The organism is Flavobacterium nackdongense (genome assembly GCF_004355225.1).
Taxonomy (GTDB): domain Bacteria; phylum Bacteroidota; class Bacteroidia; order Flavobacteriales; family Flavobacteriaceae; genus Flavobacterium; species Flavobacterium nackdongense.
Genome location: NZ_CP037933.1, coordinates 1,384,115 through 1,441,785, shown reverse-complemented (window position 1 = coordinate 1,441,785; position 57,671 = coordinate 1,384,115). Strand labels below are relative to the sequence as shown.

Here is a 57,671-nt window from a genome sequence, read left to right as displayed (position 1 = left end):
ACCGCTCTTCCTGAAAGAGATTCTGGCAAATCGATAGTTAATTCCTCGATTGGTTCACATTTTTTACCATCAATTTCTTTGATAATAACCTGTGGTTGACCGATTTGTAATTCATACCCTTCTCTTCGCATTGTTTCGATAAGGACAGACAAGTGTAATACACCACGACCAAAAACCATAAATTTATCAGCAGAATCAGTTTCGCCTAATTTCATTGCTAAGTTTTTCTCCAATTCCTTGGTTAAACGCTCTCTAATATGACGAGAAGTTACAAATTTACCCTCTTTCCCAAAGAAAGGTGAATCGTTAATTGTAAACAACATACTCATCGTTGGCTCATCAATTGCAATGGTTTGCAAAGCTTCTGGATTTTCGAAACAAGCAATAGTATCGCCAATTTCAAAACCTTCAACTCCAATAATTGCGCAAATATCACCAGCTATAACTTCTTGTACTTTTTTACGACCTAATCCCTCAAAAGTATGCAATTCTTTAATTCTTGATTTGGTAATAGCACCATCTCTTTTCACCAAAGAAACAGGCATTCCTTCTTTTAAAACTCCTCTTTCCAAACGGCCAATGGCGATACGCCCTGTAAAAGCTGAAAAATCTAAAGAAGTAATTAACATTTGTGGAGTACCTTCAGAAACTTTTGGAGCGGGTACATTATCAATAACCATGTCCAATAAAGCTTCAATATTATCCGTAACATTTTCCCAATGGTCAGACATCCAGTTATTTTTGGCTGAACCGTACACCGTTGGAAAATCTAATTGCCATTCTTCAGCACCCAATTCAAACATCAAATCGAACACTTTTTCATGCACTTCTTCAGGAGTACAATTTTCTTTGTCTACCTTGTTGATTACCACGCAAGGTTTTAATCCCAAATCGATGGCTTTTTGCAATACGAAACGAGTTTGTGGCATTGGCCCTTCAAAAGCATCTACCAAAAGGCAAACTCCATCAGCCATATTCAATACACGTTCCACTTCACCACCAAAATCGGCGTGGCCAGGAGTATCAATAATATTGATTTTTGTTCCTTTGTAAACCACCGAAACATTCTTTGATGTAATTGTAATACCTCGTTCACGCTCTAAGTCGTTGTTGTCAAGAATTAAATCACCTGTATTTTCGTTGTCACGAAATAATTGACAGTGATACATAATTTTATCAACCAAAGTAGTTTTACCGTGATCGACGTGGGCAATAATTGCAATGTTTCTAATAGCTTCCATCTTTGATTTTTTGTGGGTGCAAAGGTACACTTTATTTTCATATAACAAATCTTTATGGTGTTGTTTGCAATTTGTTAACCTATTGAAGTAATAAATAAAGGATTGAAAATAAGTTTTGAATGATTATAAATAATAACTTATATTTATTTATATTTGAATAATGAAAAGTAAAACCAATAAAATAACGGCGATATATATCCTTGCATCCATATTCTTGGCTGTGATCTACCGCAAAGTTTTTACCATTTTAGCTCCATCAAACCCGTCGGCCTTTAGTTTTGTAAATGACCTACTTTTTATTTTAGTTTCTGGAGTCTTGCTCAAGTACGTTTTATACAAAAGCGACATTAGAAATTCTGAAATTTATCGAAAATTAAAAAACTCAAACGACGAGATAAAAGAGTCCAATGAAAAATATGATATAGTATCAAAAGCAACAAGTGATATCATCTGGGATTGGAAAATAACAGAGGATAAAATGAGTTGGAGCAAAGGGATTGAAAACATTTTCGGCTATAAACAAGACCAAGTTGGCAAATCCTCAAAATGGTGGTTCGATAATATTCATCCCGAAGACACCATCAAGATGTCGATAAAATTGTATTCTTTTATCGAACAAAAAACCGAAAAATGGCAGGATCAATACCGATTCAAATGTGCAGACGGTTCCTATAAATATGTACTAGATAGAGGTTTTATTCTAAAAGACGAAACTGGAAAATCAGTACGAATGATTGGAGCAATACAAGATATTACCAAGCAAAAGGAAGAAGAACAGCGACTTAAACTCCTAGAAACGGTAATTACGCACACCAAAGATTCTATCATCATTACTGAATCCAATCTTAATGAAGGTAAAATTCCTAATATAGTGTACGTAAATCCGGCTTTTACCAAGATTTCAGGCTACAATTCAGAGGAAATTATCGGAAAATCTCCTGACATTTTTACAGGCCCAGAGTCAGATGCCGAAGAACATTACAAATTGGTAAATGCGATAAAAAACAAGCAAGAATGCCAAATAGAAACGCTTAGTTATACAAAAGAGCAAAATGCCTATTGGGTAAATTTCAATATGCTACCAGTTTACGATTCCGAAGGAGAGCTTTCGCACTGGGTTTCGATACAACGAGACGTCACAGAAGATAAAAAACAAGAGGTAGAAAAGGAGCAACTTATCAAGGAATTGACTCAAAACAATAAAGATTTACAACAGTTTTCTTATATAACATCGCACAATCTTAGAGCTCCCTTATCCAATTTGACAGGATTACTGAACTTAATAGATGATATTCCGATTGAAAATCCTGAGCTGAAAGAAATTATAGATGGCTTCAATAAATCGACCCATTTATTAAACGAAACCATCAATGATTTGGTGAAAGTAATAATCATCAAAGACAATCCATCAATAGAAAAAGAATCATTACTTTTGAAGGATATTTTCGAAGATGTTTTTAGTCAATTGGATTTTCTAATTGGTTTGCACAAACCCATTATTTTGTTTAATTTTGAAGATGTGGCTTTTTTGAATACCAATAAGTCTTATTTAGAAAGTATTTTGCTCAATTTATTGACGAATTCGATCAAATACAAATCCGATAAAAGAAAATTAAAAATCAACATAAACGCCCATCAATTGGGAGATAACGTCGTTTTAATTTTCAAAGACAACGGCATAGGTATTGATTTAGAACGAAATAAAGATAAAGTTTTTGGCTTGTATCAAAGATTTCACGACTACCCAGATAGTAAAGGATTGGGCTTGTACTTGGTGAAATCGCAGGTTGAAACTATGGGAGGAACGATAAGTATTGAAAGTAAGGTTAATGTAGGGACTACTTTTACCTTGACTTTTAAAAATAAATAAAAATAAAAATGCTCGAAACGATTTTATTCATTGATGACGATCTCATAACGCTAATGTTGTGTAAAATGGTCATTTCCAAAGCTTCGTTTTCCAATGAAATCGCTACTGCCAAAAATGGGGAGGAGGCATTGAGCTATTTTGACAAACTCAAAACAACTCAGGCTAACAATAAACCTCAATTGATTTTTTTAGATCTCAATATGCCTGTAATGAATGGGTGGGAATTTCTAGATCGTTTTACGACCGAAATCTATTCGGAATTTCACAACACAAAAATCGTTATTTTATCTTCGACTATTGATCCCGCAGATTTAGAAAGGTCCAAGAAATACCCTATGGTACTCGATTTTCTTTCGAAACCCATCTCCAAAGAAATGCTTGAATATCTAAAAGATAAAATCTAATTCACATCCATAAAAAAAGTCCCGAAATCGGGACTTTTTTATATAATTGTAAATTGTAGAAATTACAATTTCGCAACGTGTTTCGTTAATTTAGATTTTAAATTAGAAGCTTTGTTATCGTGAATGATATTTTTCTTAGCTAATTTATCAATCATAGAAATTACACTAGACAATTTAGATGCAGCATCCGCTTTATCAGTAGATAATCTTAATGCTTTTATTGCATTACGAGTCGTTTTATGTTGATATCTATTTAATACTCTTTTTTTCTCGTTGCTTCTAATTCTTTTTAAAGCTGACTTGTGATTTGCCATTTTTTTTTATTTTTAATTGTTATAAACTATCAGTTAAAAAAGAAAAACCTCCCACAATTGCCTAAACAATCACTTTGGTTTTAACTAATAAAACAAAAACCAGAGACACTAATCTTTATTTTATAAAACTTATTTACAACTAATTGTAGTCCCTGGGGGAATCGAACCCCCCTTACCAGGATGAAAACCTGGCGTCCTAACCGATAGACGAAGGGACCATTGCATTATTTTACATTACAAAATCGAATTGACTGGATAAATTGTAGTCCCTGGGGGAATCGAACCCCCCTTACCAGGATGAAAACCTGGCGTCCTAACCGATAGACGAAGGGACCATTATTCTGTAATGCGGATGCAAAAGTACAACTATTTTTTATTCGCACAATAGCTGATAGAAATTTTTTTATTTTTTTTTAATAAGCCTTAGCAAACAAGACCCTTCCCACAGAAGGATTTCCAGTTAGTATACAGCTTCCCGCTTCATCGACTCTATTCAAAGGAATACATCTAATGGTAGCCTTAGTGGTGTTTTTAATTTCCTCCTCAGTAGCAGCTGTTCCATCCCAATGCGCTGAAATGAAACCTCCTTTGTCTTCAAGTACTTCTTTAAACTCCTCAAAACTATTCACTTCAGTAATGTGAGTTTCTCGATACTGCAATGCTTTGTCGAACAAATCAACTTGAACTTGCTGCAAAAGTTCTTTTATATACGTATCAATTCCTTCTTTAGAAACCACCTCTTTGGTTAAAGTATCTCTCCTCGCTACTTCAAAAGTTCTATTTTCGATGTCTTTTGGTCCAATTGCAATTCGCACTGGAACTCCTTTTAGTTCCCATTCGGCAAACTTAAATCCTGGTTTTTGATTGGTTCTATTGTCATATTTAACCGAAATGTTTAGTTTTCGCAATGCAGATGATAAATCATTTACAACAGCGGATATTTCATTTAATTGTTCTTCGGTCTTATAGATTGGTACGATAACTACTTGAATTGGGGCTAAATTAGGTGGCAAAACCAATCCTTTATCGTCAGAATGCGTCATTACCAAGGCACCCATCAATCGAGTTGAAACTCCCCAAGAAGTTCCCCAAACGTGCTCTTGCTTTCCTTCGGCGTTGGCAAACTTCACATCAAAAGCTTTAGCAAAATTTTGCCCTAAGAAGTGAGAAGTTCCTGCTTGCAGCGCTTTGCCATCTTGCATCAACGCTTCGATACAATAGGTTTCTTCTGCTCCTGCAAAACGTTCTGTTTCTGTTTTTAAACCTTTGATAACGGGTATCGCCATAAAATTCTCAGCAAAATCAGCATAAACATTCATCATTTTTTCAGATTCCTCGAGAGCTTCTGCTTTTGTTGCGTGTGCTGTATGTCCTTCTTGCCATAAAAATTCAGCAGTTCTTAGGAATAATCTGGTTCTCATTTCCCAGCGAACCACATTGGCCCATTGATTGATTAGCAAGGGTAGATCTCTGTAGGATTGAATCCAACCTTTATAAGTAGACCAAATAATAGCTTCACTCGTAGGGCGAACAATCAGTTCTTCTTCTAATTTTGCATTGGGATCTACAATTAATTTACCTGCATTGTCTGGGTCATTTTTCAATCGATAATGCGTTACGATGGCGCATTCTTTGGCAAATCCCTCAGCGTTTTTTTCTTCGGCTTCAAACATACTCTTAGGTACAAACAACGGAAAATAAGCGTTTTGATGCCCAGTTTCCTTAAACATTCTATCCAATTCAGCTTGCATTTTTTCCCAAATTGCATAACCATAGGGTTTGATTACCATACAGCCTCTCACTCCTGAGTTTTCGGCTAAATCGGCTTTCACCACCAGTTCATTATACCATTTTGAATAATCTTCTTCTCTTGTCGTTAGGTTCTTGCTCATATCGAATAGTTTGGCACAAATTTTGTTTTAATAATTTTAACTAAATAGTTCAGCAAAACTAAGTATTTTTGTAATGTGCAACAATAAAAAATCCTATTGATATGAAAACAAATATTTTTTCCTTCAAAAAAGCTACACTTTATTCACTAATTGGATTTTTAAGTGTTTTGGTAACCTCTTGTGGCACCTATCAAAATAGTTCTTATTATGATAGCGATGGCATATATGGAAATTCTCCGAAAGAGACTCAAACTGTTTCTAGTGCTCAATATAAAAACTATTTCAGTTCTTTACAGGAAAACACCGGTGAAGTGAATGATACCATCAAAATTCAAAACCCGGGCTATACCGAAACTAATACCATAAATGTCAATAACGATCCTTGGGACGTTTCTTTTGGTATTGGTTTTGGATGGGGATTTCCCGGTTATGGCTGGGGTTGGGGTTATCCTTATTACGGTTGGGGCTGGGGTTATCCAGGTTATGGCTGGGGTTGGGGCTATCCAGGTTGGGGTTATCCAGTCTGGGGTTATCCATCATATGGATATAACAATAATTATTCATATAATTCAAGCCGCAGAGGATCTTCGTACGCCTATGGTGTAAATGGAAACCGATATTCACAAAATCAATCGTACAATAATGGGACTGCAAATTATTCTAACACGCGAAGAGGCGGAACTGTTGATGCGCGGAATAGTTCTTCATTTATGACGGCAGATTATTCATCGCAAAATAGTTCCTCTAGAACAAGATCGAGTGCAACAAATAGCAGTAATAGGGGTTCAAACTACTCGAGCAGTAGAAACTATTCCCAAAATTCAAGCGATTATAACAGCAATAATTCAAGGAATTCATCTCCAAACAGCAATTACAACTCGAGCAGATCGTCAAATAATTACAGTAGCGGTGGTTATAGTAGTGGAAGATCTTCTGGTGGAGGCGGAGGTTACAGCGGCGGAGGTGGAAGATCATCTGGTGGCGGTGGAGTCCGACGATAATTAGGTTCATTCGCTGATACAAAACACAAACTTAATTGAACAAAAATGAAAAAAATCATATTCCTTTTAGTTGTAGTTTCCTTTTATAGTGTACAATCGCAAGAAATTCCAGATGCTATGCGATACGCTCAGGATAATTTGAACGGAACGGCTCGGTTTAGAGCCATGGGTGGGGCTTTCGGAGCCTTGGGAGGAGATATGTCTGCATTGAATGTGAACCCTGCAGGCTCAGCTATTTTTTCGAATAACCAACTTTCGATATCTTTAAGTACTTTCAACAAAAAGAATGATTCCAACTATTTTGGAACCACAACTTCTGATTCTGAGGGTAATTTTGATATGAACCAAACCGGAGGTGTATTTGTTTTTAAAAACAGAAACAAAACTAGCAACTGGAGAAAGTTTTCTGTTGCAATAAACTATGACAATATCAATGATTTTGACAATTCAGTGTTTTCTGCGGGGGTAAACCCGACAAATTCAGTTGATCAATATTTTCTAAGCTATGCTAATGGTGTACCTTTAAGTGTTATCAAAGACAATAATTATGCGCAGTTGGACAATGGCGCGCAGCAAGCGTATTTAGGGTATGAGTCCTATATTATTAATCCTGTGGCAGATGTGCCGAACAATAGCAGGTATGTTTCAAATGTAACGCCAGGTGGAAATTATTACCAAGAAAATAGTATCTATTCAAACGGGTATAACGGAAAATTATCTTTTAATGCGGCTACTTCGTATAAAGATAAATTATACATCGGGCTAAATTTGAATTCACATTTTACGGATTATGTACACTCTACCAGTTTTTATGAATCGAATAGAAATACGCTCACAACAGATTATACGGTAACCAATATTCGTTTTAATAATAACCTTCACACTTTTGGTACTGGATTTTCTTTTCAAATTGGGGCGATTGCAAAAGTTACAAATGAAATTCGATTAGGATTAGCGTATGATTCTCCGGTTTGGTACAATTTGAGTGATGAACTTTCTCAAAGCGTAACGGCAATCAGTGCGAATACCTTAAATGAGTTGCCTCCCGACGTGGTAGATCCGGGCATCATCAATTATTATGCACCCTACGATTTGACCACCCCAGACAAATTTACAGGAAGTTTTGCCTATATCTTCGGAAAATCGGGCCTTATTAGCCTTGATTATTCTATAAAAAATTATGGAAATACAAAATTCGAACCAGAGAATGATCCCTATTATAGAGATTTAAATGGTGAAATGAGCAACATTCTAAAAACATCGGGCGAATTACGAGTGGGTGCCGAATACAAAATTAAAGAATGGAGCCTGAGAGGTGGATACCGTTTCGAGGAAAGCCCATACAAAGACGGCACAACCATTGGTGATTTGAACTCTTTTTCTGGAGGTTTAGGGTATAATTTTGGGGCCTTCAAATTAGATTTTTCGTACACCAATGCACAAAGAAAATCGCAACAACCTTTCTTTAACCAAGGTTTTACTGATGCAGCGAGAATCAATACCATCGGCAATAATTTCACAATGACTTTATTGTTTGAAATGTAAGGCCCGCTAAGCCTCAAAGGGGGAATTTGGAAATAAAAAAAACCGCTTTCGATTATAAATCTAAAGTGGTTTTTTTCTTTGAAAATGAGCTACTGAAAAACAAATAGTCATCAAATAGCCCTGATGGAAACGGCATCCTTTGTTGCCGGTGTTCGGCAACAAAGATAAAGTGTACAGCAGGACAAAACGTGTTTAATAAATAAAGAGTTGTGCTCCTTAGAATAAAAATCGTAATTTTGCCGACTTCCAATTTAAGGGAAATATAAAAATATGAGAACCAAGTCTTTAAAAAAGAATAAAATCAATGTAATCACTCTTGGGTGTTCGAAAAATGTGTACGATAGCGAAGTCCTGATGGGGCAACTCAAAGCTAGCGGAAAAGATGTGGTTCACGAAGAAGAAGGAAATATCGTCGTGATTAATACCTGCGGATTTATTGATAATGCAAAGGCCGAATCAGTGAATATGATTCTGGAATATGCCGACAAAAAAGAGCGAGGACTAGTCGATAAAGTATTTGTTACTGGCTGTTTATCGGAACGTTACCGGCCTGATTTAGAAAAGGAAATTCCCAATGTGGATCAATTTTTTGGTACTACAGAATTGCCTGGTTTGCTCAAAGCGCTGGGAGCGGATTACAAGCACGAATTGCTTGGCGAACGATTGACAACGACTCCAAAAAATTATGCCTATTTGAAAATTGCCGAAGGTTGTGACAGACCCTGCAGTTTTTGTGCTATTCCTTTAATGAGAGGAAAACACGTTTCGCAAACCATAGAAAAATTGGTCAAGGAAGCCGAAGGTTTGGCTAAAAATGGTGTGAAAGAATTGATTTTGATTGCGCAGGATTTGACGTACTACGGTTTAGATATTTATAAAAAGAGAAATCTTGGCGAATTATTGGAAGCCTTGGTAAAGGTGGAAGGGATAGAATGGATTCGATTGCATTATGCCTTCCCGACTGGTTTTCCGATGGATGTTTTGGAAATAATGAAGCGGGAACCCAAGATCTGCAATTATATTGATATTCCGTTGCAACACATTTCAGATTCTATTTTGAAATCGATGAAACGGGGCACTACCAAAGAAAAAACAACGCAGTTATTACAAGACTTCCGAAAAGCGGTTCCCGGAATGACGATCAGAACTACTTTGATTGTGGGTTATCCTGGCGAAACTCAGGAAGATTTCGAAACTTTGAGAGATTGGGTTCAGGAAATGAAGTTCGAGCGCTTGGGCTGTTTTGCCTATTCCCACGAGGAAAATACAACTGCATACGAGTTGGTTGATGATGTTCCTGATGAGGTGAAACAAAATCGTGCCAACGAAATTATGGAACTTCAATCGCAAATTTCTTGGGATTTGAACCAAGAGAAAATCGGAAAAACATACCGTTGTATTATCGACCGCAAGGAAGGTGGGCATTTTGTGGGAAGAACTGAATTTGACAGCCCCGATGTTGACAATGAAGTCTTGATTGATGCCACTAAACATTATGTAAAAACAGGCGAATTTGTTATGGTAAAAATTATCGAGGCCACCGAATTTGATTTATTCGCAGAACCTGTTTAAATTTACATTTTAAAAAAAAAGACTTAAGATGAAAATAACATTTAACATTTTTTCAATTTTGATTTTCTTGTGTACAATTCATAGCGTTTCCGCACAATATGGGAATGGTTACGGAAATGGCTACGGAAGTGGACGAGGAAATGGTATGAACCAAATGGGAGCCATGAGCCAGCGAAGCGAACCAGAAAAACCAAAAGAGACTCCTCCAGAAGAAATTGTTGCCAATTATATGGAAGAAATGAAGCCAGCCTTGAGTCTGGATGAACTGCAAGCCCTAGCGATTTCAAATGTTTTGGTAGAAAGTGTTAAAGCACAAGGAAGAATTTCAAAACTTAATTTGCCACAGGAAGACTTAATGACAGAATATAAATTACTTTCTGAAAGTACGGATAAAAAAATAAACGATTTTTTGAACAAAGACCAAAAGGAAAAGTATCTCACGTTTAAGGAAGATATGAAAAAACCAAAAAAATCGAAATCAAAAGATAAAAAGAAATAATTTTTGCCAAAAAACTCAATCAAAACTATCCAGATGAAAATCCAATTATTTAAAGCATCGTTCTATTTCGTTTTGACAATATTTGTAGTTTCTTGTTCATCGAATCCATACAAAGTCAGCGAGAAATCATACAAAGAACAGCTGGAAAATTATAAAAAAATCATTTCAAATATGGAAGCTGCTAAATTGCAAACCAGTAGCACCACTATTTTACCACATTCTGAAAACACTGTAGATCCCTTGGTGCTGTACAAAGATACCTTGTCTATAAAAGGTCCAATTGCTTTGCCAAATGGTATTAGCACCGAATGGATTAGTACCGTAAATTTCAACCTGAGAAAGCCAAATTTTATAATTATTCATCATACGGCTCAAGATTCGCTAGCGCAAACTATAAAAACGTTTACCATCACAAGGCCACAGGTCAGTGCACACTATGTCATTGCCGATGATGGTAGAGTGGTGCAAATGGTCAATGATTATCTCAGGGCTTGGCACGGTGGCAGCGCAGTTTGGGGGAGAAATACCGATATTAACTCCGCTTCTATCGGAATAGAATTAGACAATAATGGTTTTGAACCGTTCTCCGACAAACAAATTACGAGTTTGCTGGCATTATTAACCAAGCTAAAAAAAGATTACAATATCCCAACACAAAATATTATTGGTCATTCTGATATTGCACCAAGTCGAAAAACAGACCCCAGTAAATTATTTCCTTGGAAACTTCTGGCGCTGAATGGATTTGGTTTGTGGCCTGATGATGTTTTGGAGCCAGCACCTGAAAACTTCGATGCCGAACAAGCCTTGCGTATTATTGGGTATAACACAAAAAATCTTAATTCAGCGATTTCGGCTTTCAAACTACATTATATTCAAACCGATGTAGATAATGTGTTAGATGTAATAACGCTCAATACTATTTATAATATTTACAAAAAGCAATAGTTTAGTTTTTGTTTAAAAAATATAAAGCAGGCTTTCTTATTCAAAAGAGGAAGCCTGTTTTTTTTATTCCAATAGTAAAAAGAGCCGCTAGTTTAATGCCAAAAACGCCTATAACATAGTCCAAAATACTAGGCTAGTTGTAAGTCCGTAGTAGTCCCTGCTACCGAGAGTCAGGACCCTTTACAGTCTGGCAAGCAAACCCATTCGATTGGGTTAAAATATAATTTTGTTTGGTATAACTTAGATTTCTAAGGCAGATTCCGACTTCAAATTATTTACACTGAGCTAACTCCGTTTGCTGTTCAGCAGGTCTGACAAGTTAAGATTGCTGCAACTCGGGTTTATATAGCTTCAAAGCAGTATGATCAACGAGTGTTTCTTATGAGTTGCTTTACTGTAGCTCAAAAAAAACTGCCAAAACACTTGAAAAAAGCATTTTGGCAGTAAAAAAAAATAATGTTTTTAAATATTAGAACCCGTAAACAACTGCTAATAGAAATTGAGAAGCAGAATTACAAGGAGCCATATCAGAATCTACAAACGCATCTTCTGAAGCGCTGTCCAGTCTTAGCTCAGGAATAATTGCAAAACCACCAACTTTATAGTTACCAGATAAAGTAAAAGCGGTTACAGACTCATCTCCACTAATACCTGTTAACACTGAACCTTCTTTCACACTAAAGTATTCAGCACGCAATCCTAAGCTAAAAGCACTAGTAAGCGCATACGAAGGGTACAATGCTACACCTGTGTAACCTTGATCACCTGTGTTTGAAAAATCAGCAGCATTTAATCCTAATTTGAATTTTTCTGAAAGTTGGAAAGTAGCTGTTAGGTCAAAAATAGTTCCGCTAACAGAACCATCCATAAAGTTAAGATAAGCGCTTACTGGACCACTTGCATAAGACAATTGTCCTCCAATAGCGTTCAGACCTTTAGTTGGATTGGCTTTGTAGGTGTTCCAAGTATCATTAAACAAACCTAACATTGCACCGAATTTGTCTGATATTTTATAGTTGGCTTTAATACCTGCATTTTGGAATGGTCCATTGGTAAACATATAAGAGGTTGAGTAATGAAAGTTTCCTACTGGCGAAATCACCTCATAACCGATAAATGTTCCCATATAACCAGCAGTCATACTAAATTTTTCGGTAAATGCATACGTAGCGTATAAGTTTTGAATGTGGAATGAGTTCATATCCACGCCATCCCCATTCGGAATAGATTGATATTGACCTCTTGGTCCAAAAGATACTTCACCGACAAACGATGCTTTCCCTACTGATTTTTTCAATGCAATATCAAGCATACCTAGCGAAACTGAATTTTGATCAGTCCCAAAACTCGTTAGAATGTTCGGAGTTTTTGAAAAATCGTATTTGTAATACAAATCACCTGAGCCGGAAATTTCTAATGGAGTAGATTTTGGTGCTTCTGTAGCATCTTGTGCAAATGATGCCATACTTGTTAGTGCTGCTGCTAAAATAAAAGTTAATTTTTTCATTCTTGTTCTAGTTTAGTTATTAATTTAGTTTTGATTTAGTTTAATTTTTACTACAAAATGGATCTTCAAAAAACTGTAAAAATCGCTGTTTTATAGGTCAAAATTTAAGCCGAAATAGGTCTTATTTCTGAGGCAAATCTATCAACTTTTGTCTAGCTACAACAATAAAGAAAAGTTTTTTTTACGTATTGCAGAAAGAATTATCAATAACCAAAAATTGCTTGTTAAAAAATAGTATATCCTTATTTAAATTATTTTTTTTTATGATATTACTATTTATATTTTTTTTTAAACCCTTCTTTTTGTAGGGTATTTTATAAAATATGGAGACAAAAAGGATTAAATCATTGTTGTTTTATCACTTTTTATTAGCATAGCCCCTAAAAAAGTATCGCTATTACTATAATTTTATCAAACAGGGCAAATTATTAAATCTAATCGAAAATTGTTAAAAATCATGATTTGAAACACAAAATTTTTCATTATAAGCTGGCTTGTAAAGTAAATAAGTGACAAAATCCTATCGCTGTTATTTGAAGATAAGCTGGTCCAAGTTTGAAGTTGCATACAAAGCAAAAATGATGGTGAGCAACTATTTGATTTTCCTGTAAATAAATGTATTTTTAGAGCGGTTAATTTGAGTTCAAAAACAATCAATTATGTTAAATTTTTTTCATTGGTTTTAAATTTAGCTATCCGCAAAAAGTATGTGTAGGGCGACATACCGGTGAAAAAAAGAATCTCCGAGAGGCAGATGCCGAAAAGAAGCAGTTTTTATTTGAAAAACTGCGTAAATAGAATTTTTTTAAGGTGTGCTCACGAAAATTGCGCTGTTCGAGAATAGAATTTTTTTATCTTGATATGCTGAATTTCAAATTCATTACCGAAAACTTGGCTACCTCGAACCAAAATGGTAATGAATGCACAATAAATAAATCCTTTCGAAAATCTTTGTAACTTTGCGCCCTTATTAAATTATAATTATTTCAAAATGAAACGTGTAGTAGTTGGGCTTTCGGGTGGTGTTGATTCAAGTGTTGCGGCCTATTTATTGCAGCAGCAAGGCTATGAAGTCATCGGTCTTTTTATGAAAAATTGGCACGATGATTCCGTTACGATTTCTAACGAATGTCCTTGGCTTGAAGACAGCAACGATGCTTTATTGGTTGCCGAAAAATTGGGTATTCCTTTCCAAACCGTGGATTTGAGCGAAGAATACAAAGAAAAAATCGTGGACTACATGTTTAACGAATACGAAAAAGGGCGAACTCCAAACCCTGATGTATTGTGCAACCGCGAAATAAAATTCGATGTTTTTATGAAAATCGCTTTGAGTCTTGGTGCCGATTTTGTGGCAACAGGCCATTATTGTCGAAAAGGGGAAATCGAAGTCAAGGGCGAGAAAGTCTATCAACTTTTGGCGGGAGTCGATCCTAATAAAGATCAATCCTATTTTCTATGTCAATTATCGCAAGAACAATTGGCGAAATCTTTGTTTCCTATTGGTGAGTTAACCAAACCCCAAGTACGTGAAATCGCATTAGAATTAGATTTGGTTACCGCCGAAAAAAGAGATTCTCAAGGTTTGTGCTTCATCGGTAAAGTAAGATTGCCTGAGTTTTTGCAACAAAAATTACAACCCAAAGAGGGCTTGATTTATCAAATTGGTGCCGATAATCCAGTATATAATTTAGAAATGGCAGCTAGCCTTTCAGCGGAAGAAGTCCTAGCTTTCGAGGCTCAAAAAATTGAGTATACTCCTTCAATGGGGAAAGTTGTCGGCAAACATCAAGGGGCACATTATTTTACTATCGGACAGCGAAAAGGGCTCAACGTTGGTGGAACCACCGATCCTTTATTTATCATTGCTACCAATGTCGAAACCAATTCGATTTATACAGGTTTAACGAGTCAGCATCCGGGTTTGTTCCGAAAAGCATTGTTCATCGAAAAATCGGAAGTCCATTGGATTCGTACTGATTTGGCTATGGCCAATGGCGAAAAAATGGAGGTAATGGCACGTATTCGCTACCGTCAACCGCTGCAAAAAGCGACTTTACATCAATTCGAAAAAGGGATGTATGTGTCTTTCGACGAACCTCAATCCGCCATCACCGAAGGGCAATTCGTCGCTTGGTATTTAGACGATGAATTAGTTGGTTCGGGAGTAATTTCATAGATTCGTATTTTAATTCAAAATAGATATGAGAAAAGTAATTGTTTTCCTGTTTTTGGTTTTTAGTCTTGTTGGCTTTTCACAAGAAGAGGCTTGGGTTTATTTTAAGGACAAACCCAATTCGGCCACTTTTTTTAGCAACCCGCTTTCTGAACTTTCGCAACGGGCATTAGACCGAAGAACCGTGCAAGGAATTGTCTTGGATTTGAAAGATGCGCCCATTCATCAATCCTATATCGACGAGATCAGTAATTCAGTGGGAATTGCGGTCAAAGCTAAGTCAAAATGGTTGAATTGCGTCCACGTTCGTGGTTCGATAGCCGATATCAAAGCATTAAAATCCTTGCCTTTTGTGCTTAACATTGACTTTGCTGATAAGGCTTTGAATGGTTCGTCTAATAAAATTGCGGCAAAAGTAAAATCAAAAGCTACCAATAAAACAAAGGAAACTGCCATTACTTATAATTATGGCAACTCGGCAAATCAAATTCAAATGCTCAACGGACATTTACTGCATCAATTGAATTATACTGGTTCGGGTAAAATTATTGCGGTTTTGGATTCCGGTTTTCCTGGGGTAGATTTGGCAACATCATTTAAAAGATTAAGAGATAACAATCAGATTCTTGGGGGATACGATTATGTGAACAAAAGCACGAATTATTTTTCTGGAAACTATCATGGGACCTCCGTTTTGTCTACGATGGGAGGTTATGTCGATGGACAATTAATTGGAACCGCGCCAGATGCAAAGTACTATTTGTTTATCACAGAAGATGCCGTTTCTGCATTTCCCTATTCTGAAAATCCTGTGGAAGAATCCAATTGGGTTGAAGCTGCCGAAGAAGCAGATAGAGTAGGGGCAGATATTATCACCTCGTCCTTAGGTTATTTTGGTTATGATAATCCCAACTATAGTCACACCTACGCTGATATGACAGGGAATTTTGCTTTTGCATCACAAGGAGCTAATGTTGCGTTTGATAAAGGAATTGTTGTGGTAGCAAGTGCGGGTAATGAGGGACAGCAAGTCGAAAAACACGTTGGAATTCCTGCCGAAGCCAAAAATGTAATCGCGGTTGGAGCAGTAAAATCAGATGAAAGCTACGCCTTATTCAGCTCCATTGGTCCAAGTTACGACAATCGAGTAAAACCCGATGTGATGGCTCAAGGGCAAACGGTGGTAGTGTCAGACATACAAGGAAATATAGGTACGGCAAATGGAACATCCTTTTCGTGCCCCATCACTTCAGGTATGTTGGCTTGTTTGTGGCAAGCTTTACCGACCAAAACGGCAAAGCAAATCAAAGAACTTTTAGTTCAATCCTCGGATAATTTTACCGATCCAGCAATAAAATCCAGAACTCAGTTCGGTTTTGGAATTCCTGATTTCAATTTGGCTTTGGCCAATGGATTGTCAGTAAATGATTTTTCGAAAACTGATTTTGTGGTGTATCCAAATCCAACCTTTGACTCAATTTCTGTCTCTTTGCCCAATGATTCGGGTAGCAAGACCATCGCTATTTATACTATTTTGGGTCAAAAAGTTTTAGAGAAAAATATTACCAACCAATCGTCTACTATTTCGCTGAAATCCTTGAATAATGGAACCTATTTCTATAAAATTGAATCGAAAGATTTTTCTAAAAGCGGAAAAATTATCAAACAGTAATTCGATACCTCAATGAATAAAATTACCCAGCTTTTCAAAATAAAATATCCGATTATTCAAGGCGGAATGATTTGGAATTCGGGGTACAAATTGGCCAGTGCAGTCAGTAGCGCTGGAGGTTTGGGATTGATAGGCGCGGGTTCGATGTATCCCGAAGTTTTGCGCGAACACATTCAAAAATGCAAAAAAGCAACCGATAAACCTTTTGGCGTAAACGTCCCGATGTTGTATCCCAATATCCAAGAAATCATCGATATTATTGTTGAAGAAGGCGTGAAAATTGTTTTTACATCAGCAGGAAATCCTAAAACTTGGACCTCATTCTTGAAGGAAAAGGGAATCATCGTAGTTCACGTTGTAAGCAGTTCGGTGTTTGCTTTGAAAGCGCAAGATGCTGGTGTCGATGCTGTTGTTGCCGAAGGATTTGAAGCCGGCGGACACAACGGGCGAGAAGAAAACACTACTTTTACTTTGATACCGATGGTAAAAGAAAAAATCAAGATTCCACTTATTGCGGCGGGTGGAATTGCAAACGGTCGCGGAATGCTTGCTGCCATGATTCTTGGCGCTGATGGGGTGCAAGTAGGAAGTCGTTTTGCTGCTTCAGTGGAATCTTCGGCACACGAAAATTTCAAAAATAAAATTTTGGAAACTAATGAAGGTGGGACGCAAGTGACCTTGAAAGAATTGGCACCCGTTCGATTAATCAAAAACAAATTTTACCAAGACGTTCAGGATTTGTACGCAAAATGCCCAACGAAAGATGAATTATCAGCATTGTTAGGCAGAGCAAGAGCCAAACGAGGCATGTTTGAAGGTGATTTAAACGAAGGCGAACTCGAAATTGGCCAAATTGCAGGATTAATTCATACCATACAGCCCGCAGCAGAAATAGTTAAGGAAATGATTGCCGATTATAATTTGGCTAGAAAAGAAGACGAGAAGTTCCATTTCTAACACCAAATTTTAGTACTTTTGAAAACCTACAATTTTATAAAAAATGACTAAAATAAAACTAATTATAGTTCTGGCATGCATAGCTTTCGGATTCCAAAAATCATATTGTCAATCCTATACTTTCAAAACCTCGGGTTTTAGTGTTTTAGAAAAGGACCAAAAAGGGAATTGGGGCAAATGGTCTGATTTGGGCTTGGTCAATATTTTAGTCAAATTAGATACCGATAAAAACCGAATCGTAGTCTATTCCGAGATTATTCAACTCTTCGAAATCATTGATTATATTCCCTTGGAAGAAAGCGAATCTGACAGTGTTTATAGTTTTACTTGCAAAGACAATAATGGTGAAAATTGCACGCTTTCGATAATTACAAGAAAAAAACAAGACAATCGAAAACAACTTTATATTAATTACGACGATAGAATTATTCTCTACAATATCTTCAATTACAAGTAACGGTTGAGTTAAGATTATATTAATTTCATTCAAAAAAATCTAGCATATTCGATTTTACACCATGCGAATCCGTATTTTTGTGCGATTAAAATTTACCTCTATGAAATCGCCATCAACAAAAAGTTTGCGTGAGCAAACACCAATGAGGAAAAAGGCGATAACATATGTGACCGCTGAAAAATCAAAATTTACACATATGAAAAAGTTATTTTTGTTATTGTTCTTTGTTTTAATTTCAAATCTCCAAGCACAACAACGACCAAAATTAGTGGTTGGAATTGTAGTCGATCAGATGAAAATGGAATATTTATATCGTTTTTCAGATGATTTTTCTAGCAATGGCTTCAAGCGTTTGATGGATAAAGGATTTGTTTTCCATAACGCCAACTTCAATTATATGCCTACTTATACCGCTCCAGGGCATTCTTCAATTTATACAGGTACCACGCCTTCGGTCAATGGTATTGTAGGGAATGAGTGGTTTAGCAGAAAGTTGGGAAAAACAATGTATTGCACCGATGATGATGCCGTAAAAACGGTTGGAAACGGCACAGAAAAAGAAGGAGCAATGTCTCCAAAAAATCTGTTAAGCACTACCATTACTGACGAATTGCGATTGGGAACCAACTTCAAAGGAAAAGTAATCGGGATGAGTTTGAAAGATCGTGGCGCTATTTTACCCGCTGGACATTTTGCGAATTGGGCTTTTTGGTATAGTGGAACAGGCGCTTTTATTTCGAGTACGTTCTATGGTGCCGCATTGCCGGATTGGGTAACGGAATTCAATAACGAAAAAAATTATATGCCGTATATCAACTCGGGTTGGAGTTTGTTGAAACCCGCGGCAGATTATAACGAAAGTTTGCCTGATGACAATCCGTATGAGGGTAAATTATACAATTGTGACAAACCTGTTTTTCCGTACAATCTAAAAGAAATGTACGATAAGCATGGTGCCGAAGTAATGCGTTCGACTCCTTTTGGAAATAACTTATTGGCTGATTTCGCCAAAAAAGCGATTGAAAAAGAAGCATTAGGAAAAGACAATGTCACTGATTTCTTGACGGTTAGTTTCTCATCGACAGATTATGTGGGACATATTTTAGGTCCAAGGTCGATGGAGTTACAGGATACGTATTTAAGATTGGATCTTACTATCGCCGATTTCTTGGATTATTTAGACAAAACGGTTGGGAAGGATAATTATTTACTTTTTTTAACGGCCGATCACGCTTGTGCTGAAAATGCTAGTCATTTGAAAGACTTGAAATACAATGTCAAAAATATTCCAGGAAAAGATATTGCAAAAGGGATTAAAGAGTTTTCGACAGCAACTTTCGGTGAAAATCTCGTAGTGGAATATTCGAATTTTAATATCTATTTCAACAAAGATTTAATCCAATCGAAAGGGTTAGAATTGTCCAAAGTGAAACAAACATTTAAGAATTATTTGATGACTCAGGAGCAAATAAAACGAGTGTATACTGAGGAAGAAATTTTGGCTTCGACGGGGAATGATTATTTCTTGAATTTTATTGCCAAAGGTTATGATGTTACTCAAAATGGAGATCTAGTGGTTTTAGACAAACCGGGCTATATTGAATATGGAGCTACAGGAACTTCTCACGGAACACCTTATGCTTATGATACGCACGCCCCTTTACTTTTTTACGGTTGGAAAATAAAACCCGGTGAAAGTTTCGATAAAAAAGAAATTACTCAAATTGCGCCAACCCTAGCCCTAAAACTTAAACTTGAAATGCCAAACGGCACAGAAGGCAAGGTTTTGACGGAAGTTTTGGGGGAGAAATTGTCGCCATAGATTTGACAACTTTTTAAAAGTTGTCAAATCTGTAAAACTGAAAAATTCCATTTTATTTTTCATTGAATTGGGATTACAGACCGATTATATTAGTGCAATTTAGAAGAAAGAACATTTTATTTATGAACTTAACACTATTTAGGATAGTGTGTCTTAATCGCGTTTTATTGGTTTTTTGTTAGGATTTCGCCACGTATTGAAAACAGCATATACAATTATGTTATTTCCTTCAATTTCAAAAATAATTATATATGGAAAGTTTTTTATAAAAGCTTCTCTATACGGTGTTCTTTTGATTTGATAATGTTCAGGATATTTTTGAACTCGTTCTAATTAACTTACCAAAGTTTCTAAAAAGCGATTTCCTAAGCCTATCTTTTGTTCTTCATAGTATAAATATGCTTCGTTTATGTCGAGGACAGCTTCTTCTTTGATTTCTAAAGAATACTTCATTTTCTTATGATTTCAGAATGCTTTCTTTTGCTTCTTTCCAAGAAAATGATTTGCTTTCACTGTTTAAATGTCTTTTTCTACGGTCATCAATTATTTTGTAATCTTCTGCTGTAAGTTGGTCTTGATCTTCTTCTAAAACCGCTCTAACTTTTTCTAAAATTGCTTCTTTTCTTGTGTTTAAAAGCATTTCTATCAGTTCCATTTTTGTCAGTTGTACATTCATAATACTTTATTTATAGTTTCAAAGATACAGTTTTTATAGTTTTTTTATTTGTTGTTTCGAAATAATTCTTTATTTGTGAAACAAATCCACTACGTTTTAGCTTGAAAAAAATCCCATTTCATTTTTTATTGAAATGGGATTCCTTTTTTATAAAAACTGAAGTTTTACTTATTTTACAAGTACTGCGTCTTCAATAAGAACATCATATTTATAGCCAGAGCCAAGATCTTTATTCAAAATTACTTTGCCTTTAAACGAAACAATGTCGTCCACTTTTACCTTTTCTAAAGTGGTAATAGTAATGTCATTAAATCCGTTAAAATTAGATCCATCTTGTAAATGTACCCAGTTTTTCTTCATTATTTCAGGCATAAATTTTACTACTTTCCCAGTTAAAATCACTGTTTTTCCAGCCAATTTATCTCTATTGAAATATAAATCGAATACTGAAATTCCACCTTTTGCCAATGTGATTCCTTTGGATAGTTCCTTGGATGAAACCGCCTTAGGAGCGGCGCTGGCAGTCGTTTCGGTGGCAGCGGGAGGATTTGGATCTATTATTCCTTCGACAAATAATACAGAATCGAACGTTCTTTTCAAATCTTTGCTTTCAAATTTTTTCATCTCCATACCACCTTCATAAGTGTAGGTTTTTCCGACTTTTACCTCTGTTTTTGGAATGGCAATCCAATAGTCTTTTTCAGCTTCTGTGACTAAAAGATAGGTATATGCATTGGCTTGCAGGACTTCTTTTATTGTGATTTGGTGTGTATTTAATTCTTCCATCACAGATTCTTCCGTCGGCGCAGCTTCGGTTTTTTCGTTATTGGGTTTGCATTGAACAAACATCGCAACTGTCAGTACGCTTGAGATGCCCCAAAATAGTATTTTTTTCATCTTTTTTGTGATTTGATTATGGGAGCAAAATTAGATAATTTATTTTCGAATAAATATGATATATCTCAGTTTATGCAATGAATTAATAACTAGCTTGAAAAGCCGCTAATTGATAGCATTTATCACTAATATAGAGATGAAAATTTAGATCAAAAAATAATTCCATTTCGTTTTTAGTTTAGACAACTTTTTAAAAAGGTGTCCAGTCAGTCAAATTTTTACAAAAAAAAATCCCATTTCGTTTTATGAAATGGGATGCTATAATTATTATACTACTGCCGTTTCGACTGGCAATGAAATTTGATTTTTGAGTAAATCTTCGAAAGTTTCTCGAGCTCTAATTAAGTGGCCTTGACCATTAAGCCATACAACTTCGGCTGGTTTGTATCTCGAATTGTAATTGGATGACATCGAGAAGCAATACGCACCTGCATTTCTAAAACTTAAAATGTCACCTTCGTTGATTTCGGCTATTCTACGGTTGTTGGCAAAAGTATCGGTTTCACAAATATAACCTACAACGGAGTAGAAACGTTCTTTTCCTTTTGGGTTCGAAATGTTTTCGATATGATGTTGCGAACCGTAAAACATTGGTCGTATCAAATGATTGAAACCGCTGTCAATTCCAGCAAATACAGTTGAGGTAGTTTGTTTTACCACATTTACTTTGGCTAAGAAATAACCCGCTTCGCTCACTAAAAATTTGCCAGGTTCGAATATTAAGGTTAAGTCTTTTCCGTATTCGGCACAGAACGAATTGAATCTTTTGGATAATTTTTTTCCTAATTCTTCTATGTCGGTTTCGATATCGTCTTTTTTGTAAGGTACTTTAAATCCGCTTCCGAAGTCAAGGAATTCCAATTCTTTGAAATTTTTGGCAACATCGAATAAGATTTCTGCAGCATATAAAAATACTTCAATATCCAAAATATCAGAACCCGTGTGCATGTGGATTCCCACGATGTGCATTTTGGTATTTTCAACAATACGCAACAAATGAGGCAATTGGTGAATGGATATTCCAAATTTACTATCGATATGCCCCACAGAAATATTGGTGTTACCACCCGCCATTACGTGCGGATTGATGCGAATACAAACCGGAACATTTGGGTATTTTGTTCCAAATTGCTCCAAAATAGATAAGTTGTCTATATTGATTTGAACGCCCATTTCCGCCACTTCTTCGATTTCTTCTAAAGAAACCCCATTTGGTGTAAAAAATATTTGGTCAGGAGAATAGCCTGCGTGAAGCCCTAATTGTACTTCTTGTATGGAAACGGCATCTAAACAAGATCCCATCTCTCTCAATAATTCTAAAATAGCAACGTTGGATAAAGCTTTCATTGCATAATTGATACGCAATTTTTCAACCTTCGAAAAAGCTTTTGTTAATCTTTGGTATTGTGATTGGATTTTAGCCGCATCATATACATATAATGGACTTCCGAATTGTTCTGCTAATTGTGCTAAATCTTTTGCTTGCATTGGTATTATTTTTTGGCAAATTTATTACTCTTTATTGATTCATACAAGTAATTAATAAAATGAAACAAAATATAACAAAATGTTTTAAATAGAACATTTGATGTTGTTATTTGCGTTTTACAGTCCTATTTTTAGAGAAATTTAAAAAATAAATCCATAGTTTTGCCTGTATCGGCAATAATAGATATATTTGAAGTATTATTTAATTAATTTTTGCCGATACAGGCAAATTTAAAAAGTATGAATTATATTTCAGTACGAGATTTTGCCAAAAAATGGAATGTTCCAGAAAGAACAGTTAGAAACCATTGTGCTAAGGGAAAAATAAAAGGCTCTTTTTTGACGGGTAAAACTTGGAATATTCCCGAAGATGCTGGTTTACCTGAAAAAGGAACTCCAAAAAAATTCAGCAATAATAACCTTCTCAATCAACTCAAAGAACAAAAAGATATGAAGCTGAAAGGGGGGATTTACCATCGTACTCAAATTGATTTGACCTATAACTCGAACCGCATAGAAGGCAGTAAACTTACTCAAGAACAAACGCGCTTTATATTCGAAACCAACACCATAGGCATTTCTGACCAAAGTATTTCCGTCGATGATATTATCGAAACCAACAATCATTTTCGTTGTATTGATTTGATTATTGAAAAAGCAAAATCTAAATTGACGGAATCACTCATCAAGGAATTGCACTTTTTGTTGAAATCAGGAACCTCAGACAGCCGAAAAGATTGGTTTAATGTTGGTAACTACAAGAAATATCCGAACGAAGTTGGCGGCAATGCAACTTGCCCTCCCAAAGACGTTGCGGAAAAAATGAAGGAATTGCTCTTGAATTATCACAAAAAAGACCAAAAAACTTTTGAAGATATCATTGATTTCCATCAGAAATTTGAAGTTATTCATCCTTTTCAAGATGGCAATGGTCGCGTAGGAAGATTAATACTCTTCAAGGAATGTCTTGCTAATACAATTGTTCCATTTATTATTGATGATGAATTGAAATTATACTACTATCGCGGTTTGCAACAATGGGATACTATAAAAGAATATCTATTGGACACTTGTCTTTCAGCCCAAGACCATTACAAAACTATTTTGAATTATTTTGAGATCGATTTTAAATGAGTACAGATAGTTTGTTTTTTTTGAGTATTTTGTAATGCTGCAACTTTACTTAATAACACTCCGCCGTTCGGGGATGTTCTAATTTTTCAAATGCTGAACAGTCGCAATTACACCATCCATTTGCGCTAAAGCAAACATTCGGCCGTGAAAAGAATAACCGGGATTATACCCTTTGTCTTCGTCCCCCAACATCATTCGACCGTGATCGACACGCATAGGTAATTTTGTATTTTCGGCTTCAAATATTTTTACTAATTCAATCAAATGACCACGCCCTTCGAGATGAGAAGCTTCCATAAAATTACCTCCTTCTAAAGCTTCGGTGCTTCTTAAATGTACAAAATGGGTTCGTGAAGCAAATTTTCGTGCCAAGTCTGGAACATTATTTTGAATTCCAGTACTCAACGAACCTGCGCAAAAAGTCAATCCGTTATGAGGATTATCAACCGAATCCAAAATCCATTGAATGTCTTCCTCATTCGTAACTATTCTTGGCAAACCTAGCATTTGAAACGGTGGATCGTCCGGATGAATACACATATTGATACCGTATTGTTCGCAAACTGGCATAATGCGATTTAGAAAATATCGCAAATTTTCACGCAATTCATTTTTATCAATATTGTCATATACCGCAAGCAATCTGTTGAAAATCGCCACCGGATTTTGATCGCCAGCTTTGATGTTTCCGTTAATAAATCCTTGGGTTTTTACAATAATAGTATCGATCAATTGTGCTTTTTCGGCTTCGGTAATGGTTTTGTCTAATTCGTAAACTTTGGCCAGTTCATCGCTTGTATAATCCTTATCTGCTTCTTTACGATTCAGAATTAAAATATCAAAATAAGCAAATTTGATTTTATCGAAATACAAAGTCGAAGTACCGTCTTCCAATTTATAATCTAAATCCGTTCGAATCCAATCGATCACGGGCATAAAATTATAACAAATGGTTTTCAAACCAGATTTTCCAAGGTTTTCGAGACTTACAATATAGTTGTCAATAAGTTGATCTCTATTGGACGCATTGTTTTTGATCCCTTCACTCACCGGAAGACTTTCGACAACCGACCAACGCAAACCTGCATCTTCGATATAATGTTTCAAATCCAGAATAGCTTCTTCAGTCCAAATTTCCCCATTAGGAATATCGTGTAAGGCCGAAACGATACCTTCAACCCCAATTTCGCGAAGCATGGATAACGCTATTTTATCCTTTTTGCCAAACCATCTCCATGTTTTTTCCATAATTATAGGCCGCTAAATGCACTAAAACCACCATCTACTGGCAACACTACTCCTGTAATAAAACTGGCTGCTTCACTACACAAAAACTGAACCGTTCCATTCAATTCTGAAATGTCTCCAAAACGTCCCATTGGCGTTTTTGCCAATACTTTTTTGCTTCTATCGGTAAGCGAACCATCAGGATTGATCAGCACTGCACGATTTTGGTCACCAATAAAAAATCCTGGTGCCAAAGCATTCACCCGAATACCATCACCATATTTCAACGCCATTTCTGTAGCCAACCATTGGGTGAAATTGCTAATTCCAGTTTTCGCAACCGAATATCCCGGAACACGAGTTATCGCCGAATAAGCCGCCATAGAAGACATATTAATGATGCTTCCGCTTTTTTGTTTCGACATAACTCGACCGAAAACCATACTCGGGAAAACGGTTCCATTCAAGTTTAAGTTGGTTACTTTATCCCAATCGCTGATTTTCATATCGAAAAATTCTTGGTCAGGCATTAGCGTTGCTCCCGGAAGATTTCCACCCGCAATATTCAACAAAATGTCGATTCGTCCCCATTTGGCCAAAACTTCTTTGGCCACATTTTCTAGGCTTTCCATATCAAGCACATTGCCTACCACTCCTATAACATCACTGCCAAAAACGGCAAGTTCAGCAACTCTTTTATTTAGGTTTTCTTCGTGAATATCGATTGCCACTACTTTGGCTCCTGCTTGCAGAAAACTTTTGGCTATACTTCCTCCCAAAACGCCACCCGCTCCAGTAATTATAGCTATTTTGCCTTGAATACTAAATGCATCATTCATAATTGTTTGTTTTAAAAATTTAACACACACAAATTTAAGGATAAGTATAGCCAATTATTTTTCCTAAATTTGCACATACTAAGTCTATTTTTGCAAATTAAAACATATTCACAATGAAGGCAATTATGAACGAACGACTTCCTATTTCGAAGTCTTCGCCACTGAAAGCAAGGTTTTTTGATTATGAGCATTTTACATATCCTTTGCATTTTCATTCGGAATTTGAGATTATCTATATCAAGGAAGGAACCGGAACTCGGTTTTTGGGAAATAGCATCACTACATTTCAAGCGGGAGACCTATTGCTCATTGGTTCTAATTTACCTCATTTTATGAAAAGTGACGATGCCTACCATCTTGGTAATACGGATTTAAGGGTAAAAGGCACCATTATTCAGTTTGAAAAAGATTTTATGTATTATGCCGTCAATAATTATCCGCATTTTATTAAAATTAAAAATCTGCTTCAAGAGTCGCAAAGAGGGATTTATTTTGCTGCAGCCAACTTTCCAAAATTGCAGGATTTAATTGAAAAAATCCCCTTAGAAAATGGTTTAAATCAACTAATGCTTTTCTTGGAAATTCTCAAAGAAATGTCTGAAACCGAGAATAGACAAACCATTTCGACAACTGATTTTGTTAATGAAACCATTTATGATACCGCAAGAATCGATAAGGTCATGTCCTTTTTGAATAAAAATTACACGCGAAATATCAGTCTTGAAGAAATCTCTTCTTTTGCTGCGATGAATACAGCTGCTTTTTGTCGGTATTTTAAAAGTAAAACAGGGAAATCTTTTAAAAACTACATTTTAGATATGCGTATTGGCTATGCTTGTAAACTATTGCTGATGGAAGATATCGGCATTTCGCAGTTAAGCAGCAAATGTGGTTTTGAAACGATATCCCATTTCAATAAAACCTTTAAAAAGAACACAGGACTGGTTCCATCTCAATATCGGAAGATGATGCTCAATCTATAATTTTTCTGTATTTTTATCAGTAGAATCTAAAAAAAAAGACCTCGAAATGCATCAAGGTCTTCATGAACATAATTAGTATTGGTTTACACTCCTGGCAAATCTCCACCTTCTTTGGTAGGTAAATTTGAAGAACCCATCAAATAGAGATCAACTTGTCTAGCAGCTTCTCTACCTTCAGAAATTGCCCAAACGATTAATGATTGTCCGCGACGCATATCGCCAGCGGTGAAGATATTAGGAACGTTGGTTTGGTATTTGCCATATTCCGCTTTATAGTTGCTTCTTGCGTCAAGTTCAATACCCAATTGACTGCTTAAAGTTTTTTCAGGACCTGTAAATCCTAATGCAAGCAAAGCTAAATCGCAAGGCCAAGTTTTCTCTGAACCTGGTACTTCAATTAGTTCGGGACGTTGTCCAGGCACCATTTTCCATTCGACATTGACTGTTTTTAGAGCGATTAATTTACCATTCGCATCTTTGATGAATTCTTTGGTGTTAATCAACCAATTTCTTTCGCAACCTTCTTTGTGCGAAGAGGAAGTTTTCAACTGCAAAGGCCAGTAAGGCCAAGGTGTCGTTTCGCTTCTTCCTTTTGGCGGTTTCGGCATAATCTCGAAGTTAGTAACCGATTTTGCACCATGTCGATTCGATGTTCCAACGCAGTCAGAGCCGGTATCTCCACCACCAATTACGATGACATCTTTTCCTGTAGCCAAAACTTGATTTTCTACTTTTTGACCAAAAACTACTTTGGTTTGTTGCGTCAAGAAATCCATTGCTTGAACTACTCCGTCTGCATCGGCTCCTGGAGTTGGTAAACCTCTTCTTTCGGTTGCACCACCACAAAGCACGATGGAATCAAAAGCTTTCAAGTCATTGATATCGTAGTTCACACCAACGTGTGTATTTACTTTAAACGTAATTCCTTCTGCTTCAAGAATAGCAATACGGCGATCGATAATTTCTTTTTCCATTTTGAAATTAGGAATTCCGTAACGCAATAATCCGCCTATAGCATCATCTCTTTCGAAAACGGTAACATAATGTCCCGCTCTATTCAATTGTTGAGCAGCAGCTAATCCTGCAGGGCCTGATCCTACAACAGCAACCGTTTTTCCTGTTCTTGTTTTAGGTGGTTGAGGTTTAATCCAACCTTCTTTGAAGGCACGTTCTACAATATTTTTTTCAATATTTTCTATTGATACTGGATTTTCAATTAATCCCAAAACACATGCTTTTTCACAAGGTGCTGGACATAACCGTCCTGTAAACTCTGGAAAATTATTTGTAGAGTGCAATATCCAAGAGGCTTTTTGCCATTCCCCTTGATGCACCATGTGATTGAAATCGGGTATCAAATTGCCAAGAGGGCAACCACTGTGACAAAAAGGAATGCCACAATCCATACAACGAGATCCTTGTTTTGTAATTTCAGCTTCACTCAGGGCAACCGTAAATTCCTTATAATTGACTACGCGTTCATCTACCGCAATATATGATTCATCTTTTCTTTCGAATTCTTTAAATCCTGTAACTTTTCCCATTGTATTATGCTGTTAATTCTTCAAAAATCTGTTCTTCTGTTTCCAGACGTTTCAATGCTTTTTTGTACTCTGTTGGCATCACTTTAACAAATTGGCGCAAGCTTGTTGCCCAATCTGCTAATAACTCAGCACCTCTTGTACTATTGGTGTATGCAACGTGTTTTGCAATCAATGCTTTCAATTCCTCGGCTTCTTGCGCTTCAATGGTTTCGAATGCTATGGATTCGGTGTTGCATAATCCGTTTTTGAATTTGTTTTCGGGATCGTAGATGTAAGCGATTCCTCCACTCATACCTGCGGCAAAGTTTCTACCGGTTTTACCCAAAACAACTACTTTTCCACCAGTCATATATTCACAACCGTGGTCTCCAACTCCTTCTACAACTGCTGTTGCACCGGAGTTACGAACTGCAAAACGTTCTCCGGCGATACCATTGATGTAGGCTTGTCCTTCGATGGCTCCAAATAAGCAAACGTTTCCTACGATGATATTATTCTCGGCAACGAAACTTGCTTTTGCCGGTTTTTTGATGATCAATTTGGCTCCCGAAAGTCCTTTTCCTAAATAGTCATTGGTATTTCCTTCGACAGTAAATGTCAATCCGTGAGCGCTAAAAGCTCCTAAACTTTGACCCGCACTTCCTGTGAAGTTGATGTTTAAGGTGTCTTCAGGCAAACCTAGATATCCGTATATTTTTGAAATTTCATTACTGACAATAGCTCCAACAGAACGATTGGTGTTATTGATAGGATAATTCAAAGTCATTTTTTCTTTGCGGTACATCGCACGATGCGAATCTTTCAAGATTTGGAAATCCAGAACATTTTCTAAATTATGATCTTGTTTTTCGGTATTTCGAACAATTTTTTCACCGTATCCGTCTGGTGTATGCAGGATCGCTGATAAATCTAAACCTTTGGCTTTATAATGCGTTATCGCTTTGTTGGTGTTGATTTTATGTGTTTGTCCCACCATTTCTGCCAAAGTTCTAAACCCTAACTGAGCCATAATTCCTCTTAACTCTTCAGCAACATAATAGAAGAAGTTAATCACGTGTTCTGGAGTTCCTTTGAAGTTTTTACGCAATTCTTTGTCTTGGGTTGCAATTCCCACGGGACAAGTATTCAAATGACATTTACGCATCATAATACAGCCCGAAGCTACAAGAGGAGCAGTGGCAAAACCAAATTCTTCGGCGCCTAATAAAGCTGCAATGGCCACATCACGACCGGTTTTCAACTGTCCGTCACATTCAACAACAATTCTACTTCTTAGGTTGTTTAATACCAATGTTTGTTGCGCTTCAGCCAATCCTAGTTCCCAAGGAAGACCTGCGTGCTTTAATGATGTTAATGGAGATGCTCCAGTTCCACCATCGTAACCTGCAATCAACACAACATCGGCTTTTGCTTTGGCAACACCAGCAGCGATAGTTCCTACACCCACTTCTGAAACTAGTTTTACATTGATACGAGCTTCTCTGTTGGCATTTTTCAAGTCGAAAATTAATTGTGCCAAATCTTCGATAGAATAAATATCGTGGTGTGGCGGTGGCGAAATCAATCCCACATAAGGAGTTGAATTACGCGCTTCGGCAATCCAAGGCAATACTTTTTCGCCTGGCAACTGTCCACCTTCTCCAGGTTTTGCACCTTGAGCCATTTTAATCTGAATTTCTTTGGCACTTGACAAATAGTGTGAAGTTACTCCAAAACGTCCCGAAGCAACTTGTTTGATAGCCGAGTTACGACTGTCACCATTCATATCGGGTTGAAAACGTTTTCTGTTCTCTCCACCTTCACCTGAATTCGATTTTCCACCGATACGGTTCATTGCGATGGCCAAGTTTTCGTGAGCTTCTCTTGAAATGGATCCGTAAGACATTGCTCCGGTTTTGAAACGTTTTACAATTTCTGTCCAAGGCTCTACTTCGTCCAATGGTATTGGATTTAAATTGTCAAATTCAAATAAACCTCGAATGGTCATCAAATTGTGTGCTTGATCATTTACGGCTTTTGAATATTCGTTGTAACTCGATTGATCGCTCAATCGCACCGCTTGCTGCAGTTTAGCAATAGTTGTAGGGTTGAACATATGACGTTCCCCGTTTCTTCTCCAACGGTATTCTCCACCAATATTTAATCCTAAACGATTCGGAATTAAATGATCTGGGTAGGCATATTTGTATCTTTCGTTGATTTCCTTTTCAATTTCGTACAATCCAATTCCTTGAATTCTTGATGTTGTATAGGGGAAGTATTTTTCGACGAATTTTGAATTGAAACCTACGATTTCGAATATTTGAGAACCTCTGTAGGAATGTAAAGTAGAGATTCCGATTTTGTTCATAATTTTTACAATTCCGTTTCCGATGGCTTTATTGAAATTGTGAACGGCTTTTGTTTCATCGATTCCGGTAATAAATCCTTCGCGCACTTGAACACGAATAATTTCATTGACCATATACGGATTGATCGCACTGGCACCATAGCCAAATAAAGTAGCAAAATGATGTGGTTCGCGTGGTTCAGCCGATTCGATAATAATATCAAAATAAGAACGCTTGCGCAAACGGTTCATCTGATGATTGACATACGAACAAGCCAATAAAGAGGGGATAGGAGCTAAATCCTTATTCACGCCTCTGTCGGATAAAATGATGATATTGGTACCTCTTTCTACGGCTTTAGTTACTTGAATGATTAAAGCGTCTAAAGCATCTTCTAAACCATTCAATCCTTTTGCTTTTGGATATAAAATGGAAAAGGTTTCGGCGTGGAAATGGTCGATCGAAATCGCTCTAATTTTTTCTAAATCTTTATTCGAAATTACCGGATTTTGAATTCTTAATTTTCTGCATTGTTTGCTAGAAATATCAAAAATATTGCGGTCTTGACCTAAAGCTAAGCTAATATCAGTTACAATTTCTTCCCGAATTCCATCCAAAGGCGGATTGGTCACTTGGGCGAATAATTGTTTAAAATAATTGGCAATTAATTGAGGTCTGTCTGATAAAACGGCTAGTGGAGTATCCGTACCCATTGAGCCTAGGGTTTCTTTCCCGGATTGAGCCATTGGCGTAATTACATCTTGAATGTCTTCTAAAGTGTAATTAAACAAACGTTCTCTAGTTGCTAAATCAATAGTTTCGATCGAACAAACTTCGGAAGTACTCGGCACATCTTTCAGGTGTAATCGGTATTGATTTAACCACTCTTGATAAGGTCTTTCGGAAACAATTTTGCTTTTTATTTCTTCATCATTGATGATGCGTCCTTCGTTCATATCCACCAAGAACATTTTGCCTGGTTCCAATCTTCCGTGGCTTTCTACATCTTCCGGAGCAACATCGACAACACCAATTTCTGATGCCATAATCAATTTACCACTTTTGGTCACAGTGTATCTCGAAGGTCTCAAACCATTTCGGTCTAATAAAGCTCCCACATAATCACCATCGGAAAATGGTACCGAAGCCGGTCCATCCCAAGGTTCCATAATACACGCATTGTATTCGTAAAATGCTTTGCGTTCAGGCGACATGGTTTGGTGTTTTTCCCAAGCTTCTGGGATCATCATCATCATTACTTCCGGTAGCGATCTTCCGGTGTGCATCAACAATTCAACCACCATATCCATAGAAGCAGAGTCTGATTTTCCAGGAATAATGATAGGGAATAATTTATCTATTTGAGGCCCAAAAACATCACTTTTCATGATTTCTTCCCGAACACGCATTCTGCTTACGTTACCACGTAAAGTATTGATTTCGCCGTTTTGACAGATGTATCTAAACGGTTGTGCCAATTCCCATGAAGGCATAGTGTTGGTCGAAAAACGTTGGTGAACTAAGGCCAAACGCGTTACTAAATCGGTTTGTTGTAAATCGGTATAATACGGCCCAATATCTTCAGGCATAATGATACCTTTATATATTAAAGTGGTAGTCGATAAACTTGGAATGTAAAAATAGGAATTCTCAGAAATTTTCGAATTAATGATAGTGTGTTCCGTGATTTTACGAGCAGCATACAACTTGGCTTTGAAAGTAGGCTCATCAATAACTTCACTTTTTCCTATAAATATTTGTTTTATAGTCGGTTCAGAGGCTAAAGCAATTTCTCCTAACTGCGAAGAGTCTACAGGAACATCTCTCCATCCCAAAATGGTTAAGCCTTGATTCTTTATTTCTTTTTCAAATATGCCTTTACAAAAAACATATTGATTTTCAGTTTTTGGTAAAAAGACCATTCCGACCGCATATTCACGGGCAGCGGGTAACTTGAAATCACAAACTCTGTTGAAATATTCGTGAGGGATATCTATCAATAAACCAGCACCATCACCGGTTTTTCCATCTGCACTTACACCACCACGATGCTCCAGTTTTACTAGGATTTCCAAAGCGTCGTGAATAATTTGATTGGTTTTCTCGCCTTTAAGATTGCAAATAAACCCAGCTCCACAGTTCTCATGCTCGAATTCGGGCAAATAAAGACCTTGTTCTTTAATTTTCATGCTTATTATTTTTTTATGCAAAAATAAAGATTTCATTATTCACATCAATTATTATGTTTGTCTTTAACTTATTTTTGCTATTATGTTAAAAAATCATTCAATAAATAGCAATTAATCATTAAGAATCATTCAAATTAACAAAACGATAATTCTAATTTGATAATTTGGACTAATTTCAATAAATATGCCCCTTGTTTTCGTCGTTTTATTTCAAATTCTCAAACGATATAGTGATTTTGTTTTGTTTGATTTTTATGCAATATTGTGTTCGAAAAATTGGATTTATCGGAGAGAAAACCCATTAATTCTGCGTTTTTTTTATCCCTAAAAAATTATGCTTTTATTAAAAAAAAGATTTTTAGTTTTAAGATGAATTTTTGTTATGTTTGTAGCACTTTTTTATAGACGCAAAAAATAACTCAATAATGGACATACACGAATACCAAGGAAAACAAATCTTAGCCAGTTATGGTGTAAAAGTGCAACGTGGATATGTAGCCAACAACCCACAAGAAGCTGTTGCTGTTGCTAAACAATTGACTGCCGAAACCGGAACAGGATGGCATGTAGTAAAAGCACAAGTTCACGCTGGTGGACGTGGTAAAGGCGGCGGAGTGAAACTTGCCAAAAATCTGCAACAAGTGGAAGAATTAGCCGAACAAATCATTGGAATGAATTTGATCACCCCGCAAACATCGGCTGAGGGGAAAAAAGTTCATAAAGTTTTGATTGCTGAGGATGTGTATTATCCTGGCGAAAGCGAAACCTCTGAATTTTATATGTCAGTTTTGCTGAATAGAGGTAGAGGTCGCAATATGATTATGTATTCTACCGAAGGAGGAATGGATATCGAGCATGTTGCCGAGACAACACCTCATTTAATTTTTACCGAGGAAATTGATCCTACTGTGGGATTGCAAGGTTTTCAAGCCAGAAGAATCGCCTTTAACTTAGGTCTTTCTGGAAATGCTTTCAAAGAAATGGTTCAGTTTGTTGATGCATTATACAAAGCTTACATTGGTTCTGATGCATCCATGTTTGAAATTAATCCAGTTTTAAAAACTTCGGATAATAAAATCATTGCTGTTGATGCTAAAGTAAATTTAGATGATAATGCCTTATATCGTCATCCGAAATTGGCCGAAATGCGCGACGTTCGTGAGGAAAACCCAATCGAAGTAGAAGCAAAAGCAGCTGGTTTAAATTATGTCGATTTGGACGGAACCGTAGGTTGTATGGTCAACGGAGCTGGATTAGCCATGGCGACGATGGACTTGATAAAATATGCCGGTTTTGAACCAGCCAACTTCTTGGACGTAGGAGGAACAGCCGATGCCAAACGTGTGGAATTGGCCTTCCGTATCATCTTGAAAGATCCAAATGTAAAAGCTATTTTGATTAATATTTTTGGAGGTATCGTTCGTTGTGACCGTGTGGCACAAGGTGTTGTTGATGCTTACAAAAATATGGGTGACGCTATAAAAGTGCCAATTATCGTTCGTTTGCAAGGAACCAATGCTGAAATTGCCAAAGAATTGATCGATAATTCAGGAATGCCAATTTTATCGGCGGTACAATTTCAAGAAGCTGCTGACCAAGTTAAAAAAGCGCTTTCTTAAATTTAGAAATCATACTATACTGAAAATCCTGAGTGAGAGCTCAGGATTTTTTTTATAACAAATTCTTTTTCGTGCGAATTAGTGCAATTCGTGTTTCTATTTTTTATTCGTATTCAGACCAATTGTGGCTGAATACTAAAAACCGAACACTAAATACTAAAATTGTTCTCTTCCAGCAAAATGAAAAGCTCCTTCGATGGCAGCATTTTCATCGCTATCTGAACCGTGAACCGCATTTTCGCCCATTGAGGTCGCATACAGCTTGCGGATAGTTCCTTCGGCAGCATCGGCGGGATTGGTCGCTCCGATCAAAGTTCTGAAATCGGCTACTGCATTTTCTTTTTCAAGGATAGCTGCTACAATTGGTCCACTGCTCATAAATGCTACCAATTCGCCAAAGAAAGGTCTTTCAGAATGAATCGCATAAAATTTTTCGGCATCTGATACGGTTAATTGTGTCAATTTCAAGGAGGTAATTTTGAATCCTGCATTGGTAATCATTGCCAAAATTGATCCAATGTGTCCGTTTTTGACCGCATCGGGTTTGATCATAGTAAAAGTTCTGTTCGTTGCCATTTTTCTTTTTTTTTTTTTAATTGGGGGCAAAAATAGCGCTAATTAATCGAATAATTCATTCATTTTAACGTAAAATTCGCAAAAAAAAGTTCAATATGCTTCGATTCGCTCTTTATACTTTATAAAACAATTTGTTTTGATATAAAATCCATAAAATAACACTCCAAAACGTAACATAAAAAAGCGCAAAAGCCAGGGAGGCATTCAACGGGTTTTCGAACAAAGGAACAATGCCGTAGTTGTAGAAAAAACTTTGAAACCCAAGTTGTTCTCCAGGCAGTTCCGGGTGATTCACTTTTATCATAGTCAGAACTCGAGGCAAAATGCCCGAAAAGAAGAACACAATCATAGGATTGACTCCCCAAATAAGGAAGAGTTTGGTTCCTTTTGAGAAATCTTTGATATCAATGATATAGTATAAAACGCTTAAAATAATACTCGCCAAACCAGCGGTATAAAGTACATAGGAACTGGTCCAAAGGGATTTGTTGATTGGGAAAACGAGATTATAGAAATTGGCGATAAAAACCAGCAATACGCCAATCCAAAATATTTTTTTAAATCGTAAGAGTTTAGGCAAATCACGGTTTAATTGTTGACCAATTAACATTCCGATTATTCCCGTGGCAATGGCCGGGATGGTCGATAGTATTCCTTCTGGATCCCAAGTTTTTGTCTGGCTGTACATATGGTTGTGTAGGAATAAATCGTCGATATAGGCCCCTAAATTGGTTCCTTTTTCAAGATTTGCTGCTCCAAATCCCGGGACAGGTACTAGGGTCATCAGTGCCCAATACCCCAATAATAAAATGGCGGCAACGATTATTTGAGTATTCATATTTCCTTTTAAATACAAGAGCGAACTGAAAAAATAGACGATTGCAATGCGCTGTAAAACGCCAGGAATTCTAACGTCTTGATAGGCGGGAAGCCCGCTGTACGCCAAAAAGAGTAAAATTGCAAAGACCGAAAATGCTAAAATTGTTTTTATTTTGGGGCTAAAAGTGCCCAATAAGGCGTACGCAACTAAAAACGTCAATACCAATTTTTCCAGTAGTAAAGGAATACCCTCTAAACCAAAAAAATCTAATCTGCTAAAAAAATTCAAGAATAATCCCAAACAAAATATGCGTAAGGAGCGCACTAAGATTTTATTGAAAGTCGCGCCATCGAAAGTTTTATTTGGCATGGCAAAAGGCACTGCGGTTCCCATTATAAAAATAAAAAAAGGAAAGACCAAATCGGTTGGGGTACAACCATTCCATTCAGCATGTTCTAATGGTGGATAAATCGAGCTCCAACTTCCTGGATTATTGACAATTGTCATCAAAATAATAGTAAATCCCCGGAATACATCAAGTGAGGTTAGGCGTTCTTTAATCATTTTTGTGGTGGTTTTAATTAATTTTTGGTTTTCATAGTGCACTGAATTCTTCTCTAATGCTAACAAATTTATCAAATAATTTAACATTAATTGGGTAATTAGTGCTATTTTCAACAAATTACGGTAAATAGTCCAACGCTGTTAGCCTAGTACAATAATTTCAAAAGAAGTTTCTAGTGGTTGCAATCGTTGCTTTAGGTTGTGTATTAAATCTGGTCCATATTCTAAATAAAATTCTGAAAAGTTGGCTTGACGTTCCTGTAGACTTTTATTGGGAAACAATTCGTTTTGCAAATCGGTCAGGCGCTCTAAAGTTTCAGAATGCTTCCGTTTTTGGGCTTTTAATAATCGTTTTTCGAGATTTTCTAAACCTTTTAATTGTTTGGCTTCTTGCGCTTTTACAGCTCCTGCAAAGGATTTATCTGTTTTTAGTGCCAAGCTGTTTAAATAATGAAACTGATTTTTTAAAAAATCTTTTTGAATCGATAAATCTATTGGAAACTCGGATAGTTCAGCAGTTTTTCGGTTTACTAAATCGCCTTGTTTTGCAAATAAATCCGCCCAACTGAGTCCAAGTTTATCTGCTTTTTTGGCTTGCTTTTCTGTTGCTAATAGAACTGAATTACGGACTAAAAGAATCGGAAAAGTAACCTTTACAGCATCAAAATAAGACTTTAATTCCAGCCAATAGGCGATTTCTCCGCCTCCGCCGATGTAGCATAAATTGGGCAAAATCACTTCCTGATACAACGGACGCATAATTACATTGGGGCTGAATTTTTCGGGATGATTTTCTAATAATTCTAAGATTTCACTTTCCGAAAATTCCATTGTAGTGTTGTTCACTTTGTAGATGCCTTTTTCTAAAACGATCCGCTCGCGCATATCATCTTCCAAATAAAACAAATTGATTTCACGAGGATTGACTTGAATGCTATAATCTTTTAGTATTTCTGTGGTCTCAAGAACTTTTTTGTGGGAAGTTTGTACTATTAATTCGTCCTTAATGTAAGGGATAAAGATGCGTTTCAAATCGGGATTATCGGCATCAATGATTACCAGACCAAAGTCAGCAAAGAGTTCGTTGGCAAGATAACGAGTGGCATCTGCTAGATTGGAATGCTTCAAATAGGATTCGGTAAACATTTTTTGGAGGGTCTCCGCATTTTTGCTAGCGCCTAATTCTTGTGCAAAGACTTCAAAAAAATCCGCTAAACCATCCGTCGATAATCGACCGACAGGCCCTGTGCTAACTGTGTTCCAGCGAAACTTCCGACTCTGGAAATTAAAGTAATTTATTTCGTCAAAATCGTGGTCTTCGGTTGCCATCCAATATATAGGGACGAAATTATTTTCAGGATATTTTGCTTTTAACTCTTTGGTTAAATTAATCGTCGAAATAATTTTATATAAAAAATATAAAGGTCCCGTAAACAAATTCAGTTGATGGCCAGTGGTAATGGTAAAAGTATTGGATTGGTTTAAGAGAGTAATGTTGTTTAAAGTTGTTTCAGAAGTATTTATTTTGGCATATTGCGCTTTTAAAACCGAAACTAAAATTGCTCTTTTATTTGAAGAAATAGTTGTGTTATTTATTTCTGCTCCCTCTCCTTCGCGGAGGGCTGGGGAGGGGAAATTGATTTTTTTTTCATTGATTTGAGCTTCAAAATTTTCCAAACTTGGAAACCTATTGACCAACAATTGCAAATTATTTTTTTGGTCTAAATAGTCGTTCATCAAAGGAGAGAAATATCCGGAATTTTGATAGCTGATACAGTCTGTTGGCATATTGCAGTTTATTTGATGCTAATTTAGTGAAAAATTATTGGAACTAAATATTTGTTAGTTTCGAAAAATAACATCATTTTTATCAAAATATTAGCTACACCAATGCAAGAAAATTCCAAAGTCGTTACGGTAAATTCATTAAAACACGTTTTGTTCGGCAGTTTAATAGGTACCACCATAGAGTTTTTCGATTTTTATATTTATGCCAATGCGGCGGTTTTAGTGTTTCCGCAATTGTTTTTTCCAGGCTCAGACCCGACAACTTCTACTATTGAATCTTTGGCAACTTTTTCGATAGCCTTTTTTGCTAGGCCAATAGGTTCGGCGGTTTTTGGTCATTTTGGAGACAAAATTGGACGCAAAGCGACCTTGGTTGCGGCTTTGTTGACGATGGGAATTTCGACGGTCGCCATCGGATTTTTGCCTACTTATCAAAGCCTTGGTATCGTTGCTCCTTTATTACTGATGCTTTGCCGTTTTGGTCAAGGTTTGGGTTTGGGCGGCGAATGGGGTGGAGCGGTTTTATTGGCTATCGAAAATGCACCGGCGGGAAAACGTGCTTGGTACGGGATGTTTCCGCAACTAGGAGCTCCCATTGGTTTGTTACTTTCAGGAGGAACTTTTCTGTTGTTGAGTGATTTGCTAACTGAAGAGCAGTTTTTTGACTACGGTTGGAGAATTCCGTTTATTGCCAGTTCGCTATTGGTGGTGGTTGGGTTTTATATTCGTTTGAAAATTACGGAAACTCCCTCTTTTGCGAATGCTTTGGAAACGAAAAAGCAAGTAAAAATTCCAATACTAACGATTTTGAAATCCTATAAATGGGAGTTGATTTTTGGAACTTTTGCAGCGGTGGCTACCTTTGTGACCTTTTATTTAATGACCGTTTTTACTTTGAGTTGGGCCACCACTGATTTGGGTTTTTCGAGACGTGATTTTCTAATCATCCAGTTGTTTTCCATATTATTTTTTGTGCTTGGAATTCCAATTTCGGCAGTTTTAGCCGATAAATTCGGGAGAAAAATGGTTTTGAGTCTAATTTCTACCTTAATTTTACTTTTTGGATTCAGTTTTTCGTTCTGTATGGCATCGGGAAGCACTCCAATGATTACCACTTTTGTCTGTATCGGTATGGGATTGATGGGATTGACGTACGGGCCTTTGGGCACTTTTCTTTCGGAATTATTCCCTACCGAAGTGCGGTATTCGGGAGCTTCATTGACCTTTAATCTGGCGGGAATCATAGGCGCTTCTTTTGCACCGCTAATTGCGATTTGGTTGGCCAAAAGCTATGGCATAGCCTACGTTGGCTTGTATTTGTCCGCTGCTGCTTTGATTTCGGTTTTGGCGCTTTTGGCTATTCGAAAAAAGGAGGAGGAGTTTTAAGCCTTTACCGTTTCAAACTAAAATGCCCTTTGTATTCTTTGCCGTTGGCTCTAGTTACTATAAACCAATAATCATCTGCTTGAAGATTTACACCGTTAAAGGTTCCGTCCCAACTGTCGGAATTGGAAACTAAATTTTTAATCAATTTTCCGTAACGATCAAATATAGTAATGGTTAAACCAACTTCAGCATCCGAAAATTTAATTTTCCAATTGTCGTTGTAGCCGTCTCCATTTGGAGTAAAGAATTTTGGAAACATCAAAAGATTTACTTCTTGTGGTGGTGTCGTTCCGCAGCCATTTTTGTCCCGAACGGTGACGGTATAGTTGCCACTGCTTAATCCCGAAAACACTTTGCTATCTTGGTAATTTTCGCCGTCGATAGCATATTCATATTCCCCATCTCCATCAGCAAGAACAGTGATCATATTGTCGTGATCCGTCCAGTCTTTGATTTCTATAGTTTTAATTACAGCTTTGTTTGATTGCTTCACTATAAAATTTTTGGTACTCGAACAAGTTAGACTAGTATGATCCTTGGTAACTGTCACTGAAAAAGTTCCTGGATTAGCGACAATTATTTTTTGGGTTTTCTCTCCATTGGACCACAGATAAGAATCAAATCCTGAGCCAGCATCAATAGTGATGGTCTTGCTTTCGCAAAGAGGTACAATGTTGGTAATATTGATAAATGGTTTGGAAAAAAGAGTTAATTTTATTTCGGCAACGGCGTAACAGGCGGTGTTGGAATTGATGCGAACATAGATTTTGTTGTCTCCCAAAGCCAATTTATAGTTGGTGAAATTTGCTATTTTACTGCTTGCTGCTTCGTTTTCGGCGCCCAAAACAGAAGTGTAATAAGAGAAATTATAGTTGGTTGTATTTGAAATAATATTAGAAATGTAATTGCTTAAATTCACGGTTTCAGAACCGTCATTCAAGTCATCACAGAATAATTCTTCAAAATTTGTAGCAGGCAAAGTAGAAATTAGTGCTACTGTAATGGCTGACCTTGTTGTGCTTTCACAATCATTTATGGTTTGAGTAGCATAATAAGTTTGCCCATTTTGTAAAGGAGTTGATGCAGGTAAAAGACTACCTGCAGCGGTGCTGTCATACCATTTTATGGTGCTTCCTGTGATTGTTAAATTGGATAAAGTTGGATTTTGGCTGGCACAAAATGTTTGTGGAGAAATTGCTGTTGGCGCAGCTGTATTTTGAATGTTTATAAAAACAGCAACTCTATCACTTTCGCAGCCGTTGATGGTTTGCGAAGCATAATATGTTATTCCGTTTTGTAATAAAGTGGTATTGACAAGAAGATTTCCATTTGTCAAAGCATCGTACCATTCTATGTTTTGTCCTGTGATTACAATGGAATTTAAAGTTGCATTTTGTTGGATACAGAATATTTGAGGGCTTGCTGATGTAGGTTGTGGAATAAAATTTGTAAAAGCTGTGATGGTAACAGTGCTAGCATTTGAAACACATCCAATGCTGCTTTTTATTTTGATATCGTATGTTTTTGGATCAAGATTTGATTGCGTTGGATTGCTTGTCCAAGTGGCCCCATTGTCGAAACTATACCCTGCGGCAAGGCTTGTAATCGTAATAGTTCCTTTAAGATTATTACAATCTGGCTGAATAGTTGTAAATGTTGGTTCGGAAGGGTAATCTGTTGGTGCATGAATGATTAAAGACAAGGCTTCGGATTCGCAACCACTACTGTTTTTTACACGAATCTGGTAGGTTCCTTCCGATAAATTTCCTGAAAGTGGATTGGTCGAATACGTCACACCATTATCAAAACTATACTGATAGGCAGGGCTTGTTATGGCGATCGAGCCAAAGGGATTACTACAACTCAGAGGTTGGGTAACGCTGATTGTTGGAATTGAAGGTACGTTTGCAGGTGGATTGATCGTTGCAGTATAGGCAACTGAAGGGCAACTATTAGTGTATTTTATTCGAATTGAATAAATTCCTGGCGCTAAAATAGCTGTATTGTTCGTAATCCAAGTCAGACCGTCATCAAAACTATAAAGATTTGCAACCGTAGAAACCATAATGCTACCGGTTGAAGTGGTGCATCCAATAGGGTCTGTGACTACAACCTGTGGTGCAGCGGGAGTTAGTGGAGCGGCATCAATTGTAACAGGGGTACTAAGAGAAATACACCCAGAATTATATTTAATCATTACATTATAGGTTCCCGGGCTTGCATTAGCCTTACTATTTGATGTTCCAAAGGTGATTCCATTGTCAAAGCTGTACAAATCTGCGACCGTATTAATAGTTACTGATCCCGTTAGGTTGTTGCAATCGGGTTGAATTGCTTTGTAATCGGGGGCTGGAAGTGCAGATAGTGAGGGAATAGTGACAGTAGCAGCCTCAGAAACGCAACCCGCTAAATTTTTAATTTTTATAAAATAAATCCCTGGATCGAGATCTGTTTTGGTATTAGAAAAAACGTAGGTTAAACCATTATCATAACTATAGGTTGCGGCAGGGGTAGTAATAGTGATGGAACCTTTTGCAGCGCTACAGTTCGGTGGGGTTGCTGAATAAGTAGGTGCGGGAATGGTCGTGCCTGAACTTAAATTTACAACAGTGGTGGAGGAATCACAACTATTCGAATTGGTTTTAATTTTAATGATATAGGTTCCAGCTCCTACATTTATTTTTGTTGGGTTTGTGGTCCAACTGTTACCATCATTGAAACTATAACTTTGCGCTGTTGTTGTTATGGTTATGCTACCGTCAGTTGCTCCACACGAGGAGGGTTGAACAACTTGTACAGCGGGCGCAACAGGAACATTTGGTGGTGAGTAAATATAGGCATAACCGCTCTTAGAGGTACATCCCAAAGTGTTTTTTACTACTATATAGTAATAGCCGTTAGCTAAATTTTTCTTTATAGGGTTTGTGGTCCAAGTTCCACCATTATCAAAACTGTATTGATCTGCAGTGGTATTTACTATTAAAGTACCTGAAGGACTGCCACAAGTCGGCTGAATAGCAGTGATATTGGGTGCAGGTAAATAATATTTATTAATGTAAGTATATTGCAACCGAGATTGACAACCGGTGGCATTTTTAATGGCAATATTATATGATCCTTCAGCAGGATTTAATAAAATGGGATTGCTAGTCCATGTAGTACCTCCGTCAAAACTGTATTTATCAGCAGCAGTAGTAACGGTAATACTCCCGCCATTTCCGCAACTTGGTTGTACAATTTTTATATTTGGATTAGGTAGATAAAATGGGTTTATATGTAATGTTAAAGCGTACGATTTGCAACCGGTTACGTTTTTAATTACGATATTATAATATCCAGAAGTGAGTCCAGAAAGTTTAGGGTTTGTAGTCCAAGTTGAACCTCCATCAAAACTATAAGAATCGGCAACGGTAGCAATAGTAATACTTCCAGCGGTGCCACAAGTTGGTTGAACTACAGTAAAATCGGGATTTGGCAGATAATACGGTTTCAATGACGTGTTAAAACTATAAGGTGAAGATGTACAACCTGCGGCATTTTTCACAACCAGATTATAATAGCCAGAATTTAGATTACTAAATACAGGATTGGTGCGCCAGGAATTGCCTCCATCAATACTGTATTCTGCTGCGACAGTTGTAAAAGTGATACTTCCACCTTGTCCACATGTGGGTTGTGTTGTGGTAAAAGTAGGTGCAGGAAGATAAAAAATTTGAAGATTTAAAGAATTTGAGGTGGAAACACAACCTTGGGCATTTTTTATTTTAGGGTAATAATAACCGGGAGAAAGATTAGTAAAAATTGGACTTGTTACCCAATTGTATCCGTCTATAGTATACAAATCAGCAGTTGTGGTAATGCTTATTGAGCCTTTGGTTCCACAAGCTGGTTGAACTACAGTGTATTTTGGAGACGCTAAGTTTTGGGGATCTAAATAAACAGATATATATCGTGAGGAGCAAGTAGCTGTCTTTATTAATAAGGTATAATATCCACTACTTAAATTATTAAAAATAGGATTTGTACTCCAAGTTCCACCAGAATCGATGCTGTAGAAATCGGCAACAGTGTTGAAAACAATTTTACCTATATTGCCGCAACTTGGATTAGTAATCGTGTAATCAGGATCTGGCAGGTTGGGGTAATTAACGGAAGCATAAACATTTAAAGATACACATCCTAGATTGTTTTTTATAGCAAGAGTGTAATTTCCGCCAGAAGTAAGATTCGATTTAGATGAGCTGGTTCCCCAAGTGTAGCCGCCATCAAAACTGTAGAAATCGGCAACAGTATTTATTGTAAGGCTATCTGCTGTTGTACAGGTTGGATGTATGACAGTATACGCAGGTTCGGCAATATTCGGATTATTTAACCAAACACTAGTAGGAGCGGAAGTGCAACCAATGCTGTTTTTTGTGATTACAAAGTAATGTCCCGGAGCCAATGATTTAGTATTTAGGGTTGTCCAAGTTGTGCCATTGTCAAAGCTATAAAAATCAGAAATAGAATTAATCGTGATTTTTCCGTTTACACCACAAGTTGGTTGTTCAATGCTCATAATTGGTGCATCAATGTAGGGTTGATTCAAAGCTACATAATTTGAAGAACTGATACATCCCGCGTTATTTTTTACTTTTATTTGATAGTAGCCATAAGGCAAATTGGCTACGTTATTGGTAGTCCAAGTTGTGCCATTGTCAAAACTATAGAAATCAGCAATCGTGGTGATAGTGATGCTGCCATTGCTTCCGCATACGGGTTGCTCTGTAGTGTATTCAGGACTGTAATATTGATAGTCATATAAATAAATGTAGGTGTAATAGGAAGTACATCCCAAAGCATTTTTAATTCCTACGGAATAATTTCCCGGATCTAAATTACTCTTGGTGTTACTTGTACTCCAGGTTGTACCTCCATCAAAAGTGTAAAAATCAGAAACCGTATCGATAGTTATGCTGCCTTTAACGGCGCAAGCGGGCTTCACCAAAGTATAATTTGGAGTTTCTAATGTAGTACTGCTAAGAACAACATTGTTTGCTGAAGAAATACAACCTTGTAAATCTTTTGTACGAATTTTATAAACTCCTGGTTTCAGATTGGACGCCGTGGCATCATTTACCCAAGTTACACCGTCGTCAAAGCTATAATATGCAGATGGAGTAGTGATGGTAATGGTACCAGTATCTCCACAAAACAAGGGATTAGCATATGTATAATTTGGATATAAAGTAGATGAAGCCGTTATGGTTACACTTTGAGAATAGGAAGTACATCCGTTTACTGTTTTTATTTTTACTAAATAGGTTCCGGGATACAAATTACTCTTTGTATTGCTGGTACTCCAAGTTGAACCGTCATCAAAACTATATTGCGATGCTACCGAAGTTACTTTTATGGTTCCTGTGGTCGAAAAACAAGAGGGTTGAGTGATTTCCAAAATTGGCGAAACAGCAGTTTGGCTTGGTTCTATTTCCACAGTAGCATCGCTACTACAGCCATAAGAATCGGTCACCACAACAGAATATTTTCCTATTGATGTTACCGTAATGCTTTGTGTAGTTTCACCAGTACTCCATTGGTATGTCGAGCCTGAGGAGGCTTTTAGTATTGTGCTTCCGGAACAAACATTGAGAATACCGGTAATATTTGCTGTAGGATTTCTTAGTTCTAAACTTGCCGAAATTATTTTATAGCAAGTGGTATTTTTACTCACTCGAACAAAGAGCGAAGTACTGGAACTTGGGTAACTGGTAAAATTAGTAATGGCATTCAAGTTGGCTTCAGCTTCATCATAATTTTTGAAATAACTAAAATTTAACCCTGAAGTAGAAGTTACTAGCAATGGATTTAATGTGGACAAATCAAAAGTTTCATTTCCATCTCGATTTGTATCGCATTGCGATATTTTTGCAGTTGTGACATCAATATCACAGCTTGCATTGCAATTTAAAAAAGAAATATCCCATCCCGGATTTGCATCAGGATCTTTGGCCGAGTTAAAACTGGTTCCTGCGCAGGAGGTTCCTGCAATATCATAATCTATTTGTACACCGACATTATAATTGGCATTGGTGCTATTTGGAAAATCTGTAGCCTTTAATGTGAAACAAAATTTTTTATTTGTGGTGTCTAAGCTAGTGGTTGTTGAAGTACTGTAAACAGAAACTTTATTACTGTTATAAACAGTTAAAGTAATTTTATTTACTGTCGCCGAAATTCCACCCGAATTAGGGATAGTATAATTTCCACAAACAGAAAGGGGTAAACTTGGACAAACTTTATTCAAAGGTTCTAGTTCTATAGCACCTTGCAAATTTTCTGCAGAATGCAGTAGACAAATGTCATCAACATACATATAGCCAAAATGTCCTCCCAGACCACATCTTGAAGCCATAAATTCCACCGTAAATTCTTCATTGTTAGGTATCGAGGAAATGTCTAATATCCCGGATTGCCAGTTGGCAGTGTAAAGTGTAACATAAGACGAAGTTTGACTCGGAACTTTGGTGAAAATGCAATTTTTTTCGTCTCCTACTAAACAAAATTCATTTACAACAACCCTATTTTTATCTAAAATTCTTGCTTTAACAAATGGCTGATTATCAGTATGACTGCTATTATATACAGTTTGCAATACGGCTTTATAGTTAAATTTCAGGTAATTTTCATTATTCGTTTTAAATCGTTTACCTTGTACAATAGAGCCATAAGTAGAAGAGTTTTCGTGATTAATTTTGATCGCATATTGGTCAAATGCCTTGATATCACCCATATAAGGATCAACAAGGTTGGAAGATACACCGGTCGCCATCACGTTCATATTGGTCGGGTTGTACCGATTGATGTATGCATCGGCGGTATTGGTAATCGACCGACATTGTGTTGGGCCTGGCGGATCGCCTATAGTATAGAGAAAATTCTTGAGTACGCTACTGCCACTTATAGTTTCAAATTGTTCGAAACCACTATTGGTGCACATTTCTACCGCTTGTTGCGCTGCTGCTGTTTTCGAATTCAGATTTACTTTTTTTAAATTCAGGATTTCTTTTTTCCTGTTTTCTTCTCGAATTTGCAGCAACTCGTTTTGCTTTTCCAATGATTGAATTAAATGACCATTTTTATCTTCTAATAAAATTTTATGGGATGAAATTTGATTTGTTTCTTGGGAAAAAACAACAGTAACTTGATAAAAAAGGACAAACAGTAGTAGGACTTTAAGCTTCATTGTGGGAATTTTGCACACAAAAGTAAATAAAAAAAATCAGCGATTTAGTGTTAAATCAATTAAATTTGTATGAATTTTATATTTGAAATGTTAATTGTTGCAACACAGACTGAACATTGTTTTTATAGTATTGTGAAGCAATCTTGGTATGTGAAGCATTTTGTTGAAAAACAATAAATATCTCCTATTTTTGCACAAAACAATTCCTTTTGAAAACCCAAGTATTTCTCATCACGCCACCGTTTACCCAACTGAATACACCCTATCCAGCGACGGCTTATATCAAAGGATTTCTGAATACCAAAAACATTTCAGCAACGCAAGCCGATTTGGGTATCGAAGTGATTTTGAAATTGTTTTCGAAAGAAGGTCTTGAAAATTTGTTTCAAGTTCAAAGTTTAAATTTTAAAGATTCTGACCAAATCATTTCAGATAATTCAACACGCATAATTGCCCTACAAGACGAGTACATCAAAACCATAGACTCGGTTATTGCCTTTTTGCAAGGGAAGAATCCAACCTTGGCACTCCAAATTTGTCAGGAAGATTATTTGCCAGAAGCGTCTCGTTTTGCACAACTTGAGGAACTCGATTGGGCTTTTGGCACTATGGGAACGCAGGACAAAGCCAAGCATTTGGCGACTTTATACCTCGAAGATATTTCCGATTTTATTGTAGAATGTGTCGATGCCAATTTTGGCTTCAGCCGTTACGCGGAACGTTTGGGGCGATCTGCCAATTCTTTCGACGAATTATATAATGCTTTACAACAAGAACCAACCTATATCGACGAAATTTTAATTTTGCTTTTAAAGGAAAGAATCGAAACCATTCAACCCGAATTATTTCTGATTTCTGTTCCCTTTCCGGGGAATTTATATGCTGCTTTTCGCTCGGCGCAATGGGTAAAGAAGCATCATCCAAATATCAAGATTTCGATGGGTGGCGGTTTTCCCAATACCGAATTGCGTTCGCTTTCCGATCCTCGGGTTTTTGAGTTTTTTGATTATATTACTTTGGATGATGGGGAATTGCCGGTAGAACTTTTAAATTCCAAAATTCAAATTCCAAATTCCAATGAGTTTAAACGTACTTTCCTTCTTGAAAATGGCAAAGTAGTATATAAAAATAATTCCACCCGAAGTGATTACAAACAATCCGAAGTCGGTACTCCTGATTATTCTGATTTGCTTTTGGACAAATACATTTCCGTTATCGAAATTGTGAACCCAATGCACCGAATGTGGAGTGATGGTCGATGGAACAAACTCACAATGGCGCACGGTTGCTATTGGGGGAAATGTACTTTTTGTGATATTTCATTAGATTATATCAAAATCTACGAACCTATTGCCGCCAGTTTATTGTGCGATCGAATGGAAGAAATGATAGCGCAAACGGGGCAAAATGGTTTTCATTATGTCGACGAAGCGGCGCCACCAGCATTAATGCGTGCTTTGGCACTCGAAATTCTGCGTCGAAAGTTATCCGTTACTTGGTGGACTAACATTCGATTTGAGAAAAGTTTTACCCAAGATTTGTGTTTATTGCTCAAAGCGTCGGGTTGCATTGCCGTTTCTGGCGGACTCGAAGTCGCTTCCGACCGATTATTAAAACTAATCGATAAAGGAGTTACGGTGGAGCAAGTAGCAAAAGTGACCCGAAATTTTACCGAAGCTGGAATTATGGTGCACGCTTATTTGATGTACGGTTATCCCACACAAACCGTTCAAGAAACCGTCGACAGTCTCGAAATGGTGCGGCAATTGTTTGAGGTCGGTGTTTTGCAATCTGGTTTTTGGCATCAATTTGCGATGACGGCGCACAGTCCTGTGGGAATGGACCCAGAGAAATTTGGAGTGGTGAAAGAAACCGAAACCATTGGGACTTTTGCCAATAATGACATAAACTACCGCGACAAAACAGGAATCGACCACGATCAATTTAGTTTTGGATTAAAGAAATCTTTGTTTAATTTTATGCACGGCATATGTTTTGACTATGAATTGCAAGAATGGTTCGATTTCAAAATACCGAAAACCAAAATTCATCCCGATTTTATTGGCAATGCATTAGAGGAAGAGGAAGATTTCAATATAAAGCCTACTGCCAAAATCGTTTGGCTAGGAGGAAAGCCACTTATAGAGCATTTCACGAAATCCAAAAAAGGGAATTCTTGGGAAATGATGAAACTGACTTTTCACGACAAAAAGGAAAGTTTTAGCATTCAAACTGGTAAAAATGAAGGCGAATGGTTAGTTCGATTACTTAATAAAATAGCAGTTTCTAAAGCGAAAATCTATTCCTTTCAAGAAATAAAATCCGATTTTGAAACTCATTTGGAAGACTTTGAGTTGTTTTGGTTTTCCAAGCCTGTTGTCACTTTGAGGGAATTTGGGTTGTTGGTTTTGTGAAATTATAATTTTAGTGATCATCATTGTATGCATTCCTACTTTTATCATTGTTTATAAAATCAGCAACGAAATTGGGATGAGTAAAATATAATTTCTTTGGTTATTTTTTTTTGTTTAAACCCTTTAAAATCAGTTTTTTTAATTTAACAAATGTTCATACGAAATGAACTATAAAATTTATTACATTAGCAACCTAAATAGTAATTCAGTTGAAAAAAGTCTGTATTTTAATTTTATTTCTGAGTTTTAATGTAGTTTTTTCTCAAAACACTAATTGTTTTGATATCGCTAGAAAAGGCAGTTTAGCAGAGATGAAGTCGCTTTTTGAAAAAGATAAAAGCATAGTAAATGCCGTTGATGAAAATGGGTCAAGTATGCTAATTTTGGCTTGCTATAGAGGAAATCACGAGGTGGCGAAATTTTTGATGAATCAAAATGCAGATCTTAATTATAATTCTAAAAATGGAACTGCTTTGATGGCTTGTGTTGTTAAAGGCCAGTACCAATTGGTGGATGAATTAATAAGTAAAAAGGCTAACCTAGATTTGACAGATGCCAATGGCACAACTGCACTAATGTTGGCGGTGCAATTTAAAAATGTAGAAATGGTCAAAATATTGGTTGCTGCGGGAGCCAACAAAGCGCTAAAATGCAAACAAAACAAAACAGCTTTCGAATACGCTGTTTTTTCTAATAATGAAGAAATTATAAACTTATTAAAATAAATTACTATGAAAAAAATTACTCTTTTACTTTTTTGTCTCTTACATTTTTCTGGGTTTTCTCAGTCAAAATCTGCTTCGATCGTCCTTACATCGGGTCTGACTGCTCAGTTCACTTTGAATAGTAATACCAACAAAGTTACTTTAGTCTTAAAAGGACCCTCAGATAGATGGTTCGCTATAGGATTGGGAGTGCAAAGTGGTTTTGGTATGGCTGATGGAGATGTACTAGTTTACACCACGTCATTGTCAGATAGAAATTATGTTGGAACGGGTGCTCCTGCAACAGATGCAAGTCAAGATTGGACAGTAATTAGCAATCCGACCCCTGTTGGAGGTGTTAGAACTTTAACTCTCGAAAGAGCTCTCACAAATTCGGATGCGAATGATTTTCAACTACCTTATGCTACCACAAACACTATTGATTTAGCTTGGGCAAGATCAGCATCAGCAAGCACATCACTAGCTAATCATGGTACAGGAAATAGAGGGTTCGCTAGCGCAACATTTACCACTTTAGGGGTTGAAGATTTTTCTTTAAATGCGACCTCGGTCTATCCAAATCCTGCATCGGGTGAATTTTTCATTAAAGCCAAGACGAAACTTTCTAAGATCAATCTATACAGTCAGTTAGGCGCTTTGGTAAAAACAGTTCCCGTAGCCGATGATGCTCGAGAGGTACAAGTAGAAGTTAATGGTATTCAAAAAGGCGTTTATTTTTTAGAATTACAAAATGAAAAAGAAAAATCTTGGAAAAAGATAATCCTAGAATAGTCTATTGCAGCTTCGGAATAAAGTATTTATAAAATTCTTTTCAATGAATAAAAAAATTATAGTTACGTCTTGCCTCGTAGTTGTTTTATTGCTATGTTTTTTTTCATACAAATACGTGATGACGGGTGGTGGAAGAGACTTAAAAACTGAAAAGTCGGAATTCGATGTGACGGCAGTAGCGATTTTTGCAGAGTTTTCAGCAGATTCTGAAATGGCATCAAAAAAGTATCTAAATAAAGCAATTGAAATCTCGGGAAAGGTGAGCAGTGTAAAAGGAGATGTGATTACACTTGACAATAAGGTTTCCTGCCAATTACTTGTTATAGAGAAAGTAGAAACCGACAGTCGATTGAAAATAAAAGGAAGAGTTACCGGTTATGACGACCTTTTGGAAGAACTTAAATTAGATCAATGCTCAATTGTAAAGTAGTATTTAGTATGAAAATGTCAAAAATTGTTTATTTCTTTTGTTTCTTTTTTTGTTTTGGAATTGCCCAGGCACAAGATGATTTGTTAAAGGAATTGGATTCGGACAGTATTGCAAAAAGTCAAATTACGGCGGCGGCTTTCAAAGGATTGCAAATATGTACGATGCAGTCTACGAAACTAGCCTCAAAAGGAGAATGGTATTTTTTAGTGGCACATCGATTTGGAGATTTAACAGAAGGTTTTGATAATTTCTTCGGATTTGATAATGCTTTAACCAAAATAGGTGGGCTCTATGGCGTGACCAATTGGTTGACGGTTGGTCTGTCGCGCCATACGCTAAACAAGAATTACGAGCTAACTGCAAAATATAAATTGGCAAATCAAGAAGAACAGGGGTTTCCTGTTACCATAGTTGGCTATAACACAATGGATATAAATACAAAACTAAGCACAGATGAATTTCCCGAACTGAAAGGTACCGATCGAATGGCTTTTAGTACTCAATTGCTCATTTCAAGAAAAATTACGACTGGCTTTTCTATGGAAATAGTTCCAATTTATATTCATAAAAACCTTTACGAACCCCTGTCTGAAGAGGTAGATAATTTTTTATTGGCCGGTGGCGGAAGGTATAAAATTTCAAAAAGAATTAGCATCAATGCTGAATATGCTCTTCGATTGAATGCTAATGATTCCAGTTTTTATCATAATCCTGCAACAATAGGTTTAGACATAGAAACGGGAGGTCATATATTTCAATTGGTTTTTTCAAATAGTCAAGCAATGAACGATGTCAGTTATTTTACGAATGCGAACGGGATTTCTGATGGAAAAGGTATTTATTTTGGATTTAACTTATATCGAGTTTTTTAATTATGAAAGCTTTTAAAATTTTTAGTATTCTGATCGTCCTAACGCTGATACTTTTTTCTTGCGAATCCTCTACTTATGAGGAAATTGCTGGCGAAAATGCAAATCCTACTTATAGTCAAAGTGTTCGTCCCATTATCCAAAGCAATTGTCTGTCATGCCATAGTGCAACTGCTGGTCAGAACCCAACTTTAGAAACCTACGCCCAAGTTAGAGACGCTGCAGAGAACGGGAGTATGATTTGTAGAATAGATGATCAATCTTGTGGTTCGGTTATGCCCCAATCAGGACGAATGCCGCAACCCACAATCAATACGATTAAAAAATGGGCTGCGAACGGATACCCAAACTAAAATAGAACTCCTATGCTAAAACGATCTTGTACTCTTTTTTTATTATTATTTTCGACAGTTTTGTTTTCGCAGAAATTCATTACACGTTCTGGTGAAATAAAATTTGAAGCATCTATGCCTGCTTTTGAAGAGGTAGCTGCCAAAAATAACACGGTTTCCTGCGTGTTTGATTCCTCAACATCCGAAATTGCTGTTCTAGCCTTAATCAAAGCTTTTCGATTTAAAGTGCCTCTGATGGAAGAGCATTTCAACGAAAACTATATAGAAAGCGATCAATTTCCCAAAGCCACTTTCAAAGGGAAATTAATCAATTACGATGGTGCTAAAATGAAGTCTGAAAAAACTGCTTTTGAAGTCGAAGGTGTTTTGACCCTGCACGGACAGTCCCGAAATATTAAAACTAAAATCAATTTTGTGCCTTCTGGCAATAAGCTATATCTGACTTCTACGCTTAAAGTTAAAACCTCTGATTTTAAAATTGAAATTCCGTCGGTTGTGAAAAATAAAATTGCTGAAACCGTAGCGATAAATTTAAAGTTTGAATTAGAAAAGCAAAACTAACCGTCATTTTGTACTTCCTTTCAAGAAATTAAAGCCAATTTTAAAACGCAGTTTGGTAATTTTGAATTGTTTAGATAGTCAAAGCCGCTGAAAACTAATCAGAAGCGGGGGTTATTGGATTTGTAAATAATTAGTTTTATTATTAAGGTATCGCGCTGATTTTAAGAAAATTATAAAAAAAAAGGCTGCAAAATCAAAAAAACACTAAATTATAATTGTATTTTCCGAGATTAACTTACTGACATTGTAAATTTTGTTTCGCTTGTAAATTGTAAATGATTTATAGTTAAATTTATACTATAAAATTTACAGTTATGAGTTCCAATTTTAAAGTTAAAGTAAATGATACTTTTGAGTTTGATTTCAATACCGAAAACACCTCGAAATTAGACGCGGTAAGTGTCCAAAAAAACAAGTTTCACATTCTCCAAGACCACATTCCTTACAAAGCTGAAATTATCTTTTCAGAATTCAATCAAAAAAAATATACCGTCAAAGTCAATAATAGTCTCTACGAGGTTGTTATTGCTAATCCACTCGATATTTTAATCAAAGATTTGGGCTTTGAAGTGGGACAATCCAAAGTGATTAAGCAACTGAAGGCTCCTATGCCAGGTTTAATTTTAGAACTCAATGTCCAAGTCGGGCAAACGGTTCAGGAAAATGATAATTTACTGATTCTTACCGCGATGAAAATGGAAAATAGTTTGCTTTCGCCGCGAGATGGAGTCATCAAATCGATTGCTGTAGCTGTGGGCGATTCTGTGATAAAAGGAGATTTGTTAATTGAATTTGAATAATGATGAAAAAAATACTAGTAGCCAATAGAGGAGAAATTGCCATACGAGTGATGAAAACTGCTCAAAAAATGGGAATAAAAACAGTAGCAGTTTATTCGACAATAGATAGAAATTCACCCCATGTGAAATTTGCCGATGAAGCCGTTTGGATCGGAGAAGCACCCTCCAATAAATCGTATTTGGTGGGCAGTAAAATTATCGAAGTGGCCAAAGCTTTAAACGTAGATGCGATTCATCCGGGGTATGGATTTTTGAGTGAAAATGCCGAATTTGCCCAAGAATGTGAGTCGAATGGCATAATATTTATCGGCCCTAAAACCAAAGCTATTGAGATAATGGGAAGCAAACTAGCCGCGAAAGATGCCGTTTTGAAATACAATATTCCTATGGTTCCCGGAGTAGATCACGCGATTACCGATATTGAAGAAGCCAAAGCTACTGCCCATAAAATTGGATTTCCTATTTTGATAAAAGCTTCGGCCGGAGGTGGAGGAAAAGGAATGCGTATTGTAGATAAGGAAAGTGATTTCGAGTCTCAAATGAATCGTGCGATTAGCGAAGCCATTGCCGCTTTTGGTGATGGTTCTGTTTTTATTGAAAAATATGTGGCCTCTTCTAGGCATATCGAAATTCAAATTATGGCGGATAGTCACGGTAATGTGTTGTATTTTTTCGAAAGAGAATGCAGCATTCAACGACGCCATCAAAAAGTGATTGAAGAAGCGCCTTCCTCTGTTTTGACTCCTGAAATTAGAAAGAAAATGGGCGAAGCTGCCGTTTTAGTTGCTAAATCTTGTGATTATCTCGGAGCAGGAACAGTAGAGTTCTTATACGATGAAAATGATAATTTTTATTTTCTGGAAATGAACACCCGTTTGCAGGTAGAACATCCTGTTACCGAAATGATTTCAGGCGTGGATTTGGTCGAACTACAAATCAAAGTCGCTCGTGGCGAAGCGTTGACCATCAAACAAGAAGATTTGAAAATTAAAGGTCATGCTGTTGAATTGCGAGTGTATGCCGAAGATTGTATGAATGATTTTTTGCCAAGTGTTGGGCGTTTAGAAATGTATCAATTGCCCATAGGCGAAGGAATTCGTGTGGATAATGGATTCGAACAAGGAATGGATGTACCGATTTATTATGACCCCATGTTGTCTAAATTGATAACCTACGGAAAATCAAGAGAAGAAGCTATCGAAATTATGCTCAAAGCAATAGACAAATACAAAATAGAAGGAGTGGAAACGACATTGCCTTTTGGCAAATTTGTTTTCGAACATGAAGCTTTCCGCTCCGGAAAATTTGATACCAATTTCGTAAAAAAATACTATTCACCCGAAGTAATCGTCGCCCACAAGGAAAAAGAAGCCGAAATCGCAGCGCTTATTGCCTTGAAACAGTATTTTGAAGATCAAAAAGTTTTACGCTTACCAAATTAAAATATCATGGAAAATAAAATAAAAGAACTCAACGATAAAATAGCTGAAGCATCTTTAGGTGGAGGTTTGAAAAGAATTCAAAAACAACACGAAAAGAAAAAATTATCGGCAAGAGAGCGTGTAAATTATTTGATGGATGAAGGCTCTTTTGAGGAAATTGGAATGTTGGTAACCCACAGAACTTCCGATTTTGGAATGGATAAAGAAATCTATTACGGAGATGGTGTCATTACGGGATACGGAACTATAAACGGTAGATTGGTTTATATTTTTGCTCAGGATTTTACTGTTTTCGGAGGCTCGTTATCGGAAACTCATGCCGAAAAAATCTGTAAAGTAATGGAAATGGCGGTCAAAATGGGTGCGCCAATGATCGGTTTGAATGATTCGGGTGGTGCCAGAATTCAGGAAGGCGTGCGTTCACTTGGTGGTTATGCCGATATTTTTTACAGAAATGTACAAGCGAGTGGGGTAATTCCGCAAATATCTGCCATAATGGGCCCTTGTGCTGGAGGAGCCGTTTATTCTCCTGCTATGACCGATTTCACTATGATGGTCGAAGGCACTAGTTATATGTTTGTTACCGGTCCAAACGTGGTGAAAGCAGTAACCAACGAAACGGTTACATCTGAGGAATTAGGTGGGGCCACTGCACATTCAACCAAATCGGGAGTGGCGCATATCACTTCTGGAAATGACCAAGAATGTTTAGATGATTTAAAACGACTGTTGAGTTATCTGCCTCAAAGTAATAAAGAAACGCCAGCAAAGTTGCCTTATGAATTAGGTGACGAACTGCGTATGCAATTGGCCAATGTGATTCCGGACAGTACCAATAAGCCGTATGATATGCACGAAGTGATTTCGGGAATAATTGATGAGGATTCTTTCTTTGAAATTCATAAAAATTATGCCGAAAATATCATCGTTGGTTTTGCAAGACTAGCAGGAAGAAGTGTAGGTATTATCGCCAATCAACCTCTATTTTTGGCCGGTGTTTTAGGGGTTAGAAGTTCCAAAAAAGCAGCTCGTTTTACTCGTTTTTGTGATTGTTTCAATATTCCTTTAGTGGTATTGGTTGATGTTCCTGGATTTTTGCCAGGTACCAATCAGGAATGGGAAGGAATTATTATTCACGGTGCCAAGTTATTGTATGCTTTAAGCGAAGCTACAGTGCCTAGAGTTACTGTTATTACTCGAAAAGCGTACGGTGGAGCTTATGATGTAATGAATTCAAAACACATTGGTGCCGATATGAATTTTGCTTGGCCAACAGCCGAAATTGCCGTAATGGGAGCAAAGGGTGCTTCGGAAATTATTTTCAAAAAAGAAATAAGCGACGCCGAAGATCACGAGGCCAAACTGCTAGAAAAAGAAAATGAATACGCCGATTTGTTTGCCAATCCGTATATTGCTGCTCAACGTGGATTTATCGACGAGGTGATTCTGCCTCAGGATACGAGACGTAAATTGATAAAAGCATTTAGTATGCTCGAAAACAAAGAAAGTGTCACACCCAACAGAAAACACGGAAATATTCCTTTGTAAAAACGTTATGCCAAATCTTAATGAGAATCAAATTATAAAATTAGTTAATAAATCAGTTTGAAATTATTTACCAGTAAAGTACTATTTGTTCCTCCTTCTAGTAAATCACCTTTGAAACTAGAAGCAAACACTACTGAAATGTGGGTAACTGCTTCGTTAGAAGTAGCGTATAAGCCGTTTTTTGGTTTTTGATAATCAGGAAAATTACCACTAAGTTCCCCGTAAGTCAAATCTATAGTCAATGTTTTGAAGGCATCGATTACTTTTTCTTCTGATCTAAACCAGGCTGTAGCGACTCTTTTTGTTGTAGTTCCGTTCCTATTTTCCAAAAGGACATAAATATCGCAAGCATCTTTGGTGTTTAGAATTTGCCCTTTGTTATTTAAATAGGGAGATCCAGGATTATAGGCGTATTCAATCGAAAATTTTTTGGGTCTGGCTGCGAACGGAATTCCAGTTTTTGCTGAATTAATTGGATTTGATAAATCCAATTCAAATTTACCGGTAAACATTGATCCAGCACCCATACGTTGTCCTACCAGTCCTGCTAAATTGCCCATATCTTGGGTTACCAGTTTAGCCGCCAAATTAGTTCC

General features: G+C 36.8%; 42 protein-coding genes and 2 tRNA genes (2 of these 44 running past the window's edge). 26 read left to right on the top strand and 18 right to left on the bottom strand.

Annotated elements, in window-relative coordinates:
• A protein-coding gene (gene typA, locus E1750_RS05885; RefSeq protein WP_133275882.1) for a translational GTPase TypA crosses the window boundary here: on the bottom strand, positions 1 to 1,241 show its 5' portion. It extends 556 nt beyond the left edge of the window; the window shows 1,241 of its 1,797 coding nt (coding positions 1-1,241); the start codon lies at positions 1,239 to 1,241; the stop codon falls past the left edge of the window.
• A gap of 160 nt (positions 1,242 to 1,401) precedes the next feature.
• Between typA and E1750_RS05880 the strand changes: the two genes are divergently transcribed.
• Positions 1,402 to 3,111: a PAS domain-containing sensor histidine kinase gene (locus E1750_RS05880; protein ID WP_133275881.1), complete on the top strand. Its 1,710-nt coding sequence runs from the start codon at positions 1,402 to 1,404 to the stop codon at positions 3,109 to 3,111.
• Positions 3,112 to 3,119: 8 nt separating this feature from the next.
• Positions 3,120 to 3,515, top strand: a complete 396-nt coding sequence (locus E1750_RS05875; RefSeq protein ID WP_133275880.1) for a response regulator — start codon at positions 3,120 to 3,122, stop codon at positions 3,513 to 3,515.
• Positions 3,516 to 3,577: 62 nt separating this feature from the next.
• Here the strand turns inward: E1750_RS05875 and rpsT are convergent, their stop codons facing one another.
• From rpsT to proS, 4 genes are all read right to left on the bottom strand, one after another.
• Entirely contained in the window at positions 3,578 to 3,829 is a 252-nt protein-coding gene (gene rpsT / locus E1750_RS05870; protein ID WP_103806148.1) for a 30S ribosomal protein S20, read from the bottom strand.
• Between the two features lie 146 nt (positions 3,830 to 3,975).
• Positions 3,976 to 4,047: transfer RNA gene (locus E1750_RS05865), tRNA-Glu, on the bottom strand.
• Positions 4,048 to 4,092: 45 nt separating this feature from the next.
• A tRNA-Glu gene (locus E1750_RS05860) sits at positions 4,093 to 4,164 on the bottom strand.
• Positions 4,165 to 4,242: 78 nt separating this feature from the next.
• Positions 4,243 to 5,721, bottom strand: a complete 1,479-nt coding sequence (proS, locus tag E1750_RS05855) for a proline--tRNA ligase (protein ID WP_133275879.1) — start codon at positions 5,719 to 5,721, stop codon at positions 4,243 to 4,245.
• A gap of 101 nt (positions 5,722 to 5,822) precedes the next feature.
• Between proS and E1750_RS05850 the strand changes: the two genes are divergently transcribed.
• The 5 genes from E1750_RS05850 to E1750_RS05830 all read left to right on the top strand — a co-directional run bounded on the left by E1750_RS05850 (position 5,823) and on the right by E1750_RS05830 (position 11,286).
• On the top strand, positions 5,823 to 6,722 hold the full coding sequence (locus tag E1750_RS05850; RefSeq protein WP_133275878.1) for a hypothetical protein: 900 nt from the start codon (positions 5,823 to 5,825) through the stop codon (positions 6,720 to 6,722).
• A gap of 45 nt (positions 6,723 to 6,767) precedes the next feature.
• On the top strand, positions 6,768 to 8,267 hold the full coding sequence (locus tag E1750_RS05845; protein ID WP_133275877.1) for an OmpP1/FadL family transporter: 1,500 nt from the start codon (positions 6,768 to 6,770) through the stop codon (positions 8,265 to 8,267).
• 270 nt (positions 8,268 to 8,537) lie between these two features.
• On the top strand, positions 8,538 to 9,839 hold the full coding sequence (rimO, locus tag E1750_RS05840) for a 30S ribosomal protein S12 methylthiotransferase RimO (RefSeq protein WP_133275876.1): 1,302 nt from the start codon (positions 8,538 to 8,540) through the stop codon (positions 9,837 to 9,839).
• 28 nt (positions 9,840 to 9,867) lie between these two features.
• Complete coding sequence (locus tag E1750_RS05835; protein ID WP_133275875.1) at positions 9,868 to 10,338, top strand: hypothetical protein; 471 nt, start codon at positions 9,868 to 9,870, stop codon at positions 10,336 to 10,338.
• A 33-nt stretch (positions 10,339 to 10,371) separates the two neighbouring features.
• Complete coding sequence (locus E1750_RS05830; protein ID WP_133275874.1) at positions 10,372 to 11,286, top strand: N-acetylmuramoyl-L-alanine amidase; 915 nt, start codon at positions 10,372 to 10,374, stop codon at positions 11,284 to 11,286.
• A gap of 469 nt (positions 11,287 to 11,755) precedes the next feature.
• Here the strand turns inward: E1750_RS05830 and E1750_RS05825 are convergent, their stop codons facing one another.
• Entirely contained in the window at positions 11,756 to 12,793 is a 1,038-nt protein-coding gene (locus tag E1750_RS05825; RefSeq protein ID WP_133275873.1) for an outer membrane beta-barrel protein, read from the bottom strand.
• Positions 12,794 to 13,784: 991 nt separating this feature from the next.
• Here E1750_RS05825 and mnmA point away from each other — a divergent pair.
• The 5 genes from mnmA (at position 13,785) to pafA (ending at position 19,877) form a co-directional block, all read left to right on the top strand.
• Positions 13,785 to 14,972, top strand: a complete 1,188-nt coding sequence (gene mnmA / locus E1750_RS05820) for a tRNA 2-thiouridine(34) synthase MnmA (RefSeq protein ID WP_133275872.1) — start codon at positions 13,785 to 13,787, stop codon at positions 14,970 to 14,972.
• 25 nt (positions 14,973 to 14,997) lie between these two features.
• Entirely contained in the window at positions 14,998 to 16,641 is a 1,644-nt protein-coding gene (locus E1750_RS05815) for a S8 family peptidase (RefSeq protein ID WP_133275871.1), read from the top strand.
• A gap of 12 nt (positions 16,642 to 16,653) precedes the next feature.
• Positions 16,654 to 17,598: an NAD(P)H-dependent flavin oxidoreductase gene (locus tag E1750_RS05810; RefSeq protein ID WP_133275870.1), complete on the top strand. Its 945-nt coding sequence runs from the start codon at positions 16,654 to 16,656 to the stop codon at positions 17,596 to 17,598.
• A 43-nt stretch (positions 17,599 to 17,641) separates the two neighbouring features.
• Complete coding sequence (locus E1750_RS05805) at positions 17,642 to 18,055, top strand: hypothetical protein (RefSeq protein WP_133275869.1); 414 nt, start codon at positions 17,642 to 17,644, stop codon at positions 18,053 to 18,055.
• Positions 18,056 to 18,251: 196 nt separating this feature from the next.
• Positions 18,252 to 19,877, top strand: coding sequence for an alkaline phosphatase PafA (gene pafA, locus E1750_RS05800; protein WP_133275868.1), 1,626 nt, complete (start codon positions 18,252 to 18,254; stop codon positions 19,875 to 19,877).
• A gap of 457 nt (positions 19,878 to 20,334) precedes the next feature.
• On the opposite strand, the gene E1750_RS05790 is transcribed toward pafA, so the two are convergent.
• The 3 genes from E1750_RS05790 to lysA form a co-directional block, all read right to left on the bottom strand.
• Complete coding sequence (locus E1750_RS05790) at positions 20,335 to 20,553, bottom strand: hypothetical protein (protein ID WP_133275867.1); 219 nt, start codon at positions 20,551 to 20,553, stop codon at positions 20,335 to 20,337.
• Between the two features lie 168 nt (positions 20,554 to 20,721).
• Complete coding sequence (locus E1750_RS05785; RefSeq protein WP_133275866.1) at positions 20,722 to 21,450, bottom strand: hypothetical protein; 729 nt, start codon at positions 21,448 to 21,450, stop codon at positions 20,722 to 20,724.
• 267 nt (positions 21,451 to 21,717) lie between these two features.
• Positions 21,718 to 22,938 (bottom strand): diaminopimelate decarboxylase, encoded by a 1,221-nt coding sequence (gene lysA, locus E1750_RS05780; protein ID WP_133275865.1) that lies wholly within the window; start codon positions 22,936 to 22,938, stop codon positions 21,718 to 21,720.
• Between the two features lie 240 nt (positions 22,939 to 23,178).
• Between lysA and E1750_RS05775 the strand changes: the two genes are divergently transcribed.
• On the top strand, positions 23,179 to 24,072 hold the full coding sequence (locus E1750_RS05775) for a Fic family protein (protein WP_133275864.1): 894 nt from the start codon (positions 23,179 to 23,181) through the stop codon (positions 24,070 to 24,072).
• A 78-nt stretch (positions 24,073 to 24,150) separates the two neighbouring features.
• Here E1750_RS05775 and uxuA read toward each other — a convergent pair whose 3' ends face one another.
• Complete coding sequence (gene uxuA, locus E1750_RS05770; RefSeq protein WP_133275863.1) at positions 24,151 to 25,320, bottom strand: mannonate dehydratase; 1,170 nt, start codon at positions 25,318 to 25,320, stop codon at positions 24,151 to 24,153.
• A 2-nt stretch (positions 25,321 to 25,322) separates the two neighbouring features.
• The gene (locus E1750_RS05765; RefSeq protein WP_133275862.1) at positions 25,323 to 26,138 is read right to left on the bottom strand and encodes an SDR family oxidoreductase; all 816 of its coding nucleotides are present in this window, start codon (positions 26,136 to 26,138) and stop codon (positions 25,323 to 25,325) included.
• Between the two features lie 113 nt (positions 26,139 to 26,251).
• On the opposite strand from E1750_RS05765, the gene E1750_RS05760 reads away from it, so the two are divergent.
• A complete protein-coding gene (locus E1750_RS05760; RefSeq protein WP_133275861.1) occupies positions 26,252 to 27,121 on the top strand; it encodes an AraC family transcriptional regulator in 870 nt (289 codons plus the stop codon).
• Positions 27,122 to 27,204: 83 nt separating this feature from the next.
• Here E1750_RS05760 and E1750_RS05755 read toward each other — a convergent pair whose 3' ends face one another.
• Together E1750_RS05755 and gltB are read right to left on the bottom strand one after the other, a co-directional pair.
• The gene (locus tag E1750_RS05755; protein ID WP_133275860.1) at positions 27,205 to 28,665 is read right to left on the bottom strand and encodes a glutamate synthase subunit beta; all 1,461 of its coding nucleotides are present in this window, start codon (positions 28,663 to 28,665) and stop codon (positions 27,205 to 27,207) included.
• A 4-nt stretch (positions 28,666 to 28,669) separates the two neighbouring features.
• Positions 28,670 to 33,184, bottom strand: a complete 4,515-nt coding sequence (gene gltB, locus E1750_RS05750) for a glutamate synthase large subunit (protein ID WP_227873968.1) — start codon at positions 33,182 to 33,184, stop codon at positions 28,670 to 28,672.
• Between the two features lie 425 nt (positions 33,185 to 33,609).
• Here gltB and sucC point away from each other — a divergent pair, with 425 nt between their 5' ends.
• Complete coding sequence (sucC, locus tag E1750_RS05745) at positions 33,610 to 34,803, top strand: ADP-forming succinate--CoA ligase subunit beta (RefSeq protein WP_133275859.1); 1,194 nt, start codon at positions 33,610 to 33,612, stop codon at positions 34,801 to 34,803.
• Between the two features lie 156 nt (positions 34,804 to 34,959).
• On the opposite strand, the gene E1750_RS05740 is transcribed toward sucC, so the two are convergent.
• The 3 genes from E1750_RS05740 to bshC all read right to left on the bottom strand — a co-directional run bounded on the left by E1750_RS05740 (position 34,960) and on the right by bshC (position 38,551).
• Entirely contained in the window at positions 34,960 to 35,379 is a 420-nt protein-coding gene (locus tag E1750_RS05740; RefSeq protein ID WP_133275858.1) for a nucleoside-diphosphate kinase, read from the bottom strand.
• Positions 35,380 to 35,491: 112 nt separating this feature from the next.
• Positions 35,492 to 36,763 carry an acyltransferase family protein gene (locus E1750_RS05735; protein ID WP_133275857.1) on the bottom strand — a complete coding sequence of 424 codons (1,272 nt, stop codon included), beginning with the start codon at positions 36,761 to 36,763 and terminating at the stop codon, positions 35,492 to 35,494.
• A gap of 141 nt (positions 36,764 to 36,904) precedes the next feature.
• Complete coding sequence (gene bshC / locus E1750_RS05730; protein WP_133275856.1) at positions 36,905 to 38,551, bottom strand: bacillithiol biosynthesis cysteine-adding enzyme BshC; 1,647 nt, start codon at positions 38,549 to 38,551, stop codon at positions 36,905 to 36,907.
• Between the two features lie 102 nt (positions 38,552 to 38,653).
• Between bshC and E1750_RS05725 the strand changes: the two genes are divergently transcribed.
• Positions 38,654 to 39,937 carry an MFS transporter gene (locus E1750_RS05725; RefSeq protein WP_133275855.1) on the top strand — a complete coding sequence of 428 codons (1,284 nt, stop codon included), beginning with the start codon at positions 38,654 to 38,656 and terminating at the stop codon, positions 39,935 to 39,937.
• A gap of 4 nt (positions 39,938 to 39,941) precedes the next feature.
• Here E1750_RS05725 and E1750_RS05720 read toward each other — a convergent pair whose 3' ends face one another.
• Positions 39,942 to 47,162, bottom strand: a complete 7,221-nt coding sequence (locus E1750_RS05720) for a T9SS type B sorting domain-containing protein (protein ID WP_133275854.1) — start codon at positions 47,160 to 47,162, stop codon at positions 39,942 to 39,944.
• 209 nt (positions 47,163 to 47,371) lie between these two features.
• Between E1750_RS05720 and E1750_RS05715 the strand changes: the two genes are divergently transcribed.
• From E1750_RS05715 to E1750_RS05670, 10 genes are all read left to right on the top strand, one after another.
• Positions 47,372 to 49,576, top strand: a complete 2,205-nt coding sequence (locus E1750_RS05715) for a B12-binding domain-containing radical SAM protein (RefSeq protein ID WP_133275853.1) — start codon at positions 47,372 to 47,374, stop codon at positions 49,574 to 49,576.
• 209 nt (positions 49,577 to 49,785) lie between these two features.
• Positions 49,786 to 50,301: an ankyrin repeat domain-containing protein gene (locus tag E1750_RS05710; RefSeq protein ID WP_133275852.1), complete on the top strand. Its 516-nt coding sequence runs from the start codon at positions 49,786 to 49,788 to the stop codon at positions 50,299 to 50,301.
• Between the two features lie 6 nt (positions 50,302 to 50,307).
• Complete coding sequence (locus E1750_RS05705; protein WP_133275851.1) at positions 50,308 to 51,072, top strand: T9SS type A sorting domain-containing protein; 765 nt, start codon at positions 50,308 to 50,310, stop codon at positions 51,070 to 51,072.
• A 43-nt stretch (positions 51,073 to 51,115) separates the two neighbouring features.
• Positions 51,116 to 51,502, top strand: a complete 387-nt coding sequence (locus E1750_RS05700; protein WP_133275850.1) for an OB-fold protein — start codon at positions 51,116 to 51,118, stop codon at positions 51,500 to 51,502.
• Between the two features lie 14 nt (positions 51,503 to 51,516).
• Positions 51,517 to 52,374, top strand: a complete 858-nt coding sequence (locus E1750_RS05695) for a DUF5777 family beta-barrel protein (RefSeq protein ID WP_133275849.1) — start codon at positions 51,517 to 51,519, stop codon at positions 52,372 to 52,374.
• A gap of 2 nt (positions 52,375 to 52,376) precedes the next feature.
• Positions 52,377 to 52,724 carry a hypothetical protein gene (locus tag E1750_RS05690; protein WP_133275848.1) on the top strand — a complete coding sequence of 116 codons (348 nt, stop codon included), beginning with the start codon at positions 52,377 to 52,379 and terminating at the stop codon, positions 52,722 to 52,724.
• 12 nt (positions 52,725 to 52,736) lie between these two features.
• Positions 52,737 to 53,285: a YceI family protein gene (locus E1750_RS05685; protein ID WP_133275847.1), complete on the top strand. Its 549-nt coding sequence runs from the start codon at positions 52,737 to 52,739 to the stop codon at positions 53,283 to 53,285.
• A 314-nt stretch (positions 53,286 to 53,599) separates the two neighbouring features.
• The gene (locus tag E1750_RS05680) at positions 53,600 to 54,085 is read left to right on the top strand and encodes a biotin/lipoyl-containing protein (protein WP_133275846.1); all 486 of its coding nucleotides are present in this window, start codon (positions 53,600 to 53,602) and stop codon (positions 54,083 to 54,085) included.
• A 2-nt stretch (positions 54,086 to 54,087) separates the two neighbouring features.
• Entirely contained in the window at positions 54,088 to 55,527 is a 1,440-nt protein-coding gene (gene accC, locus E1750_RS05675; RefSeq protein WP_133275845.1) for an acetyl-CoA carboxylase biotin carboxylase subunit, read from the top strand.
• Between the two features lie 6 nt (positions 55,528 to 55,533).
• Complete coding sequence (locus E1750_RS05670) at positions 55,534 to 57,075, top strand: acyl-CoA carboxylase subunit beta (protein ID WP_133275844.1); 1,542 nt, start codon at positions 55,534 to 55,536, stop codon at positions 57,073 to 57,075.
• Positions 57,076 to 57,119: 44 nt separating this feature from the next.
• On the opposite strand, the gene E1750_RS05665 is transcribed toward E1750_RS05670, so the two are convergent.
• On the bottom strand, positions 57,120 to 57,671 hold the 3' portion of the coding sequence (locus E1750_RS05665) for a PCMD domain-containing protein (RefSeq protein WP_133275843.1). The gene runs 501 nt beyond the window's last position; 552 of the gene's 1,053 nt are visible here — the last part of the coding sequence; the start codon falls outside the window, past its right edge; the stop codon is at positions 57,120 to 57,122.

What these genes read in the sequence shown, in the direction of transcription:
- E1750_RS05690 (WP_133275848.1), top strand. Translation starts at nt 52,377, where the DNA reads ATGAAAGCTTTTAAAATTTTTAGTATTCTGATCGTCCTAACGCTGATA.
- bshC (WP_133275856.1), bottom strand. Translation starts at nt 38,551, where the DNA reads ATGCCAACAGACTGTATCAGCTATCAAAATTCCGGATATTTCTCTCCT.
- E1750_RS05670 (WP_133275844.1), top strand. Translation starts at nt 55,534, where the DNA reads ATGGAAAATAAAATAAAAGAACTCAACGATAAAATAGCTGAAGCATCT.
- lysA (WP_133275865.1), bottom strand. Translation starts at nt 22,938, where the DNA reads ATGCAAGCAAAAGATTTAGCACAATTAGCAGAACAATTCGGAAGTCCA.
- E1750_RS05875 (WP_133275880.1), top strand. Translation starts at nt 3,120, where the DNA reads ATGCTCGAAACGATTTTATTCATTGATGACGATCTCATAACGCTAATG.
- E1750_RS05825 (WP_133275873.1), bottom strand. Translation starts at nt 12,793, where the DNA reads ATGAAAAAATTAACTTTTATTTTAGCAGCAGCACTAACAAGTATGGCA.
- E1750_RS05835 (WP_133275875.1), top strand. Translation starts at nt 9,868, where the DNA reads ATGAAAATAACATTTAACATTTTTTCAATTTTGATTTTCTTGTGTACA.
- E1750_RS05775 (WP_133275864.1), top strand. Translation starts at nt 23,179, where the DNA reads ATGAATTATATTTCAGTACGAGATTTTGCCAAAAAATGGAATGTTCCA.
- E1750_RS05680 (WP_133275846.1), top strand. Translation starts at nt 53,600, where the DNA reads ATGAGTTCCAATTTTAAAGTTAAAGTAAATGATACTTTTGAGTTTGAT.
- uxuA (WP_133275863.1), bottom strand. Translation starts at nt 25,320, where the DNA reads ATGGAAAAAACATGGAGATGGTTTGGCAAAAAGGATAAAATAGCGTTA.
- E1750_RS05740 (WP_133275858.1), bottom strand. Translation starts at nt 35,379, where the DNA reads ATGGCAACGAACAGAACTTTTACTATGATCAAACCCGATGCGGTCAAA.
- pafA (WP_133275868.1), top strand. Translation starts at nt 18,252, where the DNA reads ATGAAAAAGTTATTTTTGTTATTGTTCTTTGTTTTAATTTCAAATCTC.
- rpsT (WP_103806148.1), bottom strand. Translation starts at nt 3,829, where the DNA reads ATGGCAAATCACAAGTCAGCTTTAAAAAGAATTAGAAGCAACGAGAAA.
- rimO (WP_133275876.1), top strand. Translation starts at nt 8,538, where the DNA reads ATGAGAACCAAGTCTTTAAAAAAGAATAAAATCAATGTAATCACTCTT.
- E1750_RS05705 (WP_133275851.1), top strand. Translation starts at nt 50,308, where the DNA reads ATGAAAAAAATTACTCTTTTACTTTTTTGTCTCTTACATTTTTCTGGG.
- accC (WP_133275845.1), top strand. Translation starts at nt 54,088, where the DNA reads ATGAAAAAAATACTAGTAGCCAATAGAGGAGAAATTGCCATACGAGTG.
- E1750_RS05810 (WP_133275870.1), top strand. Translation starts at nt 16,654, where the DNA reads ATGAATAAAATTACCCAGCTTTTCAAAATAAAATATCCGATTATTCAA.
- E1750_RS05760 (WP_133275861.1), top strand. Translation starts at nt 26,252, where the DNA reads ATGAAGGCAATTATGAACGAACGACTTCCTATTTCGAAGTCTTCGCCA.
- sucC (WP_133275859.1), top strand. Translation starts at nt 33,610, where the DNA reads ATGGACATACACGAATACCAAGGAAAACAAATCTTAGCCAGTTATGGT.
- E1750_RS05850 (WP_133275878.1), top strand. Translation starts at nt 5,823, where the DNA reads ATGAAAACAAATATTTTTTCCTTCAAAAAAGCTACACTTTATTCACTA.
- E1750_RS05880 (WP_133275881.1), top strand. Translation starts at nt 1,402, where the DNA reads ATGAAAAGTAAAACCAATAAAATAACGGCGATATATATCCTTGCATCC.
- gltB (WP_227873968.1), bottom strand. Translation starts at nt 33,184, where the DNA reads ATGAAAATTAAAGAACAAGGTCTTTATTTGCCCGAATTCGAGCATGAG.
- E1750_RS05765 (WP_133275862.1), bottom strand. Translation starts at nt 26,138, where the DNA reads ATGAATGATGCATTTAGTATTCAAGGCAAAATAGCTATAATTACTGGA.
- E1750_RS05720 (WP_133275854.1), bottom strand. Translation starts at nt 47,162, where the DNA reads ATGAAGCTTAAAGTCCTACTACTGTTTGTCCTTTTTTATCAAGTTACT.
- mnmA (WP_133275872.1), top strand. Translation starts at nt 13,785, where the DNA reads ATGAAACGTGTAGTAGTTGGGCTTTCGGGTGGTGTTGATTCAAGTGTT.
- E1750_RS05830 (WP_133275874.1), top strand. Translation starts at nt 10,372, where the DNA reads ATGAAAATCCAATTATTTAAAGCATCGTTCTATTTCGTTTTGACAATA.
- E1750_RS05845 (WP_133275877.1), top strand. Translation starts at nt 6,768, where the DNA reads ATGAAAAAAATCATATTCCTTTTAGTTGTAGTTTCCTTTTATAGTGTA.
- E1750_RS05685 (WP_133275847.1), top strand. Translation starts at nt 52,737, where the DNA reads ATGCTAAAACGATCTTGTACTCTTTTTTTATTATTATTTTCGACAGTT.
- E1750_RS05785 (WP_133275866.1), bottom strand. Translation starts at nt 21,450, where the DNA reads ATGAAAAAAATACTATTTTGGGGCATCTCAAGCGTACTGACAGTTGCG.
- E1750_RS05725 (WP_133275855.1), top strand. Translation starts at nt 38,654, where the DNA reads ATGCAAGAAAATTCCAAAGTCGTTACGGTAAATTCATTAAAACACGTT.
- E1750_RS05735 (WP_133275857.1), bottom strand. Translation starts at nt 36,763, where the DNA reads ATGATTAAAGAACGCCTAACCTCACTTGATGTATTCCGGGGATTTACT.
- proS (WP_133275879.1), bottom strand. Translation starts at nt 5,721, where the DNA reads ATGAGCAAGAACCTAACGACAAGAGAAGAAGATTATTCAAAATGGTAT.
- E1750_RS05755 (WP_133275860.1), bottom strand. Translation starts at nt 28,665, where the DNA reads ATGGGAAAAGTTACAGGATTTAAAGAATTCGAAAGAAAAGATGAATCA.
- E1750_RS05805 (WP_133275869.1), top strand. Translation starts at nt 17,642, where the DNA reads ATGACTAAAATAAAACTAATTATAGTTCTGGCATGCATAGCTTTCGGA.
- E1750_RS05700 (WP_133275850.1), top strand. Translation starts at nt 51,116, where the DNA reads ATGAATAAAAAAATTATAGTTACGTCTTGCCTCGTAGTTGTTTTATTG.
- E1750_RS05815 (WP_133275871.1), top strand. Translation starts at nt 14,998, where the DNA reads ATGAGAAAAGTAATTGTTTTCCTGTTTTTGGTTTTTAGTCTTGTTGGC.
- E1750_RS05695 (WP_133275849.1), top strand. Translation starts at nt 51,517, where the DNA reads ATGTCAAAAATTGTTTATTTCTTTTGTTTCTTTTTTTGTTTTGGAATT.
- E1750_RS05790 (WP_133275867.1), bottom strand. Translation starts at nt 20,553, where the DNA reads ATGAATGTACAACTGACAAAAATGGAACTGATAGAAATGCTTTTAAAC.